Annotated in this window: 31 protein-coding genes and 4 pseudogenes (1 of these 35 cut by a window edge); 21 read left to right on the top strand and 14 right to left on the bottom strand. The window is 71.5% G+C overall.

Annotated features, from left to right (window positions below; translation table 11 throughout):
* The 7 genes from alc to ACFYMM_RS29395 all read left to right on the top strand — a co-directional run.
* On the top strand, window positions 1-339 hold the 3' portion of the coding sequence (gene alc / locus ACFYMM_RS29365) for an allantoicase (RefSeq protein ID WP_388391723.1). The gene continues 777 nt to the left of window position 1, outside the view; 339 of the gene's 1,116 nt are visible here — the last part of the coding sequence; its start codon lies off the left edge, out of view; it ends in the stop codon at window positions 337-339.
* Window positions 340-418: 79 nt separating this feature from the next.
* A complete protein-coding gene (locus ACFYMM_RS29370; protein WP_388391725.1) occupies window positions 419-1,234 on the top strand; it encodes an AIM24 family protein in 816 nt (271 codons plus the stop codon).
* Between the two features lie 113 nt (window positions 1,235-1,347).
* Window positions 1,348-1,743 (top strand): ribonuclease, encoded by a 396-nt coding sequence (locus tag ACFYMM_RS29375; protein ID WP_388391727.1) that lies wholly within the window; start codon window positions 1,348-1,350, stop codon window positions 1,741-1,743.
* A 219-nt stretch (window positions 1,744-1,962) separates the two neighbouring features.
* Window positions 1,963-3,315 carry a sensor histidine kinase gene (locus ACFYMM_RS29380; RefSeq protein WP_388391729.1) on the top strand — a complete coding sequence of 451 codons (1,353 nt, stop codon included), beginning with the start codon at window positions 1,963-1,965 and terminating at the stop codon, window positions 3,313-3,315.
* A gap of 199 nt (window positions 3,316-3,514) precedes the next feature.
* The gene (locus tag ACFYMM_RS29385) at window positions 3,515-5,536 is read left to right on the top strand and encodes a WD40 repeat domain-containing protein (protein WP_388391731.1); all 2,022 of its coding nucleotides are present in this window, start codon (window positions 3,515-3,517) and stop codon (window positions 5,534-5,536) included.
* A 94-nt stretch (window positions 5,537-5,630) separates the two neighbouring features.
* The gene (locus tag ACFYMM_RS29390; protein ID WP_388391733.1) at window positions 5,631-6,329 is read left to right on the top strand and encodes a response regulator; all 699 of its coding nucleotides are present in this window, start codon (window positions 5,631-5,633) and stop codon (window positions 6,327-6,329) included.
* 17 nt (window positions 6,330-6,346) lie between these two features.
* Window positions 6,347-7,531 carry a cytochrome P450 gene (locus ACFYMM_RS29395; RefSeq protein ID WP_388391735.1) on the top strand — a complete coding sequence of 395 codons (1,185 nt, stop codon included), beginning with the start codon at window positions 6,347-6,349 and terminating at the stop codon, window positions 7,529-7,531.
* A gap of 376 nt (window positions 7,532-7,907) precedes the next feature.
* On the opposite strand, the gene ACFYMM_RS29400 is transcribed toward ACFYMM_RS29395, so the two are convergent.
* Window positions 7,908-8,927, bottom strand: coding sequence for a Gfo/Idh/MocA family oxidoreductase (locus ACFYMM_RS29400; RefSeq protein ID WP_388391737.1), 1,020 nt, complete (start codon window positions 8,925-8,927; stop codon window positions 7,908-7,910).
* Window positions 8,928-9,056: 129 nt separating this feature from the next.
* Here ACFYMM_RS29400 and ACFYMM_RS29405 point away from each other — a divergent pair, with 129 nt between their 5' ends.
* From ACFYMM_RS29405 to ACFYMM_RS29425, 5 genes are all read left to right on the top strand, one after another.
* Window positions 9,057-9,794 (top strand): GntR family transcriptional regulator, encoded by a 738-nt coding sequence (locus tag ACFYMM_RS29405; RefSeq protein ID WP_388391793.1) that lies wholly within the window; start codon window positions 9,057-9,059, stop codon window positions 9,792-9,794.
* 164 nt (window positions 9,795-9,958) lie between these two features.
* The gene (locus tag ACFYMM_RS29410; RefSeq protein WP_388391739.1) at window positions 9,959-11,104 is read left to right on the top strand and encodes an ROK family glucokinase; all 1,146 of its coding nucleotides are present in this window, start codon (window positions 9,959-9,961) and stop codon (window positions 11,102-11,104) included.
* Entirely contained in the window at window positions 11,101-11,682 is a 582-nt protein-coding gene (locus ACFYMM_RS29415) for a sugar kinase (RefSeq protein WP_388391741.1), read from the top strand. The genes ACFYMM_RS29410 and ACFYMM_RS29415 overlap by 4 nt, the downstream gene beginning before the upstream one ends.
* A 107-nt stretch (window positions 11,683-11,789) precedes the next feature.
* Window positions 11,790-14,660, top strand: coding sequence for a DEAD/DEAH box helicase (locus ACFYMM_RS29420; RefSeq protein WP_388391743.1), 2,871 nt, complete (start codon window positions 11,790-11,792; stop codon window positions 14,658-14,660).
* The gene (locus tag ACFYMM_RS29425; RefSeq protein ID WP_388391745.1) at window positions 14,657-16,744 is read left to right on the top strand and encodes an SWIM zinc finger family protein; all 2,088 of its coding nucleotides are present in this window, start codon (window positions 14,657-14,659) and stop codon (window positions 16,742-16,744) included. Before ACFYMM_RS29420 ends, ACFYMM_RS29425 begins: the two co-directional genes overlap by 4 nt.
* A 45-nt stretch (window positions 16,745-16,789) precedes the next feature.
* Here ACFYMM_RS29425 and ACFYMM_RS29430 read toward each other — a convergent pair.
* The 12 genes and pseudogenes from ACFYMM_RS29430 to ACFYMM_RS29485 form a co-directional block, all read right to left on the bottom strand.
* Window positions 16,790-17,005 (bottom strand): annotated as a pseudogene (locus ACFYMM_RS29430) (SMI1/KNR4 family protein); the annotation flags it as partial.
* A gap of 191 nt (window positions 17,006-17,196) precedes the next feature.
* Window positions 17,197-17,910 carry a GNAT family N-acetyltransferase gene (locus ACFYMM_RS29435; RefSeq protein ID WP_388391747.1) on the bottom strand — a complete coding sequence of 238 codons (714 nt, stop codon included), beginning with the start codon at window positions 17,908-17,910 and terminating at the stop codon, window positions 17,197-17,199.
* A gap of 225 nt (window positions 17,911-18,135) precedes the next feature.
* Window positions 18,136-21,285 carry an RICIN domain-containing protein gene (locus tag ACFYMM_RS29440; protein WP_388391749.1) on the bottom strand — a complete coding sequence of 1,050 codons (3,150 nt, stop codon included), beginning with the start codon at window positions 21,283-21,285 and terminating at the stop codon, window positions 18,136-18,138.
* 75 nt (window positions 21,286-21,360) lie between these two features.
* A pseudogene (locus ACFYMM_RS29445) lies at window positions 21,361-22,189 on the bottom strand (aldo/keto reductase); the annotation flags it as partial.
* Window positions 22,177-22,563, bottom strand: a pseudogene (locus ACFYMM_RS29450) (SDR family NAD(P)-dependent oxidoreductase); the annotation flags it as partial. The pseudogenes ACFYMM_RS29445 and ACFYMM_RS29450, both read right to left, overlap by 13 nt.
* Window positions 22,560-23,648: a zinc-binding dehydrogenase gene (locus tag ACFYMM_RS29455; RefSeq protein WP_388391751.1), complete on the bottom strand. Its 1,089-nt coding sequence runs from the start codon at window positions 23,646-23,648 to the stop codon at window positions 22,560-22,562. The pseudogene ACFYMM_RS29450 and the gene ACFYMM_RS29455, both read right to left, overlap by 4 nt.
* 107 nt (window positions 23,649-23,755) lie before the next feature.
* Window positions 23,756-24,661, bottom strand: a complete 906-nt coding sequence (locus ACFYMM_RS29460) for an amidohydrolase family protein (protein WP_388391753.1) — start codon at window positions 24,659-24,661, stop codon at window positions 23,756-23,758.
* A 33-nt stretch (window positions 24,662-24,694) separates the two neighbouring features.
* Entirely contained in the window at window positions 24,695-25,042 is a 348-nt protein-coding gene (locus tag ACFYMM_RS29465; RefSeq protein ID WP_388391755.1) for an L-rhamnose mutarotase, read from the bottom strand.
* Window positions 25,039-27,057, bottom strand: coding sequence for a hypothetical protein (locus ACFYMM_RS29470; protein ID WP_388391757.1), 2,019 nt, complete (start codon window positions 27,055-27,057; stop codon window positions 25,039-25,041). The genes ACFYMM_RS29465 and ACFYMM_RS29470 overlap by 4 nt, the downstream gene beginning before the upstream one ends.
* A gap of 8 nt (window positions 27,058-27,065) precedes the next feature.
* Window positions 27,066-27,920 (bottom strand): carbohydrate ABC transporter permease, encoded by an 855-nt coding sequence (locus tag ACFYMM_RS29475; protein ID WP_388391795.1) that lies wholly within the window; start codon window positions 27,918-27,920, stop codon window positions 27,066-27,068.
* Window positions 27,921-28,017: 97 nt separating this feature from the next.
* Window positions 28,018-28,932: a carbohydrate ABC transporter permease gene (locus tag ACFYMM_RS29480; RefSeq protein ID WP_388391759.1), complete on the bottom strand. Its 915-nt coding sequence runs from the start codon at window positions 28,930-28,932 to the stop codon at window positions 28,018-28,020.
* Window positions 28,929-30,293, bottom strand: a complete 1,365-nt coding sequence (locus ACFYMM_RS29485; protein ID WP_388391761.1) for an ABC transporter substrate-binding protein — start codon at window positions 30,291-30,293, stop codon at window positions 28,929-28,931. The genes ACFYMM_RS29480 and ACFYMM_RS29485 overlap by 4 nt, the downstream gene beginning before the upstream one ends.
* A gap of 312 nt (window positions 30,294-30,605) precedes the next feature.
* On the opposite strand from ACFYMM_RS29485, the gene ACFYMM_RS29490 reads away from it, so the two are divergent.
* Window positions 30,606-31,367 carry a FadR/GntR family transcriptional regulator gene (locus ACFYMM_RS29490; RefSeq protein WP_388391763.1) on the top strand — a complete coding sequence of 254 codons (762 nt, stop codon included), beginning with the start codon at window positions 30,606-30,608 and terminating at the stop codon, window positions 31,365-31,367.
* A gap of 65 nt (window positions 31,368-31,432) precedes the next feature.
* On the opposite strand, the gene ACFYMM_RS29495 is transcribed toward ACFYMM_RS29490, so the two are convergent.
* Window positions 31,433-33,724: an alpha-L-fucosidase gene (locus tag ACFYMM_RS29495; RefSeq protein WP_388391765.1), complete on the bottom strand. Its 2,292-nt coding sequence runs from the start codon at window positions 33,722-33,724 to the stop codon at window positions 31,433-31,435.
* A gap of 523 nt (window positions 33,725-34,247) precedes the next feature.
* Here ACFYMM_RS29495 and ACFYMM_RS29500 point away from each other — a divergent pair.
* The 8 genes and pseudogenes from ACFYMM_RS29500 to ACFYMM_RS29535 form a co-directional block, all read left to right on the top strand.
* Complete coding sequence (locus ACFYMM_RS29500; protein ID WP_388391767.1) at window positions 34,248-35,381, top strand: LacI family DNA-binding transcriptional regulator; 1,134 nt, start codon at window positions 34,248-34,250, stop codon at window positions 35,379-35,381.
* Window positions 35,382-35,741: 360 nt separating this feature from the next.
* Window positions 35,742-37,133: an extracellular solute-binding protein gene (locus tag ACFYMM_RS29505; protein WP_388391769.1), complete on the top strand. Its 1,392-nt coding sequence runs from the start codon at window positions 35,742-35,744 to the stop codon at window positions 37,131-37,133.
* A gap of 84 nt (window positions 37,134-37,217) precedes the next feature.
* A complete protein-coding gene (locus ACFYMM_RS29510) occupies window positions 37,218-38,156 on the top strand; it encodes a carbohydrate ABC transporter permease (protein ID WP_388391797.1) in 939 nt (312 codons plus the stop codon).
* Window positions 38,153-39,100, top strand: coding sequence for a carbohydrate ABC transporter permease (locus tag ACFYMM_RS29515; RefSeq protein WP_388391771.1), 948 nt, complete (start codon window positions 38,153-38,155; stop codon window positions 39,098-39,100). Before ACFYMM_RS29510 ends, ACFYMM_RS29515 begins: the two co-directional genes overlap by 4 nt.
* Before the next feature lie 41 nt (window positions 39,101-39,141).
* Window positions 39,142-41,289 carry a beta-galactosidase gene (locus ACFYMM_RS29520; RefSeq protein WP_388391773.1) on the top strand — a complete coding sequence of 716 codons (2,148 nt, stop codon included), beginning with the start codon at window positions 39,142-39,144 and terminating at the stop codon, window positions 41,287-41,289.
* A 33-nt stretch (window positions 41,290-41,322) separates the two neighbouring features.
* Entirely contained in the window at window positions 41,323-43,134 is a 1,812-nt protein-coding gene (locus ACFYMM_RS29525; protein WP_388391775.1) for an RICIN domain-containing protein, read from the top strand.
* A 119-nt stretch (window positions 43,135-43,253) separates the two neighbouring features.
* A pseudogene (locus ACFYMM_RS29530) lies at window positions 43,254-43,661 on the top strand (ribulokinase); the annotation flags it as partial.
* The coding region (locus tag ACFYMM_RS29535) for a class II aldolase/adducin family protein (RefSeq protein WP_388391799.1) at window positions 43,591-43,893 on the top strand (303 nt) is incomplete at its 3' end. The pseudogene ACFYMM_RS29530 and the gene ACFYMM_RS29535, both read left to right, overlap by 71 nt.

The following is a 43,893-nucleotide window of genomic DNA, read 5'->3' on the forward strand; positions in this document are numbered from 1 at the left end:
CGCGACCAGGGCAACGACTGGATCCGCTACCAGCTGGTCGCGCAGTCCGAGATCCGCGCGGTCGAGATCGACACCGCCTGTCTGAAGGGCAACAGCGCCGGCTGGGCGTCGGTCTCCGTCAAGGACGGTGAGAGCGGCGAGTGGCACGAGATCCTCCCGCGCACCCGTCTGCAGCCCGACACCAACCACCGTTTCGTCCTCGCGCGGCCGGCCGTCGCCACGCACGCGCGCGTGGACATCTTCCCGGACGGCGGCATCTCCCGCCTGCGGCTGTTCGGCCCGTTGACGGAGACGGGCGCGGCGCACCTGGCCGCCCGCCACCAGGAACTGGGCGGCTGAGGCAGTGGCTTTCCGCCGGACGGGCCGAATTCGGGCCGCCCGGCGGAACTCTTCGCGACCCCTCCCGCGTTCTCCCGGCGTGACACTTCAGCAAGAGATCGTCGGCAACGCCATGCAGATGGCGGTCGTCAACCTGCAGCCCGGCCAGACCGTCTACTGCGAGGCCGGCAAGTTCCTCTTCAAGACGACGAACGTGACCATGGAGACGCGCCTGTCCGGTCCGTCGAACGGCGACGGCCGGCAACAGGGCGGCTCCGGCGGCGGCATGGGCGGCATGCTGCGCCAGGCCATGGGCACCGCCATGCAGGTCGGCCAGCGCATGCTCGCCGGGGAGTCGATGGCGTTCCAGTACTTCAGCGCACAGGGCGGCGAGGGCACCGTCGGCTTCGCGGGCGTGCTCCCCGGCGAGATGCGCGCCCTGGAACTGAACGGCACGCGCGCGTGGTTCGCCGAGAAGGACGCCTTCGTGGCCGCCGAGTCCACCGTGGACTTCGGCATCGCCTTCCAGGGCGGCCGGACGGGGATGAGCGGCGGCGAGGGCTTCATCCTGGAGAAGTTCACCGGGCACGGCACGGTGATCATCGCGGGCGCCGGCAACTTCATCGACCTCAACCCGGCCGACTTCGGCGGCCGCATCGAGGTCGACACCGGCTGCGTGGTCGCCTTCGAGGAGGGCATCCAGTACGGCGTCCAGCGCATCGGAGGCCTCAACCGCCAGGGGATCATGAACGCCGTCTTCGGCGGCGAGGGCCTCTCCCTGGCCACCCTGGAGGGCAACGGCCGCGTCATCCTGCAGTCCCTCACCATCGAGAGCCTGGCCAACGCCCTGAAGAAGGCACAGGGCGGCGACAAACAGGGCCCGACCGGGGGGCTGTTCTCCACGAACGCGGGGTGACGCCGTGAGCCGCCGGACGGCAGGTTAACTTCCCGAAAACTCATCGGGCGTGACGGGAAAATCTTCAACTTTGTCATTGACATGCCATCGTCTACGCGCGTCATCATGAGCGCATGAGATTCCCCCCACGCGCCACTCGCATCGGCGCCGCAGCCGCCCTTGTGTCCGCCCTCCTCGTCGGCGGCGCCGTCTCCGCCACCACGGCGAACGCCGCCGCCTCGTCCGTCGGCAGCATCTGCCACAGCAGCCTGCCGTCGCAGGCCGACGACACGCTCGACCTGATCGCGCAGGGCGGTCCGTTCCCGTACTCGCAGGACGGCGTCGTCTTCTCCAACCGCGAAGGCGTTCTGCCCAGGCAGTCCTCGGGCTACTACCACGAGTACACGGTGATCACCCCGGGCTCCCCCACACGCGGTGCGCGGCGCATCGTCACCGGTGAGCAGACCCAGGAGGACTACTACACCTCGGACCACTACGCCACGTTCGACCTGATCGACTTCGGCTGCTGAACCGTCCGGCCCGACCGGTTCCAGCACGCCCGCTCCACGGCACACCTCTCGTCCCGCGGCATCCCCACGCATGGGCCGCGGGACGAGTCGTGTCCGCCCCCTGGCATCACACCTGAGTCGCCCCGCGACCGGACCCCCGCCACCTAAAGTCCACCGTGCCGCGACTTTGGTCGCCGCCCCATGCGCCGGGCGGTCCAACGGCACCCGCCCGGCCTAGATTTGTCGACCGTGAGCTATGACGAGCAGGCCCCCGCGCAGCATGCGTTCACGGGCCGCCGATGGCTGTTCCCGTCCGCGGTGATCCATGAGCTGGACCCCGCCGCCGGGCCCGCCGGGCGGCGCCCGCGCCGTACCGCGCGGGACTGGGCGGTGGACGCCAGCTGCTTCCTGCTGGCGCTCCTCGTCGGCTTCCTGGCCCTGCTGTCGCTGGGCCACGAGCGGGGCCTGTCGCCGGTCGTGGCCGCCCTCGACCCACCGATCGGCATGCTCGCCTGCGCGGGGATCTGGCTGCGCCGGCGGTGGCCCCTCGGCCTCGCCGTCGCGATGGTCCCGGTCGGCCTGGTGTCCAACACGGCGGGCGGCGCGGGCATGGTCGCCCTCTTCACGCTCGCCGTGCACCGGCCCTTCAAGGACGTGGCCTGGATCGGCGGCGTCAACCTCGCGCTGATCCCGCTCTTCTACTGGATGCGCCCGGATCCCGACCTGCCGTACGTGCCCACGGTGGTCCTCACCGCGCTGCTCACCGTGTCGGTCACCGGCTGGGGGCTGCTGGTCCGCGCCAAGCGCCAGCTGATGCTGAGCCTGCGGGACCGTGCCCGGCGGGCCGAGACGGAGGCGCGGCTGCGCGCCGAACAGGCCCAGCGGCTCGCCCGCGAGGCCATCGCCCGGGAGATGCACGACGTGCTCGCGCACCGGCTCACCCTGCTGAGCGTGCACGCGGGCGCCCTGGAGTTCCGGCCGGACGCGCCCCGCGAGGAGGTGGCGCGGGCGGCCGGGGTCATCCGGGAGAGCGCCCACGAAGCCCTCCAGGACCTGCGGGAGATCATCGGCGTACTGCGGGCGGACGAGCCGGACGAGGCGGGCCGGCCGCAGCCGACGCTGGTGGGACTGGGCGCCCTCGTCGACGAGTCCCGGGAGGCCGGCATGGACGTCACCCTCGACCACCGCGTCGCCGACCCCGCCGCCGTCCCCGCCTCCGTCGGCCGCACCGCCTACCGCATCGCCCAGGAGGCCCTCACCAACGCCCGCAAGCACGCCCCCGGCACGGAGGTCACCGTCCACGTCACGGGCAGCCCCGGCGACGGCCTGACGATCACCGTGCGCAACCCGCGCCCCGAAACCCCCGCCCGGCCCGTCCCCGGCTCCGGCCAGGGCCTCATCGGTCTGACGGAACGCGCGACCCTGACCGGCGGCCGACTGGAGCACGGCGCCACCGGGGGCGGCGGCTTCGAGGTACGGGCCTGGTTGCCCTGGGGCGGGGGCGGGGGCGGGGGCGGTGGCGGTGGAGAGGGCGGGGGCGAGGGGGCGGCCAATTCCCCGCTCGGTGGCGATCTCCCGTACCGGACTGCGTAATTCCACGGACGCGGGGCCGCGCCCTGCCCGGCGTACCGTTCGCCGGGAGGCGCACCCGGCCGAACCGTGGCCGCCCCCTGACCGACCCCTTGTCTTCCCGCGGATCGCCCCCGCTGATTGCGAGCCCCGTTCCATGATTCCGAAGTTGCCCTTGGACAGCGCCCGTTGGCATGACCTCGACGGCGTGACGGTGGGGGAGGTGAAGACACTCCTGGCGGAAATGACCTCGGCGGCCTGCGGGACCGGCGAGACCGGCGGGACGAGTGAGTCGAGTGGGACCGGCGAGGTCGACGCCGGATGGAGGCGGACCTGGGCGTCCGTCGCCGAGGGCCTGCTGGACGACGGAACCGTCGCCGACGGCGCCTATGCGGTCCTGCCGTACCTCGTCGAGGCGGCAGCGGCGTTGCCTCCGGGGCGGTCCGCGGACTTCTGGGTGGACCTGGGATTCATCGTGACCGCGGAGGACAGGCCCACCGTCCCGGCCGATCTGGAGGCCGGGTTCGGTGCCGCGCTCCGTCTGGCCGAGCGGGCGGCCGTACGCAGCCTCCTCGCCGCCGGCGCTCCCGCGAAGGTCTGCACCCACCTCGCGCTGTGCTGTGTCGCCTTCGCCGGTCACCACACCGCCGGAGCGCTGTGGGCTCTCCAGCCCGAGGAAAGCCACCTGCCGCTGTGCTGTCCAGGGTGCGAGGCCGACACCGAGATCCCCGAGTTCTTCGTGGACCCGGTACGGCCGCAGTCCGAGGCGCCGGAGCTGCCTGATCCCTCCCGGGTCCGTCAGGATGAGCACCCTTGGGGCGAGGTCGCCGCGGCCTTGCGGCGAGGGCCCATGCGGACAGGGGCGTTGGGGGAGGGGTGGGAGCCCTTCCTGAGGGTGGCGCACGAGGTCGCGGCGGCGGGAGTGCCGCCCGGGACACCGGGGCGGGCCGTTCTGTGCCTGGTCGCCGGCATGGTCGCGGCCAAGGGCACCCCGCAGGGGGCCGGAAGCGAACGGGCCCGCGAACTGATGTCGCTCACCGGACACTTCCGTTGCCCGCGCTGTGAGCGGACCTGGACGATCGCCGACGGCCTGACACAGGACCCGGACGGCGCGCGCCCGCAGAGCCATCTCACCCGGGCCTGGACGGTCGACGGCGGGCCGGACGCCGTGGAGGAGCCGGCGGCGGCCGGACGGACGGGCGGGGCGGCGCCCCGGCTCCGGCGCGACGGGAACGCCCTGCTCGCGGCCGACGGTACGTCCTGGGGCCGTGTCGCGGTGTTCGCCGACCCCGCGCCCGGTTCCCCCGGGGGCGTCGACTCACTGACGGTGGTGTCCCGGCCCGGCCGGCCGGCGCTCGTGGCCGGCGCCGGGGACAGCGGCCTGGTGGCCCTGTGGGATCCGGCCGACGGGCGACTTCACCGTCCCCCGCTGCCGGGACATCCTGACCGCGTCCGCTCGATGACCGCCCTGCCCCTGCCCGAAGGGAACGTCCTTCTGGCGACCGGAGGCGACAGCGGGACGATCGCCCTGTGGGATCCCGCCACCGGGCGGCCGGTCCGTGAACCGGCCGGCGACCGGCCCGGCGGGGTGACCGGGATGTGTGCCGCGACCGTGCCGGACGGCCGCGTCCTGCTCGTCACCGCCACCGCACGCGGCGCGGTCCGATTGCGTGATCCGGCCACCGGCGAGTCCGTCGGAAGCCTCAACCCCTACGGTTCCCCGATCCGGTCGATCGCCGCCGTGCCGATCTCCGCCGGCCACACGCTGATCGCCGCCGCGGCCACGGGCGGCGCGGTCCATGTGTGGGATCCGGCCGTCGACGACCCCTGGGAACGAGGCGCGGCCGTGCAGCTGGGCAAACATGCGCTCGTCGACGCCGACCACCGCGCGGCGGCCGTGGCGGCCGTGCCCACCCGCGACCGTACCCTGCTGGCCACGGCCGACGACCGTGGCGTGGTCATGCTGTGGGACCTGGCGACCGGTGCCCCGGTCGGGGACCGTCTGCCCTCCTCCACGGGCACCGCCGGCCTTCCGGTCATGACCGCCACCACCCTGCACGGCGGGCGAACGGTCCTGGTCACCGGCCGTAAACAGGGGAGCGACCTGCGGGTATGGGAACCGGAGACCGGCACGGTGCGGCACCTCGTCCTGGATGTGGCGCTCACCTGTCTGGCCGCCGCTGGTCCCGACCTGATCGTCGGACACGACCGCGGGGTCCTCAAGATCCAGCTGACCGGGCTGTGAACCGTTCCGGCGCGGTCGGTGAACCGTTCCGGCGCGGTCGGCGGGCCGGAACCCGGTCTGGACTTCGGGCCGGGGAGCACGTCAACTGAGGGTCATGACCACGATCAGAGTCCTCCTCGTCGACGACGACCCCCTCGTACGAGCCGGACTGTCCCTCATGCTGGGCGGCGCCGGGGACATCGAGATCGTCGGGGAGGCCGCCGACGGGACCGAGGTCGAGGGACTCGTGGAGCGGACGCGGCCCGACGTCGTGCTCATGGACATCCGGATGCCGTCGGTGGACGGACTCGCGGCCACCGAGCGGCTGCGCGGGCGCGCGGAAGCGCCGCAGGTCGTCGTCCTGACCACCTTCCACGCCGACGAGCAGGTACTGCGCGCCCTGCGCGCGGGCGCCGCAGGCTTCGTCCTCAAGGACACGCCGCCCGCCGAGATCGTCGCCGCCGTGCGCCGGGTCGCCGCCGGCGAACCCGTCCTGTCGCCCGCCGTCACCCGGCAGTTGATGCGGCACGCGGCCGGCACCGGCAACGGCACGGGAGCCGCGGCCGACGTACGGCGCACCCGCGCGCGCGAACGGCTCGCCGCGCTCAACGACCGCGAGAGCGAGATCGCCGTCGCCGTCGGCCGCGGACTCCCCAACGCCCAGATCGCCGCCGAACTCTTCCTGAGCGTCGCCACCGTCAAGACGCACGTCTCCCGCATCCTCGCCAAGCTGGACCTCAACAACCGGGTACAGATCGCCCTGTTGGCCTACGACGCGGGTCTCCTCGAAGATGGGACCGGGGACAGGCACTAGCGCGAGGGCGGCAGAGCATGGAGCGAGTGATCGACCTGGGAGAGTCCGGGCAGGACTTCGTCAGCGACCCGCACACGGTGTACGCGCGCCTGCGCGAGCTGGGCCCGGTGCACCGGGTCCGGCTGCCCACCGTCGACCAGCCGCACGAGACCTGGCTCGTGGTGGGGTACGAGGAGGCCCGCGCCGCCCTCGCCGACCCCAGGCTGGCCAAGGACACCACCAAGGTCGGTTTCCGCTTCCTCGACGAGGAGCTGATCGGCAAGCACCTGCTGCTCGCCGACCCGCCGCAGCACACCCGTCTGCGCGGCCTCATCACGCGCGCGTTCACCATGCGCCGGGTGGAGGAACTGCGCCCCAGAATCCAGCAGATCACCGACGAGCTGCTCGACGAGATGCTCCCGCGCGGCAGCGCCGACCTCATCGACGCCCTCGCCTACCCGCTGCCGATCACCGTGATCTGTGAGCTGCTCGGCGTCCCCGAGATGGACCGGACACAGTTCCGCAAGCTGTCCACCGAGGCCGTCGCCCCGACCAGCATCGACGCCGAGAACGACGCCTTCGTCGCGCTCCGCGACTACCTGACCGAGCTGATCGAGGACAAGCGCAGCGCCGGCCCCGGCGGCGACCTGCTCAGCGACCTGATCCGGACGACCACCGAGGACGGCGACCGGCTCTCCGCGCGCGAACTGCGCGGTATGGCCTTCCTGCTGCTGATCGCCGGCCACGAGACCACCGTCAACCTCATCGGCAACGCCGTCCTCAGCCTGCTCACCCACCCCGGCCAACTGGCCGCCCTGCGAGCCGACATGAGCCTCCTCGACGGCGCGGTGGAGGAGACGCTGCGCTACGAGGGGCCGGTGAAGAACGCGACCTACCGGTACGCCGCCGAGCCCCTGGAGATCGCCGGCGTCACCATCGCCGAGGGGGAGGCGGTGATGATCGGCCTCACCGCAGCCCAGCGCGACGGCGCCCGGTACGCCGACCCCGACCGCTTCGACATCCGCCGCGACACCCGGGGGCACCTCGCCTTCGGCCACGGCGTCCACTACTGCCTGGGCGCACCCCTGGCCCGTATGGAGGGCCGCATCGCCATCGGCTCCCTCCTGGAACGGGCCCCCGGCCTGGCCCTGGCCGGCCCGCCCGGCGCCTGGCTCCCGGGCATGCTGATGCGAGGGGTGCGCAGCCTGCCGGTCCGCTGGTAGCCCCGCCCCCACCCTGGTAGGCCCCGCCCCCCACCGAAGAACGCGGGCCCCGGGACCCGGCCCGTCGAAGAACCCGGCCCCGGCCCGTCGAAATCCGGGACCCCACCCGTCGAGGAGCCCGGCGCCCCAGCCCGCCGAGAGACCCGGGGCTCAGCCCGCTGAGGACCAGTCCCGGCCCCGGCCCGTCGAAGAACCCGGCCCCGGCCCGTCGAAATCCGGGACCCCACCCGTCGAGAAGCCCGGCGCCCCAGCCCGCCGAGAGATCCGGGGCTCAGCCCGCTGAGGACCAGTCCCGGCCGCAGCCCGTCGAAGAACCCAGGACCCGGGACCCGGCCCGTCGAGGAACCCGGCCCCGGCCCGCCCGGGGATCAGGGGCTCACCCCCCGGGCCGCAGGCGGTCCGGGATCTCCGTCAGCCGGACCGGCCGGTGCTCGCGGCGGGACGCCTCGCACGCCTCCGCGATGCGCAGCGCGTGCAGTGCCTCCCGGCCGTCGCACGGATTGGGCCGCTCCCCGCGCACCACCTCCACGAAGGCACACAGCTCGGCCTCGTAGGCGGGCCCGAACCGCTCCAGGAAGCCCGTCCACGGCTTGTCCGCAGGCGGCGGCCCGCTCGGCTCGGTCGAGGCGACCGGCGTACGGTCGTCCAGGCCCACCACGACCGTGTCCGACTCCCCGGCCAGTTCCATCCGGACGTCGTACCCGGCACCGTTCAGCCGGCTCGCCGTGGCCGTGGCCAGCGTGCCGTCGTCCAGCGTCAGCACCGCCGCGCCCGTGTCCACGTCCCCGGCCTCCCGGAACATCGCGGGCCCCGCGTCCGAGCCGGTGGCGTACACCTCGACGACCTCACGGCCCGTCACCCAGCGCAGGACGTCGAAGTCGTGGATCAGCGTGTCCCGGAACAGCCCGCCCGACAGCGGCAGCCACTCCGGCGGGGGAGGGGACTGGTCGCAGGTGGTCGCCCGCACAGTGTGCAGCCGGCCCAGCCGCCCCGAACGGACCGCGTCCCGCGCGCCCGCGTAGCCCACGTCGAACCGCCGCTGGAACCCCATCTGCAGCACCGTGCCTGCGGTCTCCACCTCGGCGAGCGCCTGCAACGTGCCCGGCAGGTCCAGGGCGATCGGCTTCTCGCAGAAGACCGGCAGACCCGAGCGCGCTGCCCGACCGATCAGTTCGGCGTGCGCCGACGTCGCCGTGGTGATGACCACCGCGTCCACGCCCCACCGGAAGATCTCGTCCATGCCCGGAGCCGCCGTCTCCCCGAGCCGGTGCGCCAGCTCCTGGGCCCGCGCGGGCTCCGCGTCCGTGAGGATCAGGGACCCGACCTCACGATGACGGCTGAGCGTGTTCGCATGAATGGTGCCGATGCGGCCCGTACCGATGACCCCGATGCGCATGGAAACAAAGTGAGGGCCCACCCCGTACGCTGTCAATGCGTATGTCCGGACAATCGAACTACACAACTTCCCGTCAACCATTCACGGGGCTACGCTCGGCCCGTGCCGAAACCAGATGTGGACCCGACCGTGTCACTCGACCTCAGTGTGGACCGAAGCTCGCCGGTGCCCTTGTACTTCCAGCTCTCCCAGCAGCTGGAGGCGGCCATCGAGCACGGCAGCCTCACCCCCGGCAGCCTGCTGGGCAACGAGATCGAGCTGGCCGCACGGCTGGGCCTGTCCCGGCCCACGGTCCGCCAGGCCATCCAGTCCCTCGTCGACAAGGGCCTGCTCGTCCGCCGCCGGGGCGTGGGCACGCAGGTCGTGCACAGCCAGGTCAAGCGCCCCCTGGAGCTGAGCAGTCTCTACGACGACCTGGAAGCGGCCGGCCAGCGCCCCGCGACCAAGGTCCTGGTCAACGCCGTGGTGCCCGCCTCCGCCGAGGTCGCCGCCGCGCTGGCCGTGGCCGAGGGCGGCGACGTCCACCGCGTGGAGCGGCTGCGCCTCGCGCACGGCGAGCCGATGGCGTACCTGGTCAACTACCTGCCGCCCGGTCTGCTCGACCTGGACACCGCCCAACTGGAGGCCACCGGCCTGTACCGGCTGATGCGCTCGGCCGGGATCACCCTGCACAGCGCCCGCCAGTCCATCGGCGCCCGAGCCGCCACCTCGGCCGAGGCCGAGCGGCTCGCCGAGACGGAGGGCGCCCCCCTGCTCACCATGCAGCGCACCACCTTCGACGACACCGGCCGCGCGGTGGAGTTCGGCGACCACACCTACCGGCCGACCCGCTACTCCTTCGAGTTCCAGCTGCTCGTACGGTCCTGAGCGGCCGGCGACCCCGGCGACCCCGGTGATCCCGGCGGCCCCGAGACGCCCGAGGGGAGCCGCCCGTCATTTGTCCGCACGTCCGGACAACGCGGCAACGAGCGGAGAGCCGCTCCGCCGCCCTGTACCGCGCCCGCTCCCCCGGTGAGGCAGAATCGAGGCCGATGAGCACCTACCGCGACCTCACCGCCCCCATCGGCTCCCGCCGGGCCCCCGTGCTGCGCACCGTCGGAACCCGTGAGCGCCGGTCCCACCTGACCGCCCCCCGCGTGCCCACGGTCGGCATCGACATCGGCGGCACCAAGGTGATGGCGGGCGTCGTGGACGCCGACGGCAACATCCTGGAGAAGCTCCGCGCCGAGACCCCGGACAAGTCGAAGAGCCCGAAGGTCGTCGAGGACACCATCGTCGAGCTGGTCCTGGACCTGTCCGACCGGCACGACGTGCACGCGGTCGGCATCGGCGCGGCCGGCTGGGTCGACGCCGACCGCAACCGCGTGCTGTTCGCCCCCCACCTGTCCTGGCGCAACGAGCCGCTGCGCGACCGGCTCTCCGGCCGCCTCTCCGTGCCCGTCCTGGTGGACAACGACGCCAACACCGCCGCCTGGGCGGAGTGGCGCTTCGGCGCCGGCCGCGGCGAGGACCACCTGGTCATGATCACGCTGGGCACCGGCATCGGCGGCGCCATCCTGGAGGACGGCCAGGTCAAGCGAGGCAAGTACGGCGTGGCGGGTGAGTTCGGTCATATGCAGGTCGTCCCCGGCGGCCACCGCTGCCCGTGCGGCAACCGCGGCTGCTGGGAGCAGTACAGCTCCGGCAACGCGCTGGTCCGCGAGGCGCGCGAGCTGGCCGCCGCCGACTCCCCGGTGGCCTACGGGATCATCGAGCACGTCAAGGGCAGCATCGGCGACATCACCGGGCCGATGATCACCGAGCTGGCCCGCGAGGGTGACGCCATGTGCATCGAGCTGCTCCAGGACATCGGCCAGTGGCTCGGCGTCGGCATCGCCAACCTGGCCGCCGCCCTCGACCCCTCCTGCTTCGTCATCGGCGGTGGCGTCTCGGCCGCCGACGACCTGCTGATCGGCCCCGCCCGGGACGCCTTCAAGCGCCACCTCACCGGCCGCGGCTACCGCCCCGAGGCCCGCATCACCCGCGCCCAGCTCGGCCCCGAGGCCGGTATGGTCGGCGCCGCCGACCTGGCCCGCCTGGTCGCGCGCCGGTTCCGGCGGGCCAAGCGGCGCCGGGTGGAGCGCTACGAGCGCTACGAGCGGTACACCCAGGGCCGCCGCGCCCAGGACACCGCGTGACCGCGGCGCTGCCCCGGCAGGCCGCACCCCACGGCGAACCGGGCCGGCCGCCCGAGGACGCCCGCCACAAGGCCCGCCGCCGCGCGCTCACCCTGCTGATCATCGGGCTGCTCATCGGCGTCCCGGCGGGCTACCTGGTGATCTCCGCCAACCAGAGCCGCAACAGCGGCAAGGACAAGGAGGCGAAGTACTCGGCCACCGGTCTCACCACGGGCTGGCCGTCCAAGGTGCAGCGCCGCCTCTACCGGGTGAACATCCCGCACCCGGCCGACCACGTCGCCTACTACGAGACCAACAACTGGAAGAGCAGCCGTCTCTACGTCCAGTTCCGCACCAACAGCGCCGGGCTGGACACCTTCCTGGAGACCCTGGACGCCACCCGCGACGACCTGAAGAAGAACGACGTCGCCATCGGCGCCCGCGACCAGAAGGTCAGCGGCTGGCACTTCACCGGGCCCGGCCCGTGGTCCGGGATGACCCACGAGCAGAAGAACCCGGCGCCCACCCAGGACGTGATCGTGAACCTGTCCGATCCGAACCTCCCGATGGTGTACGTCGTCTCCCGCACGGTCCCCTGACGGGCCGCACCCGGCGGCACCGCCGGCCGTCGGAGCCGATTGTCAGACCCCGCCCGTAGAGTCGAAGACGAATGATCCGGCGAGCGGGGCGGGAGGTGGCAGGACGTATGGACGGCACGGCCGCGGTGGCCGAGCGCACGAAGGGCTCCCCGGAGCACGGGGAGCAGTCGGTACCGGTGCGTCTCGCTGCCCTCTACCTGCCCGCGCCCCTCCCGCGCGAGGGCCGCGTCGCCTTCTGGGACCCCGACGGGGCCGCGCTGCCCGACGGCGCGGCCGGGCCGGGAGGCGCGGGGCGCCACGAGGAGCTGACCGTCGTACGGCGCCATGGTGCGGGCGTGCGCCGCAGGCGGGTGCCCGCCCTGACCCTGCCGCTGGAGGCGGCGCTGCCGCTGCTGGTCCGGGCCCGGCGCGATCCGGCCGCCCACCCGGCCACGGCATGCTGGGGCGCCGCCGCCCTGCACGCGCTGCGGCTGGCCGCCCGTGGCCGCCTGCTGCCCGGCCTGACCCCGTCCGGACACGACGCCTGGCGGGCCGGCCCGCTGGAACCAGCCGACATCGCCCATCTGCGCGCGGTGGCGGCGGCCCTTCCCCCCGAGGGCCACGCCGTACCGCTGCCGGGCCCCGGCGCGCTGCGGCTGCCCCAGCCGGAGGCCCTGGTCCGCGCCTTCCTGGACGCGGTCGCCGACACCCTGCCCCGCACCCCGGCCGCGCCCCACACCTCCGGCAGGCCCTTCGCGGCCCGTCGACCCCAGTACCTGCCCGACGCCCACGAGTGGGCCGCCGAGGTCGCCGCCGGCATGGACGCGGGCGTGCGGATCTCGCTCCGCCTCGACCTGTCCGCGTACGACCTCTTCGACGCCGGCGCAGGCCTGGACCGGGCGCGTGGCGCCGGCGCGGCGATCGTCCAGGTGCACAGCCTCGCCGACCCCACCCTGGTGGCTGACGCGGCGGCCCTTTGGGCGGGCGACGCCGACGCGGCGTTCGGCCCCCGCGCGCGCGTGGACGCCGCCCTGGCCGTCCGGCGCGCGGCCCGGGTGTGGCCGCCCCTGGACCGGCTCGCCGAGCAGGACGTGCCGGACGTCCTCGCCCTGTCCGAGGAGGAGCTGGGCGAGCTGCTGGGAGTGGCGGCCACCCGGCTCGCGGCGGCCGGGGTCGCCGTGCACTGGCCCCGGGACCTGGCCCAGGACCTCACCGCGAGCGCGGTGGTACGGCCCGCGCCCGGCTCGGCGACCGACGGCACGGGCTTCTTCGAGAGCGAGGAACTGCTGCGGTTCCGCTGGCAGCTGGCGCTCGGCGGGGACCCGCTGAGCGAGGCCGAGATGGACGCCCTCGCCGAGGCGCACCGGCCGGTCGTCCGGCTGCGCGACCGCTGGGTCCTCGTCGACCCTGCCCTGGTCCGCAAGGCCCGCAACCGCGAACTGGGCCTGCTCGACCCGGTCGACGCGCTGTCCGTTGCGCTCGCCGGCACAGCGGAGGTCGACGGTGAGACGGTCGAGGCGGTGCCGGCCGGGGCGCTGGCCGCCCTGCGGGACCGGCTGACGGCCGGCCTGCGACCCGCCGAACCCCCACCGGGCCTGAAGGCGACCCTGCGCGACTACCAACTGCGGGGCCTGGCCTGGCTCGACCTGATGACCTCCCTCGGCCTGGGCGGTTGCCTCGCCGACGACATGGGCCTCGGCAAGACCGTCACCGTCATCGCCCTGCACCTGGCGCGGGCCCGCACCGAGCCGACCCTGGTGGTCTGCCCCGCCTCCCTGCTCGGCAACTGGCAGCGGGAGATCGCCCGGTTCGCGCCCGGCGTGCCCGTGCGCCGCTTCCACGGCCCCGACCGCACCCTTGACGCCCTGGACGGCGGCTTCGTGCTCACCACGTACGGCACGATGCGCTCCGCGGCCCCGCACCTGGCCGAGCAGCCCTGGGGCATGGTCGTCGCCGACGAGGCGCAGCACGTCAAGAACCCGTACTCCGCCACCGCCAAGGCACTGCGCACCATCCCGTCCCCCGCGCGCGTGGCCCTCACCGGAACGCCCGTGGAGAACAACCTCTCCGAGCTGTGGGCCCTGCTCGACTGGACGACACCGGGACTCCTCGGCCCACTGAAGTCCTTCCGCGCCCGGCACGCCCGAGCGGTGGAGAACGGCGAGGACGCGGAGGCCGCCGCCCGCCTCTCCCGGCTCGTCCGCCCGTTCCTCCTGCGCCGCAAGAAGTCCGACCCCGGCATCGTCCCCGAACTGCCGCCCAAGACCGAGACGGACCATCCCGTTCCGCTCACCCGGGAACAGGCCGCGCTGTACGAGGCGGTGGTGCGCGAGTCGATGCTGGCCATCGAGACCGCTGAGGGGATCGCCCGCCGGGGCCTGGTCCTCAAGCTGCTCGGCGCGCTCAAACAGATCTGCGACCACCCCGCGCTGTACCTGAAGGAGGACGCGCACGCCGACCGGCTGTCCGCCCGGTCCGGCAAACTCGCGCTGCTCGACGAGCTGTTGGACACGGTGCTGTCCGAGGACGGCTCGGCGCTGGTGTTCACCCAGTACGTCGGCATGGCCCGCCTCATCACCGCCCACCTGACCTCCCGGGCGGTCCCCGTCGAACTGCTGCACGGTGGCACCCCGGTACCCGAACGCGAGCACATGGTGGACCGCTTCCAGGGTGGTACGACCCCGGTGCTGGTGCTGTCGTTGAAGGCCGCCGGCACGGGCCTGAACCTCACCCGCGCGGGCCATGTCGTCCACTTCGACCGCTGGTGGAACCCGGCCGTCGAGGAGCAGGCCACCGACCGCGCCTACCGCATCGGGCAGACCCAGCCCGTCCAGGTGCACCGCCTGGTCACCGAGGGCACGATCGAGGACCGTATCGCCGAGATGCTGGAGGCCAAGCGCGCCCTCGCCGACGCCATCCTCGGCTCCGGCGAGTCGGCCCTCACCGAACTGACCGACCGTGAACTGTCCGATCTGGTCTCGCTGCGCAGGACGTCATGACGGCGGGGGAAGAGCGTCCCGGCGACGCCGCCCGACGGGCGCTGCGGGAAGCGCGCGGGCGGGCGAGCGGGGCGGGGGCGGAGCCCGCCGGAGAGGGGCCCGAACACGGGGCCGAGCCTCCGGCGGAGCCGCCTCCCACCGACGGACCTCGCCCGGGCGACGCCGCCCGGGCGGCCCTCCGCTCGACCGCGTCGGCCCGCCGGAGCGAGAACGGCGGCGACGCCCCCGCGACGGGCGACCCCGGCCGGCCCGGGGACGTCGCCCGGGAGGCCCTGCGGGCCGCCCGTCGGGGGACGCGGCGGACCGACGCGCCGGGGCCGGACGCCCCACCGCCGTCCCGTAGTTCCGGTGGTGACGAGGCCCGCGCTGCCCGCGTCCGGGCCGCCCGGGACATGCGGCAGTTCCTCGCGGACGCGTTCCGGATGCCGCCGACGCCGACGAAGGACCCCGACCCGCAACCAGAGCGACCCACCTCGAACCCTCACGGTGCCACCCAGCCGGACCACCCCGCGAAGGGTGCCGACGCCGGCACCGGGGCAGGCTCCGAGGCTGGGGCCACAGTGGAGGCCGGGGCCGGGGCCGGGGCCGGAACCGGCACGGAGGCCAGGACCAGGGCCGGGAGGGAGGCGGGTACCGGGTCCGGGACAGAGACGGGGACCGGGGCCGGGACTGAGACCGAAACCAGGAGCTGGACGAGGACCGAGACCGGGACCAGGGACGGGACGACGACGGAAACCGGAGCCGGGACGAGGACGGAGGTCGGGGGCGGGACGAGGACGGAGGTCGGGAGCGCGGGCCCGCTGGTTCCCGTCACCATGGCCAGTCCCCAGCGCGACAGCGACCTTCGGCGTACCTTTGCCGCCTTTCCGGGCCGGGCCTTCGGCGAGGGGCCGGCGTTCGCCGAGAGCTGGTGGGGCAATGCCTGGGTCGGCGCGTTGGAGCAAGGTGCGCTGGACGTCAAGCGGCTGGCGCGGGGGCGGGGGTATGCCGAGCAGGGCAACGTGGACGCGATCACCGTGACGCCGGGACTCGTGCTGGCGTACGTGCGCGGCAGCCGCCCCCGGGCCTACCGCGTGCAGGTGCGGCTGCGGACCCTGGAGGACGCCGACTGGGAGCGGTTCCTGGACGCCGCCGCCGACCGGCCGGGCCACATCGCCGCGCTGCTCGACAAGGAGCTGCCCCAGTCCCTCGCCGACTGCGGAGTCCCTCTGCTGCCCGGCCCCGGCGACCTCGCCCCCCGGTGCAGCTGTCCCGACTCCGGGCACCCGTGCAAGCACGCCGCCGCCCTCTGCTACCAGACGGCACGCCTCCTCGACGCCGACCCGTTCGTACTGCTCCTGCTGCGCGGTCGCGGCGAGCGCGAACTGCTCGACGCGCTGTCCCGCCGCAGCGCCGCCCGCGCGGCCCGTGCCGCCCGGGAACGGCAGTCGGAGGCCCTGCCCGGCGTACGGGCCGCCGAAGCCCTCGCCCCACGCCGGCTCCCGCCCCTGCCACCGCCGCTGCCGATGCCCCCGCACCCCGAGCAGCCGCCGGTGTACCCGGCGGCACCCGGCGGTCCCGACCCCTTCGCGCTGGACCAGCTGGCCACGGACGCCGCCGCCCGCGCCCACGCGCTGCTGGCCACCGGACGCGACCCCGTCGGTGAACTGACACTGTGGCAGGACGCCGTACGCCTCGCCGCGGCCCGCCCAGGGTCCGGCCTGACCGCCGCCACCCGCGCGCTCTACGCCACCCTCGCCGCCGCCACCGGCCGCACCCCGGCCGACCTGGCGCGCGCGGTCGCCGCCTGGCGCCAGGGCGGCCTCGCGGGGCTCTCCGTCCTCGAAGAGCCCTGGGACCCGCCGGCCGGCCGATTCGACCGCGCCCGGCCCCTCCTCCTCGCCGCCGACCTCCCGGCCTTCCGCCCCTGGCGCAACCACCTCACCCATCCCCTCGGCCACATCCAGCTCCGCCTGGGCCGCGACGGCCTGTGGTACGCCTACGAGTCCGAGCCGGGACGAGACGACTGGTGGCCGCGCGGCACCCCCGACCTGGACCCGGTGGGCGCGCTCACCGAACTGGGCACCCCCGACGAGAGCCCCTGAGCCCAGGGACGCTCCGGCCGCCCGTCACACCCCACCCGTGCGCCCTCACCCGTCCGCCGGGCGCACCGGTGACGTCTCCACGCGGATCACCATGTAGGTCTCGCCCTCCCTCGGCGGCCGCGTCCAGGAACGGGTGGTGAAGGTGTGCAGCCGCCCGTTCACGAGGGCATGACGCGGCAAGGACGCACCGAACTCCCCGGCCACCGCTTCCAGCAGCGACCGCTCCACCTCGGCCCCGTCCCCCGGGGCGCCGAAGAACCGGGAACCCCAGCCAGCGGGTCTGCCGCGCGGCCTCGTCGTCCTCGCCCCGCGACTCGCCGTCCGGCAGCGAATCCGCCCACTCCCCGCTCCATCTCAGCAGGAAGGAACGCCAGTTGAACGCCGTGGTGTCCGTCATACGCCCGATGCTGCCACCTGCCACTGCCATCGAGAGGGGCAGCGGGTCCCGTCGGTCAGCCGGCCGTGCGTATGGCGGACAGGGACCGCCCCTGCCGGCCGGCCGCGTCGAAGTTGCCGGGCGAGAGCCACTCCCGGAGCGCCTTTCCGACCTGCGGCCACTCGGAGTCGGTGACGGAGTACCAGGCGGTGTCCCGGCTGCGGCCCTTGTACACCACGGCCTGCCGGAAGATCCCCTCGAAGGTGAAGCCAAGCCGCAGCGCCGCCTTCCGCGAGGGCGCGTTGAGGCTGTCGCACTTCCATTCGTAGCGCCGGTAGCCGAGCTGGCCGAAGACGTAGGACATCAGCAGGAACTGTGCCTCCGTCGACGCCGGAGTCCGCTGGAGCAGCGGCGAGAACGCCACGCTCCCCACCTCGACGACGCCGTTGGACGGGTCCTGGCGCATCAGGGAGAGCGTGCCCACCGCCTTGCCGGTGCCGAGGTCGACGACCGCGTAGTGCAGCGGGTCGTCCGCCCGCGTCACCGTCTCCACGTACTCGCGGTAGTCGTCGCGGCGGTCGAACGGGCCGACCGTCATGTACGTCCAGTCCCTGCCGTCCGGCGCGAGGGCGTAGGCGGAGTACAGGTCGTCGGTGTGGCGGTCCGCGTCCAGGGGTTCCACCCGGCAGAGGCGGCCTTCGAGGGTGACCCGCGCGGGCGCCGGACGGGGCGTCCAGCCGGGCAGCGGTTCGCCGATGGACTGGCCGTATGCGTTCAGACGTGCGGACATGTTCTTCTCCCGGTGCGTGGCGGTCCCCGCCAGCCTAGGCGGCAGCTTGATCCGGAACTCAGCGGACTGACGCCGGAAGCGGCCGCGGCCGTCTGAAGGGCACCTGGGCGGACCTGGTGCGGCGGGTGACGAGGCCGACGAACACTGAACCGGCCCCGTCCATGCGCACGGTCCGCTGTGTGTCAGGGCACAGCGGGCCGTGGTCGTCGCCGACGGGCAGACCCTTCAGTCGACGTTCACGATCTTCCACAGCTGGCTGTCGGCGTTCGTGTCCGTCGTCTGGACCAGCTGCGTGCCTCCGGAGGACACGTCGAGCAGCTTGCTGCTGTTCACATTCTTGATCTTGTAGTAGCCGTTTCCGGTGGCGACCAGTGTCCAGCGCTGGTCCGCGACGTTGTTGTCGGACGACTGGACGATGTTCGCGCCGTCCGTGGTGGCGGCATTGACGACGTCCATGAGCAGGTCGCTGTTCCGGCTGGCGATCTTGTAGCTGCCGTCACCCACCGGGACGAAGCGCCAGTTCTGGTTCAGGGCTCCGGTGTCGCTCCACTGGATGACGTCGGCCCCGGCGGACTTCGATCCGCCCGAGACGTCGACCGTCTTGGAACTGCCCCTGTTGACGATCTTGTAGTTGGCGTTCGTCGCGGGGAATCCGATGGAGGCGAACGCGTCCAGTGCGCAGACGGTGCCGGACGAGGCGGTGTTCTTCGTGCCGGTGCACACCACCCTGATCGTGTGGGGGCCCGCCGCGAGGTCCGTCTTCTCGAACAGCGGCACCTGCTTCGTCACCGTCGAGGCATAGGCGTCGATGCCCGCCTGGGCGAGGGTGCCGTCGAGGTAGACGGCCACCTTGCCCATGTTCGGCTGCGTCATGCCGAGGTACCGGACGCCCGAACCGGTGAACGAGAACTCGGCGTAGTTGCCCGCGGTGCTGGTGAACTTCTCCGACCCGTTCATGTCCTTCGTGTCGTTCCAGTTCGACCAGGTGCCGGAGTAGGTCACGCCGGCCGCCTTGTCGTCGACGTGGTTCCAGCGCTGCCGCACGAGCGCCTTCGACGCGGCGGACGCGTTGCCCTGGGCATCCACGACGTAGAGGCGGTAGTCACCCGCCGTCTGCGGGACGTTGATGGTCGTCGAGGTGCCGCTCGCGCTGGTCATGGTGGGACCGGCGGCGAACGTCGTCGTACCGGAGGGAGCCAGCCAGAGTGCCTTGGTCGAGTCTCCCGGGCTTCGCACCGGAATGGTCACGTCACCCTTGCCGGTGAAGACGCCGGCGGGCAGCGCGTAGTCCTGCGGGGTCGTGTTGCCGGCCGGGACGATGTCCCTGTAGGCCGCTTCCAGGCCCGCGTTCACGGCGATGCCGTACGCCTGCGACGGCCACACGTTGTCCGAGTACACGCGCACGTTGTCGATGGTGCTGTTCGGGACGCTGTTGTCGAAGATCGTGTTGCGGGGGCCGTAGTTGTCGGTGACGGTCAGGTGGTTCTGCCGGCCCCAGGTGCCGGTGTTCATGACCCACATGACGTTCGGGTCCACGTCGAGGACGTTGTCGTGCTCGTTGATGTAGGCGGAGCCTTCGTCGGGGTGGATTCCGTACCTCTTGCCGGCCGGCTCACCCTGGATGAAGTTGTTGCTGATCTCGGTGCCCGGCTGGCTGCCCAGCGTGTAGATGGGAGCGGAGTCCTGGAGCACCTGCATGGTGTTGAGGAGCTCGTTGTACTTGACGGTGTTGTTCTTCGCCGTCGTGGTCGGGGTCCCGGGATAGATGGACCCTGACGTACCGTCGAAGTTGTCCCATCCCCAGCCGAGCGTGATGCCCGCCCACGGGGACTTCTCGATCCGGTTGTGCTCCAGGTCCAGGGTGTCGGCGAAGTACGCCGACACAGGGCTGGAACCCTGGAACAGGACCGCGCTGTCGTAGAGGTAGTTGTCCGTGACGGTGATGTTCTTGCAGACGCCCTCGACGTTCACCGGGTACTTCTCGTGGGGGGCGCCCGGGTCGGGGTCCGCGGCGCCGATGTACACGTGCTGGGGGTGTCCCACGGTGATGGCGGATCCGGCGATGTCATTGGTGAAGTCGCCGGTCAACTGCGAGTTCGACACGTCGTTGGCCAGGGTGATTCCGTCGGCGCCGGTGTGCTGCACCGTGTTGCGCTGCAGGGCGATCCCGTCGGCGCTCTCGATCTGGATGGCCGCCGGCGGCAGGTCGACGTTCCGGTACGAGTAGCTGTGGAAGTTCTTCGTCGTGTACACGTTCGTGCTGGCGTTGCCCTGCTGGCCCTGCCGGAAGAAGGAGTTCCCCACCTGGACCAGGTTCCAGTCGGAGTGCTCGACCGTGAGACCGGAGAGGGTGATGTTCTTCGCGTGGCCGGTCGTGGACGTGCCGGCGATCTTGATGATGGTGGACACGTTGTTCGGCGCGAAGACCTGCGCCGTCGTCATGTCGTCGGAGCCGGACTTGTAGTAGTACAGCGTGTGGGTGGACTTGTCGAAGTAGAACTCGCCCGGCTGGTCCAGGAACTCGTACGCGTTCATGAACGTCTGGGTGCCGGTGGCCTGGAAGTTGCCGTTGAACGCGGCCTGGGCTATCGCCGCGCCCGGCTCCTGGAGCGTGGCCACGCGGTTGGCGCCGTCCGAGCTCGTGGTGACCTGGCTGACACCCACGATCGCCGTGGTCCAGGTCGTCGCCGTCCTGATCTCGACGTCATCCTGGTTGGACGCGATGGCGGGCAGGTCGGAGAGGCTGTACTTGATCTGGTCGCAGGTCGTCTTCGGCCCGTCCCAGGCCCAGGAAGGCTGGGGGCTCGGGAAGTTGTAGTTCGCGTGGCATCCGGCCGAGTTGATCGTCTTCGAGGCCATCCGGGCGCGCTTGCCGTTGACGTAGAGCGCGCGGAGCTTGTCGGCGCGGTCGAGAGTGGCCTTCCAGATGTTCCCGCTCTGCTGTGTCCAGCCGGTCACCTGAACGCCTCCGTCCAGGACCGGCTTCTCGCCCGGGTAGGCGGCGTAGACGACATGGTGCCCGTTCGTGCCGGAGTCGGCCGAGGCGAAGTCGATGGTGCTGCTCACCGGATAGGTGCCGCCCCGGAGATAGACGTCGATGTCTCCGGTCATGTTGCTGTTGACCGTGCGCACGACGTCCCGGGCGTGCTGCAGGGTCTTGAACGGCGCCGTGATCGTGCCGGCGTTGGAGTCGTCACCGTTCGGGGCGACGTAGTACGTCGCCTGGGTGGCGGCCGAGGCCGGGGTCGGCGTGGTGAGGGAGGTCAGCAGGGCGGCGGAGAGAGCCGTCGCGAGTGCCGCCGGCAGGAGACGGCGGAGGGAGGCGGCCGCATGTCTGCCCCTCCTGGTGGTTCTGATGGTCGGACTGGCGTACATGGGGCGGCTCCACGGGGGTGGTGTGTGCGGTTGATGCGGCCCAGGGGTGGTGTCGGTACGGGGTGGTGCGGATACTCAGTGCGTCTGCTCTGAGGGATGCGAGGGCGGGCGGCCGTCGCCGCTCGCGGTGGGCGTGTCGGCCCTGATCAGGCCCTGCGCACGCAACTCGTCCCAGAGGCCGTCGGGGACGGGCCGAGCGTGCAGTTCGACATTGCGCCGGACCTGTTCCGCGGTGCGCATGCCCAGGGTGACGTTGACGACGGAGAGGTGTGTCCGGGGGAAGGCGATGGCGGCGGCCGGCAGGGTGGTGCCGTAGCGCTCGCAGACCTCGGCGACGGCCGACGCCCGGTGCACCAGGTCGGTCGGGGCGTCCTGGTAGTCGTACTTCATTCCCTCCCTCGGCCGGCCGCTCCTCGGAGAGCAGACCGGAATTGAAGACGCCGACCGCCACGACGCTCTTGCCGTGGGTCCGCGCGGCGGGCAGGACGTCGTCGAGGGCGGACTGGTCGAGCAGGGTGTAGCGGCCGGCCAGCATCACCACGTCGGCGGCGGTCTCCCGCAGGAAGCGGGCGAGCATGGCGGACTGGTTCATGCCGGCGCCGATCGCTCCGATCACTCCCTGGTCGCGCAGTTCGGCCAGGACGGGCATGGCCTCGTCGGCGGCCTGGCGCCAGTGGTCGTCGGGGTCGTGGAGGTAGACGATGTCGAGGCGGTCCAGGCCCGTGCGTTCCAGCGTGTCCTCGATGGAGCGCAGCACACCGTCACGGCTGAAGTCCCACTGCCGAGGCAGATCGTCCCGGACGACGAAACCCTGGTCGTCGACGCCCCGCGGCCGTTCGTCGGGGACCAGCAGACGGCCCGCCTTGGACGAGACCACGTACTCGTCGCGGGGCCGGTCGCGCGGGTCAGCGCGAACTGGGCGTTGAGGTTGACCTGGAGCACCAGCTCCCAGTCGGCGTCGACGTGTTCGGCGGCCGGGGCGCGACAAATCGTGCCCGCGTTGTTGACCAGGATGTCCACCGGACGCTCCCGACCCGCGAGGTCCCTGCCCAGCGCCCGGACGGCCTCGGGATCGGCGAAGTCGGTGCGGATCGCCTCGAAAGCGCGGCCCGCGGCGACGACGTCCTTCTCCACCGCGCTGCCGGACTCCTCCAGCGAGGCGCTCACGCCGATGACGTCCGCGCCGGCCTCGGCGAGCGCGCGGGCCATGGCCCGGCCGATGCCGCGCCGCGCGCCCGTGACGACGGCGAGCCTTCCGGTGAGGTCGAAGGCGTTCATACGGCGGCCTCCTGGGCGTCGCCGGCGCAGTCCACCAGGATCTTCATCACGCCGCCGCCGCCCTCCAGCGCCTCGAACGCGGCCGGCGCCTGGGCGAGCGGCACGACCTCGCTGATCAGCCGGTCGGCGGGAACGGTGCCGTCGGCCACCAGGGCCACCGCCTTCTCGAAGTCGGAGCGGTCGTACAACCGGGCTCCCACGAGGGTGAGTTCACGCCAGAAGAAGCGGTGCAGGTTCACCTCGCGGGGGCGGGAGTGGATCGCGACCAGGCACAGTCGGCCGCGCACACCGAGCACCTCGACCGCGGTGTCCACGCCCCCCGCGGCGCCGGACACCTCGAAGGCGACGTCCGCCCCCGCGTCCCCGGCCCACTGACGGACCGGTTCGGCCAGGTCCTCGGTGGCGGGATCCCACACGGCCAGCCCCAACTCCTCGGCCAGCAGCCGACGGTGGGCGCTCAGCTCCACCACCCGGACGTCCGCCCCGGCGGCCCGGGCCACCAGTGCGATCAGAACGCCGACCGGGCCGCCGCCGACCACGACGACCCGCTCGCCGTCGCGCACCTGGGCCCGGCCCACGTCGTGCACGGCGACCGCGGTGGGTTCGACGAGCGCGGCCCGGTCCAGGGGGAGGGAGTCGGGCAGCCGTATCAGGGCGGAGGCGGGCACGGTCCAGCGCTGCTGCATCGCGCCGGGGGAGTCGATGCCGATGAAGTCGAGGTGCTGGCAGATGTGCTGGTGTCCGGCGCGGCAGGCGGGGCAGGTGCCGTCCCAGCGCAGCGGCATCACGGTGACCGCGTCGCCGGGCCGCCAGTCCGTCACGTCCGGACCGCAGCGCACGACACGGCCGGCCATCTCGTGTCCCAGGACGGCGGGAGTGGTGACCCGGGCGTCCATGTCGCCGTGGAAGATGTGCAGGTCGGTACCGCAGATACCGACGTAGGCGGGGGCCAGCTCCACCTCGCCGGGGCCGGGCGGCGCGGTGGGGGCGGGCGCCGTGTCCAGGGTGCGCGCGGACAGGTATCGGGCGGACAGGTATCGGGCGGACAGGTATCGGGCGGGCAGGCGGGGGGCGGGTAGTGTCATGGGGGTCAGGGTCCCTTCGGCGCGGACCGGAGCACGCGCGGGCCGAGGCTCGGCATGCGTGGTGGTGTGTCCCGCGCGGGTTCGGTGCGCTGTGCGGTGCGGCGGGGTCAGGTCGTCGGTGCGGTGGCGCCGCCCTCCCCGGCGACCGGGGAAAGGCCGTAGAACGCGGTCGCGGTGCCGGCGAGGAGCGCGTCGACCTCGCTCCCGCTCCAGCCGGTGAGCAGCTCGTCCACGGTGGCGGCCCACCGGTTCCAGCCGCCCGCGAGGTTGGCGACCGGCCAGTCCGAGCCGAACATCAGCCGGTCGGGGCCGAAGGCGGAGAGCAGCACGTCCCAGACGGGGCGGATGTCGGCGGTGGCCCAGTGGGTGTGGTCGGCCTCGGTGATCAGTCCCGAGACCTTGCACCTCACGTGCGGGTGCCCGGCCAGCAGCCGCGTCCGGCGTTCCCACTCCACGAGGTCCTGCCGGGCGATGTCCGGCTTGCCCGCGTGGTTGAGGACCTGGGGCAGGTCGGGGAAGCGTTCCGCGAGCCGGATCGCCTGGTCGAGCTGGTGGTCGCGGACGAGCACGTCGTAGCGCAGTCCACGATCCCGGGCGGCCCTCAACCCGCGTTCCACATCGGGGCGTTGCAGCCAGTTGGGATCGCTCTCGCCCTGGACGAGGTGTCGCAGGGAGCGCAGGTATCCGCCGCCCGGCCCGGCGATCAGCTGGTCGAGTACGTCACCGATGGCCGGGGACGTCAGGTCCGCCCAGCCGACCACGGCCTGGATCAGCGGCTCCCGCTCGGCGAGCGCGAGCAGGTCCTCGGTCTCGGTGACCTCCGCGATGCACTGGACGACCACTGTGCTGTGCAGCCGCCGGCCCGCGACGGGGTGGGTGGCGGTGGTGCGCAGGTCGTCGGGGGTGAAGGTGCGGCGGATCGACGCCACGGCGGGGTCGTCGAGCCAGGGTTGCGGACGAAGGGAGAGGTCCCACAGGTGGTGGTGGGCGTCGACGAGCACGGGTGCGTTCACGGGCTGATCCAAGTCGGGTCGGTGCGGGCCGGGTCAGGCGGTGGCGTCGTCGCCGGGCGGGCTCAGGTGCCAGATCTCGGGCAGCTCGCTCCACTGGCGGCCCTCGCCCCGGTCGGGCCAGGGTTCCTGGCACGGGTCGGTGAGCTTCCACCACCGCTGGGTCTCGGGGTCGGCCTCGATGGACGCCATGTCCGCCTCGAAGTCCTCGCCGTGGTACTCCATGTAGGCGAAGAGCACGTCACCGTGGAGGAAGATGCTGTAGTTGCGGATGTTGGCCCGGAGCAGGGCGGCTTCGACGCCGGGCCACACGGCGGAGTGGAGCCGGAGGTACTCCTCGCGGTGTTCGGGACGGAGCCTGATGGTCTGGGCGATGCGCTTCACGCCGATTCCCCTTGCGTGTCGGTGGAGTTGGCCTGCTCGGCGGCGGTGTCGAACGGCGTGCGGTAGCTGGGTGTGCGGGTGCGCAGCCCGAGCCGCAGGGTGAGCCGGATGCGGGTGGAGGCGGGCAGGCGGACCGTCAGGTACGGTCCGTCGCACGGGACTTCGGTCTCGGTGACCACCGGCTCGGTGTGGCCGTAGTCGTACATGTCGCCGATCCAGCCGTCGTCCGCGCAGGTCGTGTACCGGACGCCGGTGATGGTGTGTTCGGCGAACGCGCCCGCCTGGACGATGACCACGCGGTCCGCCTCGGGGGCGAGGTTGACCAGTTCGACGGTGGTCGCCTCGGGGTCGATGGAGGTGACCAGGGCGGCGACGTCCGCGGGCAGGCCCGCCCGGCGGGCGTCGGCGTCGTGGTAGCGCAGCCGCGCCTGCTGCAGCCCGCCCTGGTACATCACCTGAGGGCCGCCCCAGGTCAGCTGTACCAGGGCCTCGGTGGCCACCGGGTTGCACTGCTGCCAGACGTGGATGTCGGCCTCGGGCACGTCCAGGTCGCGGTAGCGGTCGATGCGCCGCAGCCGGTGGCGGACCTGGGCCTGGGCGGCGGCGAGGATCCGCTCCGGGTAGCCGGGGTCGTCGCCGGCGAGGAAGGCGAACCACGCCTTCTCGTGGCCGGACTCCTCCTTGGCGCGGAACGGCCGCACGGTGCGCCAGTCGATGCCGTCCGCCTCGCGCAGCCGCTCCAGCCGGGCGCGGTCCGCCTCCGAGGAGGTGTGGTGCCACAGGGCCACCGGCACGGGGGGTGTCGACGGGTTGTAGTCGAACCAGCCCGAGTCGTTGTGCCGGAACGGCAGGTGGAGCGTGGGCGTGTGCTGGTCAGGCCCAAGTTCCGCCACCCACTTGGAGGGCAGGCTCGAGTCGGCCTCCGTGTGGGGCATGACCTTGCCGCGGTCGATGAGGGCGTCGAGCGAGGTCGCGACCATGGAGAGGTAGTCGTCGTCCCCGGTGACCGTCGCCGCGGCGAGCGCCGCCACGCAGGCCGCGTGACCGACGCTGTGCCAGCCGTGCGGCCAGGACCAGCCGTAGTGGCCGCCGTACCAGCGGCCTTCCAGCAGGCTGCCGACGACCCCGTCCGGGCCGACGTTGTCCGGGATCAATCCGCCGTGTTCCCGGGTTCGTTCGCGCCAGGCGCCCACGTACTCGACGATCCAGTCCCGGTAGCGCTCCTCGCCGGACAGGATCCAGGCGTTGAGGACCAGCCCGGCAGCGGCGAGGTTGAGCGCGGTGTCGCCCACGCCCATGCGGTCGCGCATCTGGTCTCCCAGGCGCGGGTCCGCGGAGAGCGGGAAGGGGCCGCCCTCGGCCTCGGGGATCCAGTCCAGCGGGAAGCCGTAGGTCTCCGCCTCCTTCGGCAGCCAGGGATACACGTCACCGTCGAAGAGACCGGTGCGCTCGGGGTCGCTGCCGTTGTGCGGGCGGGTGATGACGCGGTGCTCGGGATCGTAGTTGCCCTTGGCGGGGTCGACGTACAACTCGGCGAAGCGCAGGGCGCGCTCACGCCAGCGGTCGGGGGCGGCCATGCTGAGGAAGTAGAGCAGGAGCAGGCTTTCGCCCTGGTGGAACCAGTCGTAGCCGCGCTCGTACTCGTCGCGCAGCATGTCCAGTTCGGTCAGCTGCCTGGTGACGCCCTCCCAGTGCTGCTCGCTGGCGGGCAGGAGGTCGTCGGCGCCGCCGAGGAGGTACAGCTGGGGCCAGTTGAAGAACACCTCGTAGAAGTCGTCCACACCGTCGCGACTGGTCAGCCGGCCGTGGTAGTTCAGCCGTCCGTCGGGGCCGGTGAAGTCGCGTTCGAAGCGGCGCCAGGCATGGTCGAGCAGGTCGAACAGGGCGCGTTGGGCGACGGCCCAGCCGGGTGGTTCGAGCAACGGGACCGTGGCCTGGACCTCGGGCGCGGCGGCGGGCCGGCCGGCGGCCGGGGCGTCGTCCTCGGATGCGTGGGGGTGAGGGCTGAAGGGCATGAGAGCTGTCACTCCTTGGTGGCGCCGGCGAGCATTCCGCTGACCAGGAAGCGCTGGGCGAACAGGAACACGACGAGTACCGGTGTGATGGCGACCAGCGTCGCCAGTGCCAGTTGCGGGCGTTGGATCGCGAGGTCGCCGACGGTCGGGTTGAACGACGGCACATTGCTGAGCAGACTGCCGACGCCCACCTGGATCGGCATCTGGCTGCTGTCGGGCAGCATCACGTACGGCAGGAAGTAGTTGGTCCAGTTGGCGACGAAGCTGAAGAACCCGACCAGCGCGATCACGGGTGTCGCCAGCGGCAGGGCCACATGGCGGAAGACGCCGAACTCGGAGCAGCCGTCCATGCGTGCCGCTGCGAGGAGGTCCTTGGGCACGGCGGTGGTGAAGTAGATGTACGTCAGGTACACGCCGAACGGGTAGAACGAGTACGGCAGGATGATCGACCACATCGTGCCGATCAGGTGCACCGCGTTGATCTCCAGGAACAGCGGCACCACCAGCGTGGCGTTCGGCATCAGCATCACGACCAGGGTCGCGATCAGCAGCGTACGGCGGCCGCGGAACTCGGTCATCGCCAGCGCGTATCCGGCCGGAACGGCCAGGCAGAGCGTGATGACCAGCGAGATCGCCGCGTAGACGGTGGAGTTGCGCAGCCACAGCAGGATGGCGTCGTCCTGGAAGGCGGTGAGCGCGTGCCAGTTGGCCGTCAGCGCGTGCCAGGACCCGAAGGACAAGGGGTTGTCGTGGACCAGCTGCTGGTCGGTCTTGGTCGCCGCGAGCAGCAGCCACAGCACCGGCAGTACGAAGAACACCACGAACACGGTGAGCACCGAGCCCGCCAGCAGCCGGGACGCCATGTGCCGCGGGGGCCGGCCGCGGTGCCGTCGGGTTCGGCTCATGACGTTCGGACCCCTTCCGGTGCGGGGCGCGGCGACAAGGGGAGTGGGGCGTGTGTCAGTCGGCATCGAAGAACCCCGATCGTGCTACGAAGACACCGGCGACCGACACGCTCACGACCAGGAGCTCCACCGAGACCGCGGCCGCGCCGTTGATGTTGTTCATCTGGAAGGCGAAGTCGTACGTCAGCTGGTTGAGCGAGTAGTCCCGGCCGGCCACCCCCGTGCTGGCGAGGGAGAGCAGCTGCGGCTCGACGAAGAGCTGCGCGCCGCCCGCGAAGGCCAGGATCACCATGTACACGATCCACTTGCGGAGCATCGGGATCTGCACCCGCCAGGCGGTCTGCCAGCCGTTCGCGCCGTCGATGCGCGCCGCTTCCATGACGTCCTTGGGGATGTTGTTGAGCGCGCCGTACATGACGACGATCCAGCCGCCCGCACCGGTCCAGAACGCGATGATCGTGAACAGCAGCGCCAGACTGCCGGGAGCGATCACCTCGCCGAAGGTGTGGAACCCCAGCGTCGCCAGCAGTGAGCTGACCGGGCTGACCGTCGGGTCGAGCATGAACAGCCACACCAGGACGCTCGCCGCTCCGGCCAGCGCTCCGGGGATGTAGTAGAGGAAGCGCAGCGCCTGGCTGACCGGCCCCGAGGACAGCCGGTGCAGGAGCAGCGCCAGGACCACCACGAACACCACGAGCGACAGGAGCCAGAAGACCAGGTACAGCGCCACGTGGCCCAGGGAGTCGGCGAAGCGGAAGTCCCGGGCCGTGGTGACGAAGTTGGAGAAGCCGGTGAAGACGCCCCCGGCGTCGGTGAACGCGAAGTAGATCGCGTAACCCGTCGGAAGGACGCCGAAGGCGATCAGCAGCAGTACGTAGCCGGCGACGAATGCCATGCCGGCCCGGCTCTGCCGGGAGGTGCCGCGACGGCGCCCACGGACAGAACCGGCCGAGGAGGGTGTGAGCGTCACTGGGAGACCTGGTATCCGTCGGACTTGGCGTACTTGACGATCGAGTCCTGCCAGGCCGGCAGCAGCGACTCGATCGTCTTGCCCTGCGTCAGGCCGGGCTTGACGGTGGCGGCCCAGATCGCCTCCTGGCTGAACTGACCCGAGCCCCAGCCGGACCACACCTGCGAGGAGGCGTCCTTGAGGGCCGTGAGGTCGCCGGCGAAGTACCCGGAGACGGCCTGCGCCTTCAGCCAGGTGTCGGCGGCGGGCGCGTACGCCGGGAAGCCGGGCGCCTTCTCGCCCTGGTAGGCGTTGTCGGTGGTGACCCACTTCAGGAAGTCGGTGGCCGCCTTGATGTGGGTGGAGTGCTGGGACAGCAGCCAGGTGCCGCCGCCGACGTTGCCGGTGGACGGCGAGGTGTCCCCCTGCCACTGCGGGATGGGCGCCACCGCGATCTGCTTGGCCGGGGTCTTGAGCCCGCTTTCGAAGACCGCGCCGCCGTACCAGGCCGGGCCCGGCATGAGCAGGACCTTGTGGGCCTCGTTCTTGGCGAAGTCGGTGCTGAAGACGCCGCTGATCGACATCGACTTGTCCTTGATCAGTACGTCCAGCAGCTTGGCCATCTTGGTGCAGGCCTCGCTGGTGGTGTTGACCGACACGGCCTTGGGGCCGGTGATGTGGTTGGCGCCGCACTTGCTCGCCCACAGGTAGATCTCGGGAGTGAAGGTGTCACCCGCGTCGCCCACGAGGTAGCCGGGGTGCTCCTTGGCGACCTTCTCGCCGAGCGCCTGGTACTGCTCCCACGTCGTCGGGACCGTGTAGCCGAACTTCTTCAGCAGCGGCGCATTGTACCAGAGCACCGCCTGGGAGAGGTCGTTGCGCAGGCAGTAGAGCGTCCCGTTGACCGTGCAGACGTCGTTGGCGCCCTTGGCGAACCCGCCCAGCGTCGCGTCCGGGATCAGGCCCTTGTTCAGCGGCGCGGCGAAGCCCGCGGTGACGGCCCAGCTCGCCTCGTTGTTCTGGGAGCTGAAGACGACGTCCGGCCAGCCCTTGCTCGTGCGGTTGAACAACTGGACCTTGGTCTGGAGGTAGTTGGACCCGTTGGCGTCGCCGTCGTAGCTGACGATGTGCAGCTTCACGCCCGGGTGCGACGCCTGGTACTGCTTCGCGGCGGCCATGCGGGTCGCGTCCACCCAGACGGTCAACGCACCGTTGTCCTGGGCGGCTTGGGCGAATCCGTCCTTGTTGGTCGTGCCGGTGGTACCGCCGCTGCCGCATGCGGTCACCGTGAACAGCACGGTGGCGGCACAGCCGGCCAGCAACGCGGCACGTCTCCTGCTGGTCCCTGTCTCCTGGTCGGCCGAACGCTTGTAGACGGACATGAGCGACTCCACTGGGTTTCCACGAGGGCTGCTGACGGCTCTGTCGTTACCGCTGCGGAAGAAATTAGCCGCCATATCAAAGAGGGAGTCAAGGGGTGTGTACGGCCTTTTTTCGGGGTTCGTTGTCCGGGTCAAGGCGACTATCCCAGGCCGTTTATCAGCGTAAATGCGAATGAAACCTATCAAGTTGCACACAGATTCAGGATCAAGGTCTCGTCCGGATGAGTACGACTCATATGCGTCTGAGGTACGATGAGCGCGGCTTCAGGACCGATAGGTCCCCCTCGTCGCAGTCACCCGGAGGCAGGACACATGAAGGACACGCCCGCCGTGGCGGCAGTGGTGAACGGCGCGGACGAGCGGCGCGACTACCGGCCCGGGTACGAGGTCGTGGCGGAGCGGATCCTCGAGTTCATCGCCGAGGCGCGTCTGGTCCCCGGCGACCGGATGCCGACGGAGAACGACCTGGCCCAGCAGCTGGACACCAGCCGGGCGGTGGTCCGGGAAGCCGTGAAGATACTCTCGGCACTCGGCCGGGTCCGGGCGCACAAGGGACGCGGACTGTTCGTCGCAGACGACGACGGCATGCTGATCACCAGCCGCTGGGGCGGCTTCTTCCGGCCCGTGGACCTCGATCACGTGCTCATGCTGTTCGAGTTCCGCAGGGTTCAGGAGACGGCCGCCGCCAGGCTCGCCGCCACCCGGGCCACGCCCGCCGAACTGCGCACCATCGAGGTCGCCATGCGGCAGTGCCGGCACGGGTACGCCCATGGTGAGGTCGACGTGTTCAACCAGGCGGACGACGACTTCCACGCCGCGGTGGCCGCGGCCTCGCACAACACGTTCCTCGGCAGCGCGGTGCGTGACGCCCGCCGGCTGCAGCGCCAGTCCAGCGCGATCGGCATCCACGACGCCTTCGGCGAGGGCACCGCGGCCGCGGTCGAGGAGCACGAGGCGATCTACCGCGCCATTCGCGACGGCCGGCCCGACGAGGCGGCCGAGGCCACGGCCGTACACCTGGACCGGACGCTGGAGGACTACCGGCGGGAGATCCAACGGCGCCTGTTCGGCTGACCCTCCCGCCAGGACACGCCGCAGGGCGCCGTACCGCGCCGCGGTACGGGCCCTGCGCACGCCGGTCACAGGGTCACGAGTTGCCAGTCCTGGTTGGCGCCACCGGCGACCGGCCACTGGATGACGGCGGCACGGTCGTCCGTCGACCCGCCCGCGACGTCCGCGCACCAGCCGGTGCGGACGTTGACGAGGCGGTAGAAGCCGCTTTCGGCCGACGGGACCAGCTTCCAGCACTGGTCGTCGCCGCCGTTGTCCTGCTGCTGGACCAGCGACGAGCCCTGCGTGCTGTCGGCGCTCTGCAGGACCTTGCCGCTCTTGATGTTGCGCAGCCGGAAGGATCCGTCGGTGTTCGGCAGGAGGGTCCACTGCTGGTTGGTGCCGCCGCCGTAGGGCCACTGGATGAGGGTGGCGCCGTCGGCGGTCGAGGCGTCGGCGACGTCCAGCGCCTTGCCGCTGTTGCGGTTGATCACCTTGTAGGTGCCCAGGTCGGCGCTGAAGGGCCGGTCGTAGACCTCCAGGTTGCGGATGGACGCCCACGCGCCGGCCGGCAGCCCGGTGACGGTGACCCGGACGTACCGTGCCTGGGCCTGGAACACCACCGTCTGGACCTGGCTCGTGCCGGCGGTGGCGGTGTTGTCGGCGAGCATGGTCCAGGTGCTGTTGTCGGTGGAAGCCTCGATCTTGTACCGGTAGTTGGTCTTGTCCAGTTCCCAGGCGATCCGGGTGCCGGTCAGCGAGCGCGTGGAGCCGAGGTCGACCTTGAGCCAGTGGCCGGTGTTGCCGTCGTTCGCGCACCAGCGGGTGGCGGTCTCCCCGTCGACCGCCTTGGCCGCGAGGTTGCCCTTGGACGTCTCCTGGCTGTCGGCGGTCACGGTCTTGCCGGCGGCGATGTCGGCCGGCTGCACGGAGCGGTCCAGGGTGACGCCGATGACGCTGTCCTGGGGGTGGGTGGTGCGGTCGATGCCGGTGACCGTGACACGGCCGCCGCTCGCGACCGAGAACGGCAGGTTCGCGCCGGAGCGCACGTCGAAGACGCGGGTGACCTGGGCGTCCCCGATGGAGGGGGTGGTGAAGGCGGTGCCGCTGTAGCCGGGCAGGAGATGGACGTAGAAGGTGCTGTCCTTGTAGGTGAAACCGTACTGGCCGTCGACCGGATTCCACGGGCCGCCGCGGGTGCCGTACACAGACTGGCCGCAGGCGCTCATGAAGGTGCCGATCTGCCGCAGCAGGTTCGCCTGGTCGGCGGAGACCGTGCCGTGCCGGTCCGGACCCACGTTGACCATCGCGGTGATGTTCCGTACCCAGCAGTTGACCAGGATGTTCATGGCGGTGCCGTAGCTCATCACGGGCACGGAGGGCTTGTAGCCCCAGGCGCCGCCGACGGTGAACACCTTCTCGACGAGCCTGCCGGTACGGATCGCCCCGCTCGGGACCGAGGGGCCCTCGTCGCTGTCGTAGTCGCCTGCCCAGCCGGAGCGTGAGGTGGCGACGATGTCCGGCTGGTGCTTGCGGACCATGCCCATCAGCCCCAGCGGCTTGCCGCCGGCGTCGGTCTCGCCGTACACGGCGTCCACCGGCCACTGGTTGGCGGGGTCGCGGAACTGGCCGGGCTCCCAGAAGAACGCGCCGTCGGCGTCGGAGCCCTGCTCGGCGATCCAGCCGCCGTCCCACCACAGATCGTCGATCACGCCGTACTGGGTGACCAGCTCCTTCACCGACTCGTACACCTCGGTCTTCATGATCCGCGCGTTCTCCTTGTGCGCCGGATCAGTGGTGTAACCCCAGGGGTTGGCCGCGCAGTTGGTGCCCGTCACGTCGTAGTAGCCGGGGTAGCGCCAGTCGATCGGCGAGTAGTACAGGCCCACCCTCAGCCCCGCCGCCCGCACCGCCGCCACGTAGTCCTTGACGAAGTCCCGGCTCAGCGGCGCCTGCCCGGAACTCCAGGCGTTGGGATGGTTCAGCGGCCACAGCGCGAAGCCCTCGTGGTGGCGGGTGGTCAGCGTCGTGTACTTCGCCCCGAAGTCCTTCGCCAGCTGCGCCCAGGCCGCCGGGTCGAAGGCGTCCGCGGTGAACTGCTCACTCGTGGCGTCGGTGACGAACTTGCGGTAATTCGCCGGTGTGATCGCCGCACTGTGCATGTACCACTCACCCTGGGCCGGGCCCGAGTACACACCCCAGTGGATGAACATCCCCAGCTTGGCGTCCTGGAGCCACTGGACCTTGGAGTCGGGCTGCTGCTCGACGCCCATGTCGACCTTCGGGATGCGCAGCGGCGGAATGGGCAGGGGCATGGCGGCCGTGGCCGCGTACGCGGGCGTCGCCATCACGGCGGAGCCGACAGTGGCAGCCACCGTCATGGCCGCCATACCGGCCAGAACGGATCTGCGAGAGATGGAGTCCGGCAACGTGGTTTCTCCTGTTCGGGCATGAGGGAGCAGGGTTCGGCGGCGGGGACGTCGGGCCCGGCGCCGACGGGGCTCGGTCGGCGTGTCCAGGGCTCCGGGAGGTGCTTGTCGTTTCCTCGCTGCACCTACAGACATGGGATGAATTAACGGGTGCGCGTGGGTCCCATGTCTAGTCTCGTGCCGGAGGTTTTTGGGAAGCGCACTTCGTGTCCGGCGAGTAACTTCGCAGCCATGGCCAAAGATCGGATGTCTGAAGGCGCGGGTATGCGACTTCACCTCGGCGCGACATCTCCTTCCTCGCCGGTGCGGTCGCGCTCGCGCGTGAGTCCCTCCATGGGTCCCTCCGCATCCCCTCAGGGCTCGATCGCAGGTTACGAATCCGTTTCGGATGCTTGACGGCTACCTTCTGACTGCGTAGACATGTCAGCGCAGTCATACAGCGCCGGCCGACATCGGTCACGACCTGGGAGACACCATGAGGCGAGCGGCAGGACGGGGCGGGGGTTCCGGCGCACCGCGCAGCGTGGACGTCGCCCAGCTGGCCGGCGTCTCGCAGAAGACGGTTTCCCGGGTCTACAACGACGAGCCGTACGTCTCGGCGGAAGTGCGTCGCCGCGTTCTGGAAGCCGGTGAGGAACTCGGCTACCGCATGAACAACGCGGCCCGCGCACTGGCCTCCGGACGCACCCGCTCCATCGGTGTGGTGACGCTGGGCACCGCCCTGTACGGACCCGCCTCCCTGATCATGGGTGTCGAGCGCGCCGTACGGGACACCGGGTACGCCCTGCGCGTGGTCAACACCGTGGAAGGCGATCCGACGGGCGTCGCCGGTGCCGTCGACTCGCTCCTCGACCAGGGCGTGGACGGCATCGTCATCTCGGAGCCGATCGACGACGGACACGGCGAGGGCCTCTCCGCCCGCGGCGACGTGCCGGTCCTCGTCCTCGGGGCGCCGCCCCTGCCCACGCCCAGAACCCTCGCAGCCGGCGTCGGCGCCGATCTGATGGCGCGCACGGCGACCGAGTACCTGCTGGAACTGGGGCACGAGACCGTCCACCACCTCGCCGGCCCGCAGCGCTGGTACGCCGCCCGGGACCGGCTGGAGGGCTGGCGGTCGACGCTCGCCGCGCACGGCAGGCGGATACCGCCCGTCGTGGAGGGCGACTGGTCCGCCTCGACCGGCTACACGGCGGGCCGTGAACTGGCCGCCGACGGCGACCTGACCGCGGTGTTCGCCGCCAACGACGACATGGCGATCGGGCTCGTCCGCGCGCTGGCGGAAGCCGGCCGACGCGTGCCCGAGGACATCAGCGTCGTGGGCTTCGACGACATCCCCGTCGCCGCCTATGTGACCCCTCCGCTCACCACGATGCGCCAGCCCTTCGACACCGTGGCGCAGGAGGGGCTCAAACGCCTCGTGCACTCCATCGAGAACCCCGACGCGCCCCCCTTGCCGGCCGGTGAACCACCGGTCGACCTGGTGATCCGCGCCTCGACCGCACCCCCGCCGTCCCGGCGGACCCCGGGCCGCGGCCGGTCCGTCGCTCCTTCCCCGAGTGGGGGCCGGTCCACCCCGCCCCTGGGCGGAGGTGCACCCGTTCACAACTGACCGTCATCGACCGACCCCCGTGTCAGCCGCCCCCACCGGGCGGGAATCGTGAGGCGAGCCGCCCCACCGGCCACTGTTCCCGCTCCCTCGCCCCGTAGCAGCGCCGCCGCACGGTGCGGATCCCAGGCGCTGAGCGCCGTCTACCTCACAGTTCTCCGCTCCACCCGCGCCCTTCCGCCCACGGACCTCCCCTCGACAGCAGGCGGTTCTCCCACCGGGCGGTGCAGGCGAAGACGTGTATCCACGCCCTGCCGGTCGCACTGTCCGGCCGCCACGTCCGAGCCTCCTGTCACCCCATCACCCTCATCCCGCACGCCTGTGCCCGGCGTGCCCTTCCCTCAGCCATCGGCGGGAGTTCCCATGCGCAAATCCGACTCCACCCCCAGCCAGTCCCAGATGAGCCGTCGGCTCCTCCTCACCGCCGCCGGAGCGGTCTCGCTGGGTGCCGCTCTCACCGCCTGCGGCGGCGGTGGCGGCGGCTCCGCCTCGTCGTCCGCCAAGCCGGTCAGCCAGGCCGACATCGACAAGGCGATGAAGACGCCGACCGAGCTGACGTTCTGGACCTGGGTCCCGGACATCGACCAGGAGGTCGCGCTCTTCGAGAAGAAGTACCCGGCCATCAAGGTCAAGGTCGTCAACGCCGGCCAGGGCGTGCAGCACTACACGAAGCTGCGTACGGCGATCAAGGCCGGCAACGGCGCCCCGGACCTGGCGCAGATGGAGTACCAGGCCATCCCGACGTTCACGATCACGGACAGCCTGCTCGACCTGGCCCCCTATGGCGCGGCCAAGCTCAAGGACCAGTTCGTCGACTGGACCTGGGGGCAGGTCACCGGCTCCAAGGGCGAGATCTGGGCGATCCCGCAGGACACCGGCCCGATGGGCATGCTCTACCGGGCGGACATCTTCGACAAGCACGGCATCCAGCCGCCCCGGACCTGGGACGACTTCGCCGCCGCCGCGCGCAAGCTGCACAAGGCCGACCCGAGCGTCTACCTGACCAACCTGGCCGGCAACGAGGCTGCCGCCTGGCACGGCCTGCTCTGGCAGGCGGGCGCCAAGCCCTACGCGACCGCCGGCAAGGGCGACGTCACCATCGACGTGGACGACGCGATCTCCAAGAAGCTCGCCACCTACTGGGGCGGACTGGCCCAGGAAGGCGTGATCGGCGTCGAACCGGACTTCACCGACGCCTGGTTCTCCGCGCTCAACAAGGGCAAGTACGCCACCTGGATCACCGCCGCCTGGGGGCCGGTCTTCCTCGCCGGCTCGGCGAAGTCCACCGCGGGCAAGTGGCGGGCCGCCCCCCTGCCGCAGTGGGACGCTTCGAAGCCCAGCTCGGGCAACTGGGGCGGCTCGACCAGCGCGGTCATCAAGGAGACCAAGAACCCGATCGCGGCCGCGGTGTTCGCTCAGTTCCTCAACAGCGACCCGGCCAGCGCGAAGCTGTTCAACACCAAGCAGTCGTTCTTCCCGGCGACGAAGCAGCTGCTCGCGGACGCGTCCTTCACCGCCGACGCCCCCTCCTTCTACGGCGGCCAGAAGGTCAACCAGGTGTTCGCCGACGTCAGCAAGACGGTCAGCCCCGACTTCCAGTGGCCGCCGTTCCTGGACCAGGCCGTCACCGACTGGACGGAGACCGTCGGCACCGCTCTCACCAGGAAGAAGGACGCGGTCGCCGCGCTCGGTGCGTGGCAGACGCGTCTGACCACCTACGCCAAGGCCCAGGGTTTCACCGTCAAGTCCGCTTGATCTGCGGCGGGTTGCTTGCCGATGCCGTCCCGCGTCGGCACGTGACCCGCCCCGGCCAGCCCTTCCCCCAAGAAAGGCCCGATGATGACTGCCACGACCGTGGCCTCCACCGAGGAGCCGCGCCGAGCGGGGCCCGGGCGCCGCCGCCTCGGTGGCCTGCGCCAAGGCGCGGCAGGCCCGCTGTTCGTCGCACCGTTCATGGTGCTGTTCCTGCTGATGTTCCTCGCCCCGCTCGGCTACGCCGCCTACCTGAGCCTGTTCCAGGAGAGGCTCATCGGCGGGAACGCGTTCGTCGGGCTGGACAACTACCTGACGGCCCTGAAAGACCCCCTCCTGCGGGAAGGGGTCGTACGGGTCGCGGAGTTCTTCCTGATCCAGGTCCCGCTCATGCTGGTGCTGGCCCTGGTCTTCGCGCTCGCCCTCGACAGCGGCCTGCTGCGGCTCGGGCGGGTGATCCGGCTGGGCATCTTCGTGCCCTACGCGGTTCCGAGCGTGGTCGCCACCCTCATGTGGGGCTACCTCTACGGGCCGGACTTCGGGCCGTTCGCCCAGCTGAGCCGGAAACTCGGCCTGCCGGTGCCGCACTTCCTCAGCGACGGATGGCTGCTGGGAAGCCTGGCGAACGTCGTGACCTGGGAGTTCGTCGGCTACAACATGATCATCCTGTACGCGGCCCTGCGGACCGTTCCCACGGAGCTGTACGAGGCCGCGGCGATGGACGGCGCCGGCGCCTGGCGCATCGCCTGGTCCATCAAGCTCCCCGCGCTGCGCCCCGCTCTGCTGCTCACCCTGCTGTTCTCCGTCATCGGCAGCTTCCAGCTGTTCAACGAGCCGAAGCTGCTCCAGCCCATCGCGCCCGACGTCATCGACAACTCCTACACCGCGAACCTCTACGCCTACTCCCTGGCCTTCACCGGGCAGCAGGTCGACTACTCGGCCGCGGTGTCGTTCTTCCTCGGCCTGGTCATCGTGATCTTCTCCTACGCCGTCCTGTTCATCGCGAACCGCAGGAGGACCCCGTGACGACCACGACGCCCCCGTCCACGTCCCGGCCGGCCCGGCGCGCGGCCGCGACCGGCACACCACGGACCGCCCTCGGCCGGCGCCGGCGATCGGCGGGTCGCCGCAGCACCCCGCTGACCATCGTCATGCTGGCCGTCCTGGCGTACTTCCTGCTGCCGCTGTTCTGGCTCGCCGTCTCCTCGACCAAGAGCACCCAGGACCTGTTCACCAGCTTCGGCCTGTGGTTCTCGCACGCGCCGCAACTGCTGGAGAACGTCCACGAGACGCTGACGCACGACGACGGCGTCTTCCTGAACTGGCTGCTCAACACGGTCCTGTACTCCGTAGGCAGCGCACTCGGCGCCGCGCTCCTTGCCGCCGCCGCCGGCTACGGCTTCGCCAAGTTCCGGTTCCGGGGCAACAACGCGGCCTTCGTCCTGGTCCTGGGCGCCGTCATGATCCCGACGACCGCCCTGGCCATCCCCACCTATCTGCTCTTCGCGAAGGTGGACCTCGTCAACACCCCCTGGGCCGTCGTGCTGCCCTCGCTGGTCAGCCCGTTCGGCCTCTACCTCATGCGGATCTACGCCGCGGACGCCGTCCCGGACAGCCTCCTGGAGGCCGCGCGCATCGACGGCGCCGGGGAGCTGCGCATCTTCTGCACGATCGCGCTGCGACTGCTGGCCCCGGGCCTGGTGACGGTCGTGCTCTTCACCCTCGTGGCGACCTGGAACAACTACTTCCTGCCGCTGATCATGCTGAACGACCCGAAGCTGTATCCCGTCACGGTCGGCCTCTCGTCCTGGGCCTCCCAGGCCTTCGGCGGCGGCAGCGGCGCGAACGGCAACATGCTCGCGCTCGTCGTGACCGGGTCGCTCATCTCCATCATTCCGCTCGTAGTCGCCTTCCTGCTCCTGCAGCGGTACTGGCAGAGCGGCCTGGCCGCCGGCGGCGTCAAGCAGTGACGCCCGGACCCACCCCCCAATCACTCCTCGGAGGTTCCCCCATGGCGGTTCTGCCCGCCCGCGTCCTCTTCGGTGCCGCGTACTACCACGAGTACACGCCCGCCTACGACCCCGAACTGCGGCCCGACGAACGGCTGAAGACCGACCTGGACCTGATGGCCGAGGCGAACTTCACCGTGATCCGGGTCGGCGAGTCGGTCTGGTCCACCTGGGAGCCCGAGAACGGCCGCTTCGACCTCGACTGGCTCCAGCCGGTCCTGGACGGCGCCCACGAGCGCGGCATCTCCGTCATCCTGGGCACCCCGACCTACGCGGTTCCGCCGTGGCTGGCCCGCCAGTACCCGGAGATCACGGGGGAGCGGCGGACCGGCCGACGCATCGGCTGGGGCGCACGCCAGGAGGCGGACTTCACCCACCCGGCCTTCCGTTTCCACGCCGAGCGGGTCATCCGGAAGATCGTCGCCCGGTACGCCGACCACCCGGCGGTCATCGGCTGGCAGGTCGACAACGAACCCGGCCTGCACCTCTTCCACAACCGCGGAGTCTTCCAGCGCTTCGTCGACCACCTGCGCGAGAAGTACGGCGACGTCGAGACCCTCAACCGCGAGTGGGGCCTGGTCTACTGGTCGCACCGGCTGTCCGACTGGTCCGACCTGTGGACCCCGGACGGCAACGAACAGCCGCAGTACGACGTGGCCTGGCGGGAGTTCCAGGCCCGGCAGGTCACCGAGTTCATCGGCTGGCAGGCGGACATCGTCCGCGAGTACGCCCGTGACGGGCACTTCGTCACCACCTGCATCTCCTACACCCGCCAGGGCGTCGCGGACGACGAACTGGCCGCGCGGCTCGACATCGCCTCCGGCAACCCGTACTACGACATGCAGGACGGCCTCCTGCTGCCCGACCCCACCCCGGAGGAGCACGAGCAGGTCTGGAAGACGACCGGGGTCTGGTCGATGTACCAGACCGCGGACTGGATGTACTCCTCGCGCCAGGAGCCCTTCCTGGTCACCGAGACCAACGCGAACTCCATCGGCTACGCCTGGGACAACCGGCCCGGCTACGACGGCCAGTGGCGCCAGACCGCGTGGGCCCACGTCGCCCGGGGCGCGCGGATGATCGAGTACTGGCAGTGGCAGACCCTGCGCTTCGGCGCCGAGACCTACTGGGGCGGTGTCCTCCCGCACAGCGGACAACCCGGCCGCACCTACGCCGAGATCGCCCGCCTGGGCACCGAGTTCGACAAGGCCGGTCCGCTCGTCGCGGGGCTCGAGCCGGACGCCGACATCACGATGGTCTACTCGATGCCGAGCAAGTGGCTGATGCAGAAGTACCCGCCGCTCGCCAAGCCGAACGGCGAACCGGACCCCGCCGCCTACCACCGCATCTTCGACCCCTTCTACCGGGGCGCCTTCGACGCCGGCCGCCAGGTGCGGATCGTGCACGTCGCCCAACTGGTCGAGGACACGGCACCGGAGGAGGCCGCCCGCCGCCACCCGGTGCTGGTCGTGCCGGCGCTGTACATCGCCACCGACGCCGCCCTCGACTGGCTCGCCGCCTACGCCCACGCGGGCGGCCACCTGGTCCTGGGTCCCCGCACCGGATACGCCGACCACGAGGCCCGCGCCCGGATCGAGAGGGCCCCCGGGCGTCTCGCCGAGGCCGCGGGTGTGCACTACGACGAGTTCAGCAACCTGGTGGGAGCCGTACCCGTCCGCGGTGTGGACGGCAGCCCGCTCCAGGTGCCCGCCGACGCGACGGCGACGCGCTGGCTGGAGGGCCTCACGCCCGTCGACGCCGAGACGCTGGCCTCCTACGAGCACCCGCACTTCGGTCGCTGGCCCGCCGTCACCACCCGTCGGCACGGCGCCGGCCGCGTCACCTGCGTGGGCACGGTCCCCGGCCGTGACCTCGCCCGGTCACTGGCCGCCTGGATGGCGCCGGACCCGCGCGGCGGTTGGCGGGACCTGCCCGGGTCCGTGACCGTCACGACCGGGACCTCACCGGACGGGCGTCACGTCCACATCGTCCACAACTGGAGCTGGGAGCCCGCCCGGGTCCCGGCCCCGGTGAACCTGTCCGACGTCCTGAGCGGCGACGACGTACCGGCCGGTGCGGAGGTGGACCTGGGCCCGTGGGACGTCCGCGTCCTCGTCGCCGAGCAGGACGGCACCACCCCGGACGCCTGAGCGGCGGCCGTGATCGTTCCTGAAGGAGGAGTTATGCGGAGAAGAACCCTGGGCAGGGCGCTGGGCACCTTCGGCGCGGCGGCCGCGCTGCTGGCCGTCCCCGCGGCCGGCGCACAGGCGTACAACCCGACCGGCGGGATCCTCTACCAGCTCGGCGGTGATGCGTGCCTCAAGGGCCGGGGCAACTGCGCGGTCTACCCGAAGACGGCCCAGTTGCCCGGCGGGCGGCTGGTGGCGTCGTTCGAGAAGTCCACCGTCGTACCGAAGTCGGGCAGCGCCGACGGGCAGACCCTGCCGGTCTACAAGAGTGACGACGACGGGACGAGCTGGCAGCCGCTGTCCGAGGTCAAGGCACCGGCGTACCTCTCCAAGGACCCCAAGTACGCGCGGTACACCAGCAACTGGACCAACCCGTACCTCTACGTGCTCCCGCGGAGCGTCGGCAAGCTGAAGGCCGGCACGCTGCTGCTGGCGAGTGTCGTCTCCGGTGACGACTCCTACTACAAGGAGCACAAGGCGGCCGACCCGAACTGGACCCCGTCCAACGACGGCGACCGCAGCGACCTGGCGATCGCCCTGTACGCCAGCACCGACCAGGGCGGCAGCTGGAAGGTCCTGGGCGTCGTCGCGGCCGGAGGATGGCAGGGCGGCAGCGCGGGCGCGGTCGGACAGAACGTCGCCGCCGCCAACACGTACCGGCAGGTGGACCCGCTGTGGGAGCCCTACCTGATGGTCTACAAGGGCAAGCTGGTCTGCTACTACTCCGACGAGAACGACTACGTGGGCTTCGACCCGGTCAGCGGCGTCCCGAAGAAGGACCCCGCGAACGACACGGCCACCGACTCGCACGGCCAGATCCTCGTGCACCGGACCTGGGACGGCGGGAACACCGACTGGAGCGACCCTGTCGTCGACATCTCCGGGTCGGTCCAGGACATGGGCGGCGGCAGGAGCGAGATCGGCGGCGGCCGGCCGGGCATGACCAACGTCGTCCCCACGTCGGACGGCCGGTGGATGATCACCTTCGAGTACTGGGGCGGCGGGGCCAACACCCGGTACGCCATCGCCGACGATCCGCTGAAGTTCTTCCGCGGCAGCCAGACCGGCATGTCGGTCGGCTCCCTCCCGGTCGTCGCCGGATCCCGTCCGCTCGCGGGCGGCGGCAGCCCGGTCCTCGTCCGGCTGCCCGACGGGCGTCTCGTCTACAACGCGGCGAACAGCTCAGACGTCTGGGTCGACGAGAGCGGACGCAGTGACGGCGTGTGGACGGAGTACCAGACGACCTCGCCGGCCGGCTACAGCCGAGATCTCCAGTACGTCGACGGCACCGGCCGCATCGCGATCCTCAACAACCAGGGCACGTCCACGATCGCCTACGCCGAGGTCGACCTCGGCGACTCGGCCGGCACCTACTACCGGCTGGTCAACCGAAAGACCGGCCAGGTGATCGGCACCGGCAACAAGACCGACGACGCCAACCTCGGCAACGCGGACACGCCGGACGTGGTCCTGGAGGACGCAGGAGCGGCGGCCGACCCTGACACCCAGCAGTGGCACGTGGTGAGTGAGCCGAACGGCGGCACGACCCTGCTGAACCGGTCGGGGGGCCGCGCGGCGGCCATCTGGACGGGCAACGCCACGGTCGGCCAGCGCATCGGCCAGTGGGTCGACAACAGTTCCACGGGCAGCTGGAACCTCGCCAAGACCGCCGACGGCTACTACAAGCTCCAGGCCGTCAGGAACACGAGCCTCTACCTGACCGGGGCGTCCACGGGAGCACCGCTGACCCTGCAGAACGCGGCAGACGACGGTTCTCAGGAGTGGAAGCTCGTCACCGTCCGCTAGGCCCGCGGCCGGGGCCCGGCGACAACGCCGGGCCCCGACCTGACACCGTCCCAGGGGCACACCGTAGGCCTGCCCGTTGACCCGAACAGCATGCGAGTCACCGAACAGAAAGCGGTGTGATGGCCAACGCCGAGAACAGCCCACAGACCAGTCCCGAGACGTATGTCGTCGGGGTCGACTACGGAACGCTCTCCGGACGGGCCGTGGTGGTCCGAGTCTCCGACGGCAAAGAACTGGCCGTCGCCGAACACCCCTACGCCCACGCCGTCCTGGACCGGGCGCTGCCCGACGGGACCCCGCTGCCGCCCGACTGGGCCCTCCAGGTGCCCTCCGACTACATCGACGTACTGCGTCACGCCGTACCCGAGGCCCTGGCGCGCTCCGGTGTGCGACCGGAGCAGGTCGTCGGCATCGGTACCGACTTCACCGCCTGCACGGTGCTGCCGGTGCTGGCGGATGGCACACCGCTGTGCGAACTCCCCGAGTACGCCGCCCGCCCGCACGCCTACGTCAAACGAGTACAACACCGGCCGCGTCATCGTCGACCTGCTCAAAGACGACCGGAAGGCGGTAGAGGTCCCCGCCGCGCTGGTAGCGGGCCACGGGCCCTTCACCTGGGGGGCCACCGCCCGCAAGTCCCTGGAACACGCGATCGTCTGCGAGGCCGATGCCCCTATGGATGTCAAGCCGCGATACTGCCGCGGACAGGTAGCGGAGCGGAGGCGATGGCTCGGTGGATTTCGCGGGCGACGTACCTCT

Source organism: Streptomyces sp. NPDC006739, assembly GCF_042869815.1.
Taxonomy (GTDB): domain Bacteria; phylum Actinomycetota; class Actinomycetes; order Streptomycetales; family Streptomycetaceae; genus Streptomyces.

What these genes read in the sequence shown, in the direction of transcription:
- ACFYMM_RS29475 (WP_388391795.1), bottom strand. Translation starts at nt 27,920, where the DNA reads ATGGCGTCCCGGCTGCTGGCGGGCTCGGTGCTCACCGTGTTCGTGGTG.
- ACFYMM_RS29490 (WP_388391763.1), top strand. Translation starts at nt 30,606, where the DNA reads ATGAAGGACACGCCCGCCGTGGCGGCAGTGGTGAACGGCGCGGACGAG.
- ACFYMM_RS29410 (WP_388391739.1), top strand. Translation starts at nt 9,959, where the DNA reads ATGAGCACCTACCGCGACCTCACCGCCCCCATCGGCTCCCGCCGGGCC.
- ACFYMM_RS29390 (WP_388391733.1), top strand. Translation starts at nt 5,631, where the DNA reads ATGACCACGATCAGAGTCCTCCTCGTCGACGACGACCCCCTCGTACGA.
- ACFYMM_RS29520 (WP_388391773.1), top strand. Translation starts at nt 39,142, where the DNA reads ATGGCGGTTCTGCCCGCCCGCGTCCTCTTCGGTGCCGCGTACTACCAC.
- ACFYMM_RS29500 (WP_388391767.1), top strand. Translation starts at nt 34,248, where the DNA reads ATGAGGCGAGCGGCAGGACGGGGCGGGGGTTCCGGCGCACCGCGCAGC.
- ACFYMM_RS29505 (WP_388391769.1), top strand. Translation starts at nt 35,742, where the DNA reads ATGCGCAAATCCGACTCCACCCCCAGCCAGTCCCAGATGAGCCGTCGG.
- ACFYMM_RS29425 (WP_388391745.1), top strand. Translation starts at nt 14,657, where the DNA reads ATGACGGCGGGGGAAGAGCGTCCCGGCGACGCCGCCCGACGGGCGCTG.
- ACFYMM_RS29455 (WP_388391751.1), bottom strand. Translation starts at nt 23,648, where the DNA reads ATGACACTACCCGCCCCCCGCCTGCCCGCCCGATACCTGTCCGCCCGA.
- ACFYMM_RS29375 (WP_388391727.1), top strand. Translation starts at nt 1,348, where the DNA reads ATGAGATTCCCCCCACGCGCCACTCGCATCGGCGCCGCAGCCGCCCTT.
- ACFYMM_RS29420 (WP_388391743.1), top strand. Translation starts at nt 11,790, where the DNA reads ATGGACGGCACGGCCGCGGTGGCCGAGCGCACGAAGGGCTCCCCGGAG.
- ACFYMM_RS29400 (WP_388391737.1), bottom strand. Translation starts at nt 8,927, where the DNA reads ATGCGCATCGGGGTCATCGGTACGGGCCGCATCGGCACCATTCATGCG.
- ACFYMM_RS29495 (WP_388391765.1), bottom strand. Translation starts at nt 33,724, where the DNA reads ATGACGGTGGCTGCCACTGTCGGCTCCGCCGTGATGGCGACGCCCGCG.
- ACFYMM_RS29525 (WP_388391775.1), top strand. Translation starts at nt 41,323, where the DNA reads ATGCGGAGAAGAACCCTGGGCAGGGCGCTGGGCACCTTCGGCGCGGCG.
- ACFYMM_RS29395 (WP_388391735.1), top strand. Translation starts at nt 6,347, where the DNA reads ATGGAGCGAGTGATCGACCTGGGAGAGTCCGGGCAGGACTTCGTCAGC.
- ACFYMM_RS29435 (WP_388391747.1), bottom strand. Translation starts at nt 17,910, where the DNA reads ATGTCCGCACGTCTGAACGCATACGGCCAGTCCATCGGCGAACCGCTG.
- ACFYMM_RS29470 (WP_388391757.1), bottom strand. Translation starts at nt 27,057, where the DNA reads ATGCCCTTCAGCCCTCACCCCCACGCATCCGAGGACGACGCCCCGGCC.
- ACFYMM_RS29440 (WP_388391749.1), bottom strand. Translation starts at nt 21,285, where the DNA reads ATGTACGCCAGTCCGACCATCAGAACCACCAGGAGGGGCAGACATGCG.
- ACFYMM_RS29510 (WP_388391797.1), top strand. Translation starts at nt 37,218, where the DNA reads ATGACTGCCACGACCGTGGCCTCCACCGAGGAGCCGCGCCGAGCGGGG.
- ACFYMM_RS29485 (WP_388391761.1), bottom strand. Translation starts at nt 30,293, where the DNA reads ATGTCCGTCTACAAGCGTTCGGCCGACCAGGAGACAGGGACCAGCAGG.